The sequence below is a fragment of the Marinobacterium sp. xm-d-564 genome (assembly GCF_013283345.1).
GTDB lineage: Bacteria > Pseudomonadota > Gammaproteobacteria > Pseudomonadales > Balneatricaceae > Marinobacterium_E.
In genome coordinates this window covers 230,308-287,978 of the sequence record NZ_WBYO01000002.1, presented here as the reverse complement: position 1 = coordinate 287,978, position 57,671 = coordinate 230,308, and the positions used below count along the sequence as shown (strand labels likewise).

58 protein-coding genes and 1 pseudogene (2 of these 59 only partly in view) are annotated in these 57,671 nt (G+C 48.4%); 19 read left to right on the top strand and 40 right to left on the bottom strand.

Translation table 11 applies throughout. The annotated features are described in order from the left end of the window. On the top strand, window positions 1–444 hold the 3' portion of the coding sequence (locus tag XMD564_RS03695) for a DEAD/DEAH box helicase (RefSeq protein WP_173507820.1). The gene continues 1,314 nt to the left of window position 1, outside the view; only the last 444 of its 1,758 coding nucleotides appear in the window; the start codon falls outside the window, past its left edge; it ends in the stop codon at window positions 442–444. A gap of 181 nt (window positions 445–625) precedes the next feature. Next, window positions 626–1,870: a sodium:proton antiporter NhaD gene (gene nhaD, locus XMD564_RS03690; RefSeq protein ID WP_173495533.1), complete on the top strand. Its 1,245-nt coding sequence runs from the start codon at window positions 626–628 to the stop codon at window positions 1,868–1,870. A gap of 218 nt (window positions 1,871–2,088) precedes the next feature. On the opposite strand, the gene XMD564_RS03685 is transcribed toward nhaD, so the two are convergent. The 8 genes from XMD564_RS03685 to XMD564_RS03650 all read right to left on the bottom strand — a co-directional run bounded on the left by XMD564_RS03685 (window position 2,089) and on the right by XMD564_RS03650 (window position 10,536). Beyond that, the gene (locus tag XMD564_RS03685) at window positions 2,089–2,352 is read right to left on the bottom strand and encodes a GIY-YIG nuclease family protein (protein WP_173507819.1); all 264 of its coding nucleotides are present in this window, start codon (window positions 2,350–2,352) and stop codon (window positions 2,089–2,091) included. Window positions 2,353–2,390: 38 nt separating this feature from the next. Further along, window positions 2,391–4,058 carry a hybrid sensor histidine kinase/response regulator gene (locus XMD564_RS03680; protein ID WP_173507818.1) on the bottom strand — a complete coding sequence of 556 codons (1,668 nt, stop codon included), beginning with the start codon at window positions 4,056–4,058 and terminating at the stop codon, window positions 2,391–2,393. 171 nt (window positions 4,059–4,229) lie between these two features. Beyond that, on the bottom strand, window positions 4,230–5,291 hold the full coding sequence (locus XMD564_RS03675; RefSeq protein ID WP_173507817.1) for a hypothetical protein: 1,062 nt from the start codon (window positions 5,289–5,291) through the stop codon (window positions 4,230–4,232). Between the two features lie 241 nt (window positions 5,292–5,532). Beyond that, window positions 5,533–6,966 (bottom strand): siroheme synthase CysG, encoded by a 1,434-nt coding sequence (gene cysG, locus XMD564_RS03670; RefSeq protein ID WP_173507816.1) that lies wholly within the window; start codon window positions 6,964–6,966, stop codon window positions 5,533–5,535. Window positions 6,967–6,976: 10 nt separating this feature from the next. Beyond that, entirely contained in the window at window positions 6,977–7,600 is a 624-nt protein-coding gene (locus XMD564_RS03665) for a phosphoadenosine phosphosulfate reductase family protein (protein ID WP_173507815.1), read from the bottom strand. After that, entirely contained in the window at window positions 7,597–8,076 is a 480-nt protein-coding gene (locus XMD564_RS03660; protein ID WP_173484492.1) for a DUF934 domain-containing protein, read from the bottom strand. Before XMD564_RS03660 ends, XMD564_RS03665 begins: the two co-directional genes overlap by 4 nt. Further along, window positions 8,063–9,718, bottom strand: a complete 1,656-nt coding sequence (locus XMD564_RS03655) for a nitrite/sulfite reductase (RefSeq protein ID WP_173507814.1) — start codon at window positions 9,716–9,718, stop codon at window positions 8,063–8,065. Before XMD564_RS03655 ends, XMD564_RS03660 begins: the two co-directional genes overlap by 14 nt. A 32-nt stretch (window positions 9,719–9,750) precedes the next feature. After that, window positions 9,751–10,536 carry a sulfite exporter TauE/SafE family protein gene (locus XMD564_RS03650; RefSeq protein ID WP_173480856.1) on the bottom strand — a complete coding sequence of 262 codons (786 nt, stop codon included), beginning with the start codon at window positions 10,534–10,536 and terminating at the stop codon, window positions 9,751–9,753. 230 nt (window positions 10,537–10,766) lie between these two features. Between XMD564_RS03650 and cysD the strand changes: the two genes are divergently transcribed. From cysD to XMD564_RS03595, 11 genes are all read left to right on the top strand, one after another. Beyond that, window positions 10,767–11,684, top strand: coding sequence for a sulfate adenylyltransferase subunit CysD (cysD, locus tag XMD564_RS03645; protein ID WP_173480855.1), 918 nt, complete (start codon window positions 10,767–10,769; stop codon window positions 11,682–11,684). Between the two features lie 10 nt (window positions 11,685–11,694). Further along, on the top strand, window positions 11,695–13,350 hold the full coding sequence (gene cysN, locus XMD564_RS03640; RefSeq protein ID WP_173480854.1) for a sulfate adenylyltransferase subunit CysN: 1,656 nt from the start codon (window positions 11,695–11,697) through the stop codon (window positions 13,348–13,350). A gap of 116 nt (window positions 13,351–13,466) precedes the next feature. Next, window positions 13,467–14,048 (top strand): electron transport complex subunit RsxA, encoded by a 582-nt coding sequence (gene rsxA, locus XMD564_RS03635; protein WP_173480853.1) that lies wholly within the window; start codon window positions 13,467–13,469, stop codon window positions 14,046–14,048. A gap of 9 nt (window positions 14,049–14,057) precedes the next feature. Continuing rightward, on the top strand, window positions 14,058–14,651 hold the full coding sequence (gene rsxB / locus XMD564_RS03630) for an electron transport complex subunit RsxB (RefSeq protein WP_173482437.1): 594 nt from the start codon (window positions 14,058–14,060) through the stop codon (window positions 14,649–14,651). Beyond that, complete coding sequence (rsxC, locus tag XMD564_RS03625) at window positions 14,648–16,720, top strand: electron transport complex subunit RsxC (RefSeq protein WP_371740247.1); 2,073 nt, start codon at window positions 14,648–14,650, stop codon at window positions 16,718–16,720. Before rsxB ends, rsxC begins: the two co-directional genes overlap by 4 nt. A 9-nt stretch (window positions 16,721–16,729) precedes the next feature. After that, a complete protein-coding gene (locus XMD564_RS03620) occupies window positions 16,730–17,782 on the top strand; it encodes an RnfABCDGE type electron transport complex subunit D (protein WP_173482436.1) in 1,053 nt (350 codons plus the stop codon). Window positions 17,783–17,784: 2 nt separating this feature from the next. After that, window positions 17,785–18,441 carry an electron transport complex subunit RsxG gene (gene rsxG / locus XMD564_RS03615; protein ID WP_173480850.1) on the top strand — a complete coding sequence of 219 codons (657 nt, stop codon included), beginning with the start codon at window positions 17,785–17,787 and terminating at the stop codon, window positions 18,439–18,441. Then, window positions 18,431–19,141, top strand: coding sequence for an electron transport complex subunit E (locus XMD564_RS03610; RefSeq protein ID WP_173480849.1), 711 nt, complete (start codon window positions 18,431–18,433; stop codon window positions 19,139–19,141). Before rsxG ends, XMD564_RS03610 begins: the two co-directional genes overlap by 11 nt. 3 nt (window positions 19,142–19,144) lie before the next feature. Then, entirely contained in the window at window positions 19,145–19,780 is a 636-nt protein-coding gene (gene nth, locus XMD564_RS03605) for an endonuclease III (protein ID WP_173480848.1), read from the top strand. 8 nt (window positions 19,781–19,788) lie between these two features. Further along, window positions 19,789–20,199 carry a DUF2185 domain-containing protein gene (locus XMD564_RS03600; protein WP_173480847.1) on the top strand — a complete coding sequence of 137 codons (411 nt, stop codon included), beginning with the start codon at window positions 19,789–19,791 and terminating at the stop codon, window positions 20,197–20,199. A gap of 199 nt (window positions 20,200–20,398) precedes the next feature. Further along, window positions 20,399–20,812: an Hsp20 family protein gene (locus tag XMD564_RS03595; RefSeq protein ID WP_173480846.1), complete on the top strand. Its 414-nt coding sequence runs from the start codon at window positions 20,399–20,401 to the stop codon at window positions 20,810–20,812. Between the two features lie 205 nt (window positions 20,813–21,017). Here XMD564_RS03595 and XMD564_RS03590 read toward each other — a convergent pair whose 3' ends face one another. From XMD564_RS03590 to leuC, 17 genes are all read right to left on the bottom strand, one after another. Continuing rightward, window positions 21,018–21,965, bottom strand: a complete 948-nt coding sequence (locus tag XMD564_RS03590) for a tRNA-dihydrouridine synthase (RefSeq protein ID WP_173507813.1) — start codon at window positions 21,963–21,965, stop codon at window positions 21,018–21,020. Between the two features lie 11 nt (window positions 21,966–21,976). Beyond that, entirely contained in the window at window positions 21,977–23,206 is a 1,230-nt protein-coding gene (locus XMD564_RS03585; protein WP_173498074.1) for an O-succinylhomoserine sulfhydrylase, read from the bottom strand. A gap of 9 nt (window positions 23,207–23,215) precedes the next feature. Beyond that, the gene (purF, locus tag XMD564_RS03580) at window positions 23,216–24,736 is read right to left on the bottom strand and encodes an amidophosphoribosyltransferase (RefSeq protein WP_173507812.1); all 1,521 of its coding nucleotides are present in this window, start codon (window positions 24,734–24,736) and stop codon (window positions 23,216–23,218) included. A 19-nt stretch (window positions 24,737–24,755) separates the two neighbouring features. Then, window positions 24,756–25,277: a CvpA family protein gene (locus XMD564_RS03575; protein ID WP_173482434.1), complete on the bottom strand. Its 522-nt coding sequence runs from the start codon at window positions 25,275–25,277 to the stop codon at window positions 24,756–24,758. A gap of 84 nt (window positions 25,278–25,361) precedes the next feature. Next, a complete protein-coding gene (locus XMD564_RS03570; RefSeq protein ID WP_217362025.1) occupies window positions 25,362–25,952 on the bottom strand; it encodes an SPOR domain-containing protein in 591 nt (196 codons plus the stop codon). Next, window positions 25,934–27,205 carry a bifunctional tetrahydrofolate synthase/dihydrofolate synthase gene (gene folC / locus XMD564_RS03565; protein ID WP_173507811.1) on the bottom strand — a complete coding sequence of 424 codons (1,272 nt, stop codon included), beginning with the start codon at window positions 27,203–27,205 and terminating at the stop codon, window positions 25,934–25,936. The genes XMD564_RS03570 and folC overlap by 19 nt, the downstream gene beginning before the upstream one ends. A 22-nt stretch (window positions 27,206–27,227) precedes the next feature. After that, window positions 27,228–28,103 carry an acetyl-CoA carboxylase, carboxyltransferase subunit beta gene (gene accD / locus XMD564_RS03560; RefSeq protein WP_173495524.1) on the bottom strand — a complete coding sequence of 292 codons (876 nt, stop codon included), beginning with the start codon at window positions 28,101–28,103 and terminating at the stop codon, window positions 27,228–27,230. Window positions 28,104–28,124: 21 nt separating this feature from the next. Continuing rightward, window positions 28,125–28,928, bottom strand: coding sequence for a tryptophan synthase subunit alpha (gene trpA, locus XMD564_RS03555; protein WP_173482432.1), 804 nt, complete (start codon window positions 28,926–28,928; stop codon window positions 28,125–28,127). Between the two features lie 12 nt (window positions 28,929–28,940). After that, window positions 28,941–30,155 carry a tryptophan synthase subunit beta gene (trpB, locus tag XMD564_RS03550; protein WP_173482431.1) on the bottom strand — a complete coding sequence of 405 codons (1,215 nt, stop codon included), beginning with the start codon at window positions 30,153–30,155 and terminating at the stop codon, window positions 28,941–28,943. Then, on the bottom strand, window positions 30,139–30,765 hold the full coding sequence (locus XMD564_RS03545; protein WP_371740246.1) for a phosphoribosylanthranilate isomerase: 627 nt from the start codon (window positions 30,763–30,765) through the stop codon (window positions 30,139–30,141). The genes trpB and XMD564_RS03545 overlap by 17 nt, the downstream gene beginning before the upstream one ends. Window positions 30,766–30,859: 94 nt before the next feature. Beyond that, a complete protein-coding gene (gene truA, locus XMD564_RS03540) occupies window positions 30,860–31,696 on the bottom strand; it encodes a tRNA pseudouridine(38-40) synthase TruA (protein ID WP_173480837.1) in 837 nt (278 codons plus the stop codon). A gap of 3 nt (window positions 31,697–31,699) precedes the next feature. Beyond that, window positions 31,700–34,348: a FimV/HubP family polar landmark protein gene (locus XMD564_RS03535; protein WP_173507810.1), complete on the bottom strand. Its 2,649-nt coding sequence runs from the start codon at window positions 34,346–34,348 to the stop codon at window positions 31,700–31,702. Between the two features lie 108 nt (window positions 34,349–34,456). Further along, window positions 34,457–35,422: an Asd/ArgC dimerization domain-containing protein gene (locus tag XMD564_RS03530; protein ID WP_173488913.1), complete on the bottom strand. Its 966-nt coding sequence runs from the start codon at window positions 35,420–35,422 to the stop codon at window positions 34,457–34,459. 57 nt (window positions 35,423–35,479) lie between these two features. Continuing rightward, complete coding sequence (asd, locus tag XMD564_RS03525) at window positions 35,480–36,592, bottom strand: aspartate-semialdehyde dehydrogenase (protein ID WP_173482429.1); 1,113 nt, start codon at window positions 36,590–36,592, stop codon at window positions 35,480–35,482. A gap of 84 nt (window positions 36,593–36,676) precedes the next feature. Next, the gene (gene leuB, locus XMD564_RS03520; RefSeq protein WP_173480833.1) at window positions 36,677–37,762 is read right to left on the bottom strand and encodes a 3-isopropylmalate dehydrogenase; all 1,086 of its coding nucleotides are present in this window, start codon (window positions 37,760–37,762) and stop codon (window positions 36,677–36,679) included. Between the two features lie 135 nt (window positions 37,763–37,897). Next, on the bottom strand, window positions 37,898–38,545 hold the full coding sequence (gene leuD, locus XMD564_RS03515; protein WP_173482428.1) for a 3-isopropylmalate dehydratase small subunit: 648 nt from the start codon (window positions 38,543–38,545) through the stop codon (window positions 37,898–37,900). 20 nt (window positions 38,546–38,565) lie between these two features. Beyond that, on the bottom strand, window positions 38,566–39,990 hold the full coding sequence (gene leuC, locus XMD564_RS03510; RefSeq protein ID WP_173482427.1) for a 3-isopropylmalate dehydratase large subunit: 1,425 nt from the start codon (window positions 39,988–39,990) through the stop codon (window positions 38,566–38,568). A gap of 229 nt (window positions 39,991–40,219) precedes the next feature. On the opposite strand from leuC, the gene XMD564_RS03505 reads away from it, so the two are divergent. The 4 genes from XMD564_RS03505 (at window position 40,220) to XMD564_RS03490 (ending at window position 43,262) form a co-directional block, all read left to right on the top strand. Further along, a complete protein-coding gene (locus XMD564_RS03505; protein ID WP_173480830.1) occupies window positions 40,220–40,381 on the top strand; it encodes a carbon storage regulator in 162 nt (53 codons plus the stop codon). 80 nt (window positions 40,382–40,461) lie between these two features. Next, window positions 40,462–41,343 (top strand): LysR family transcriptional regulator, encoded by an 882-nt coding sequence (locus XMD564_RS03500; protein WP_173482426.1) that lies wholly within the window; start codon window positions 40,462–40,464, stop codon window positions 41,341–41,343. A 49-nt stretch (window positions 41,344–41,392) separates the two neighbouring features. Further along, complete coding sequence (locus tag XMD564_RS03495; protein ID WP_173498078.1) at window positions 41,393–42,226, top strand: hypothetical protein; 834 nt, start codon at window positions 41,393–41,395, stop codon at window positions 42,224–42,226. Then, window positions 42,219–43,262 carry an alpha/beta fold hydrolase gene (locus XMD564_RS03490; protein WP_173507809.1) on the top strand — a complete coding sequence of 348 codons (1,044 nt, stop codon included), beginning with the start codon at window positions 42,219–42,221 and terminating at the stop codon, window positions 43,260–43,262. Before XMD564_RS03495 ends, XMD564_RS03490 begins: the two co-directional genes overlap by 8 nt. Before the next feature lie 69 nt (window positions 43,263–43,331). Here XMD564_RS03490 and phaR read toward each other — a convergent pair whose 3' ends face one another. The 8 genes from phaR to prmB all read right to left on the bottom strand — a co-directional run bounded on the left by phaR (window position 43,332) and on the right by prmB (window position 50,544). After that, on the bottom strand, window positions 43,332–43,784 hold the full coding sequence (gene phaR, locus XMD564_RS03485; protein WP_173480825.1) for a polyhydroxyalkanoate synthesis repressor PhaR: 453 nt from the start codon (window positions 43,782–43,784) through the stop codon (window positions 43,332–43,334). A 16-nt stretch (window positions 43,785–43,800) separates the two neighbouring features. Then, the gene (locus XMD564_RS03480; RefSeq protein WP_173480824.1) at window positions 43,801–44,052 is read right to left on the bottom strand and encodes a DUF6489 family protein; all 252 of its coding nucleotides are present in this window, start codon (window positions 44,050–44,052) and stop codon (window positions 43,801–43,803) included. Between the two features lie 80 nt (window positions 44,053–44,132). After that, a complete protein-coding gene (locus tag XMD564_RS03475) occupies window positions 44,133–45,287 on the bottom strand; it encodes an MFS transporter (protein WP_173480823.1) in 1,155 nt (384 codons plus the stop codon). 2 nt (window positions 45,288–45,289) lie between these two features. Continuing rightward, entirely contained in the window at window positions 45,290–45,919 is a 630-nt protein-coding gene (locus XMD564_RS03470) for a LysE family translocator (RefSeq protein ID WP_173484482.1), read from the bottom strand. A 66-nt stretch (window positions 45,920–45,985) separates the two neighbouring features. Continuing rightward, a complete protein-coding gene (locus XMD564_RS03465) occupies window positions 45,986–47,227 on the bottom strand; it encodes a saccharopine dehydrogenase family protein (RefSeq protein ID WP_173482419.1) in 1,242 nt (413 codons plus the stop codon). A 34-nt stretch (window positions 47,228–47,261) separates the two neighbouring features. Further along, window positions 47,262–48,359: a carboxynorspermidine decarboxylase gene (locus XMD564_RS03460; protein WP_173498080.1), complete on the bottom strand. Its 1,098-nt coding sequence runs from the start codon at window positions 48,357–48,359 to the stop codon at window positions 47,262–47,264. Between the two features lie 136 nt (window positions 48,360–48,495). Next, window positions 48,496–49,593: a chorismate synthase gene (gene aroC / locus XMD564_RS03455; RefSeq protein WP_173480819.1), complete on the bottom strand. Its 1,098-nt coding sequence runs from the start codon at window positions 49,591–49,593 to the stop codon at window positions 48,496–48,498. A gap of 36 nt (window positions 49,594–49,629) precedes the next feature. Continuing rightward, the gene (gene prmB / locus XMD564_RS03450; RefSeq protein ID WP_173482416.1) at window positions 49,630–50,544 is read right to left on the bottom strand and encodes a 50S ribosomal protein L3 N(5)-glutamine methyltransferase; all 915 of its coding nucleotides are present in this window, start codon (window positions 50,542–50,544) and stop codon (window positions 49,630–49,632) included. A gap of 54 nt (window positions 50,545–50,598) precedes the next feature. On the opposite strand from prmB, the gene XMD564_RS03445 reads away from it, so the two are divergent. Both XMD564_RS03445 and folE read left to right on the top strand, forming a co-directional pair. Continuing rightward, entirely contained in the window at window positions 50,599–51,174 is a 576-nt protein-coding gene (locus XMD564_RS03445; RefSeq protein WP_173507808.1) for a Smr/MutS family protein, read from the top strand. A gap of 84 nt (window positions 51,175–51,258) precedes the next feature. Next, complete coding sequence (gene folE / locus XMD564_RS03440) at window positions 51,259–51,798, top strand: GTP cyclohydrolase I FolE (RefSeq protein ID WP_173480816.1); 540 nt, start codon at window positions 51,259–51,261, stop codon at window positions 51,796–51,798. A 52-nt stretch (window positions 51,799–51,850) separates the two neighbouring features. Here the strand turns inward: folE and XMD564_RS03435 are convergent, their stop codons facing one another. From XMD564_RS03435 to dinG, 7 genes and pseudogenes are all read right to left on the bottom strand, one after another. After that, on the bottom strand, window positions 51,851–52,672 hold the full coding sequence (locus tag XMD564_RS03435; protein ID WP_173507807.1) for a DUF4892 domain-containing protein: 822 nt from the start codon (window positions 52,670–52,672) through the stop codon (window positions 51,851–51,853). Between the two features lie 25 nt (window positions 52,673–52,697). Further along, window positions 52,698–53,546, bottom strand: a complete 849-nt coding sequence (locus tag XMD564_RS03430; protein WP_173480814.1) for an alpha/beta fold hydrolase — start codon at window positions 53,544–53,546, stop codon at window positions 52,698–52,700. A gap of 30 nt (window positions 53,547–53,576) precedes the next feature. Then, the gene (locus XMD564_RS03425; protein ID WP_173480813.1) at window positions 53,577–54,032 is read right to left on the bottom strand and encodes a histidine phosphatase family protein; all 456 of its coding nucleotides are present in this window, start codon (window positions 54,030–54,032) and stop codon (window positions 53,577–53,579) included. 2 nt (window positions 54,033–54,034) lie between these two features. Then, complete coding sequence (locus tag XMD564_RS03420) at window positions 54,035–55,057, bottom strand: NAD(P)H-dependent glycerol-3-phosphate dehydrogenase (protein WP_173480812.1); 1,023 nt, start codon at window positions 55,055–55,057, stop codon at window positions 54,035–54,037. Between the two features lie 19 nt (window positions 55,058–55,076). Beyond that, the gene (locus XMD564_RS03415) at window positions 55,077–55,286 is read right to left on the bottom strand and encodes a hypothetical protein (protein WP_173480811.1); all 210 of its coding nucleotides are present in this window, start codon (window positions 55,284–55,286) and stop codon (window positions 55,077–55,079) included. Between the two features lie 269 nt (window positions 55,287–55,555). Next, window positions 55,556–56,869: pseudogene (locus tag XMD564_RS03410) on the bottom strand (DEAD/DEAH box helicase); the annotation flags it as partial. 24 nt (window positions 56,870–56,893) lie between these two features. Further along, window positions 56,894–57,671, bottom strand: partial view of an ATP-dependent DNA helicase DinG gene (gene dinG / locus XMD564_RS03405; protein WP_173507806.1) — the 3' end only. It continues 1,340 nt past the right edge of the window; only the last 778 of its 2,118 coding nucleotides appear in the window; the start codon falls outside the window, past its right edge; the stop codon is at window positions 56,894–56,896.

Sequence of the window (57,671 nt, the reverse complement as noted above, 5' to 3'; positions counted from 1 at the left end):
CTTGATGAGAAGGAGCCCAGCTTCAAAGAGCGCCCACGTCGTGAACGCTCTGATCGTGGCGAGCGCGGTGAAAGAGGTGATCGTAAACCTCGTCGTGACTCTGGTGCAGACGAAGGTAAGACCCGTTACTGGATCGGCGTTGGCCACCAACAAGGCGTTAAACCGGGTAACATCGTCGGTGCGATCGCAAACGAAGCGAATATCAGCAGCGATCTGATTGGACGTATCAGCATCAGCGAGAACTTCTCAACGATTGATCTTCCAAATGATCTTAAGCATGCACAATTGAAGAAAATTGCCGATGCTCGCGTCTGCGGCAAACAGTTGTCGATTCGCCCATGGCAGGATGAGATGTCAGGTAAACCAACGCGTCGTAAAGGACCACCGCGCGACCGCAACAGCAAACCTAAAGGCAATCGCAAACCACGCGCAGAAAAAGCCTAACGGTATCCGATACTCAGCCTAAGGGGCTGAGTATCCTCCTTTACCCAACTATAAGCTTATGCAAAACCAGTCTTAAAAACCGACCTAATACGTTGATTTATTAATAATCAAATCCAACTAAAGTAGTAAACTGACGATCCTTTAGAGGCACAGCTTTGCCAATATCTGATAAGGATTATCTATGCTCCACTACACTCTCATCGCTTTTGCTCTGATTGCACTGTTAGCCATTGTGTTTGAAGAGGTGATTCATCTAAACAAAGCGAAATCGACTCTGTTTCTAGGCACGCTCTCTTGGATATTGATTTTCCTGTTTCCTGAACAAGGTGTTACACCGGAACAACTCAGGGATATGCTCAATGAAAACCTTTTAGATATCGCAGGGCTTTGGCTATTTTTAATGTCCGCGATGACTTTTGTCGCCTTTTTAAACCATCAAGGACTGATTGAGACGCTTATATATCGGCTACTACCCAGTCAAATCAGTGAACGCAAACTCATCTTTCTGGTCGGCATCTTCTCCTTTGTCTTTTCAAGTCTTTGTGACAACATCACAGCCACCCTGGTCTCCATTGCCTTGGTACTATCGCTAGGTTTAGAGAGACGTAAAACCCTTAGACTCTCTGTGCTTGTTGTATTTGCAGTCAACTCTGGTGGTGTATCCCTGATTACCGGCGATGTGACCACATTAATGGTATTTCTAGCCGGCAAGGTAGAGATTACTGACCTACTGCTACTTTCAGTACCAGCCTTCGTAAGCACCATGCTGTTAGCGGCCATGCTCTCTAGACCCTTGGTAGGTCAGGTGATTATTACCCCTACCCCTCGCAAGGACGACAAGGTCGGTAAAGTCATTGCAGTTATATTTCTAGCAACCATTATTTCGACCATTATTCTCAATATTGTTGCGGGCATCCCACCGGTTTTGACCTTCCTTTTTGGACTATCCACCATGTTTCTGCTGGGCCGTTTTCTCTACGAAGAGGACACTCGTGAAAACCTGTTGGACTACGTTAGACGCATCGAGTTCGATACATTGATGTTCTTTTTGGGTATTTTGCTATTGGTGGGGATGCTCAAAGAGATTGGAACACTAGACAGTTTAGTAGGCATCTATCAGGTCCTACCCATCACCGTTGCAAACTTTGCGATGGGTGTCTTCTCAGCCTTTGTCGATAACGTACCTTTGACAGCGGCACTGCTCAAGTCTGGAGTAGAGATGTCTAAAGCCGAGTGGTTATCCTTAACCTATTCTGTGGGTGTTGGGGGGTCGCTGTTGGCAATTGGGTCAGCAGCCGGCATCGTTGCAATGTCTAAAGTGGATATCCTAAATTTCGGAAGCTATGCACGCTACGTCGTCTATCTATCGATTGCGTTTTTAGTCGGTTACCTGAGCAGTTATCTTTTAGGTAGCTATTTCGTCTAACGCATAATGAAAACGGGCGACACTCCTACTGTTAACCATAACTTCTAAACAGTGAGTTGCCGCCCGCTTAGCCGAAAGCAATATTTCGACTCGTAATACCCTTCAAACCCGGGCCAGGTAAGCCAACCGCTGAATATCAGCTTCAGACTTTTCACTATTCAGTTTAGACCCATGGGTCTGGAGTTCAACTGAAAAAAATTCCATTCAGTGAGCTAAGATCATACTAACTGACACGACTCTATTAATTGTGTTTTTTGCTGTAAAGTCATCCGCTTAATTGCGCACTCACGCTGCGTGGCACTTGAACGATCTGCATGTTGCTCATGCCAGATCAGCTCCACAGGTCGTCTAGCTCGTGTGTATTTAGCGCCCCCAACCAGTTCACCATTGTGTTGACGGAGTCGTCTAGTGGGATCCGTGGTTACCCCTGTATAGAGGGTTTTATCGGAACAACGAACGACGTAAACAAACCAGTGAGACAAGCCAAACGCACTCAATAAAGATTAGAGCCTAGATATAATCACACCCTTAGCTGTAACTGCAACAGAGCGTTTTGCAAAGATTCAGAGGTGATCGGTTTACCCATAACGACATCAGCGCCAGCCTTTAACAACAGATCTCGTTCGTTACCGACCGTTGCGGCGGTTACTCCTAACACCTTCACATCACTTCCTGTCGCACGAATCGCTTCGACCAACTCATAACCGTTCATCTCCGGCATAAAGATATCCGTTATGATCAGATCCCATTTCTGTTCATTAAACAGATCTAGAGCCAGTTGGCCATTTTCCACAAGAACAGGGTTAGCCCCCAATTTTTGCAGTAAGTTTTCACTAAGCTTTCTGAGCATCAAATTGTCTTCTGCCATCAAAACACTCAATCCCTCGAGTGAAACCATCGATGCTGTCTCATCCGGGGTTGCTGACTGCTTAGGCTCAACCGGCATATTGATTGTGAAGCAAGCACCTCCTAGCGCCTCACTCTCTTTTACATTCAGAGTTCCGCCATTCGCTTGAATGATCTCACGACAGATTGAGAGCCCTAATCCGGTTCCATCCGCATCTGTATCGCCTCTTTCAAAGGGTTCAAAAATCGACTCATACTGAGAGGTAGGAATACCACGACCATCATCTTCAACAGAGATACGAAGCTGATGCATAGCCCCCTCATCGGCTGATGAAGGAGTAATTACTTCGACCTGAACTTGAACCATACCTCCTTGCCCGTGCACAACGGCATTCTTAACCAAGTTGGTTAAAACCTGTCGAATACCCCGCTGATCGAGATTGAATTGATGACCTGCCATATCATTCGATTTAACCGAGCATCGAATCTGTTGATTATCGAGCATCGTTTTAAGTGGTGTCAGTGATCGCTCTACTATCTCTATAGGACGAGCATTAGAGAGCTCTCTCCCTTGAATCAGTTCTGGTTCAACCACCGATCGTAAATCATCCAATACCGCTAGCAGATGCTGACTGGTAGAGCGAATATCACCAAGTGACTCTGTAATCGCCGCATTGTCCGCTTCCAACATCATATTCAGTGCCGCAGCCGGTGTTCGAAGTTCATGACCAATCACAGCAAACATCTGTTTCTGTTTTTGCAGCGTCTCTTCTAACCGCTTAACAGCCTGACTGCGCTCAGTAAGCGTAACCTCAAGTTGATGTCTTAGCAGAACATCATCTGTACGATTGATGACTGCACCGCTAAACCCCTGCAACACACCCTCTTTCACTTCAGGGCGGGCATTCAACTCAAGGTAACGCCTCTCACCAGAGGGGAGTAACAACTCTCTCTCAATCCTTTGAAAATTGTTTGATTGCCAATTGTGGAGTCGATTTTTAAGCTGATCCTCTCCACTATCCACAGCGATACGAGTGCTGATATCCTCTTGAGTAATCGTCGGATACTGATCTTTAGGGAGATCATAGAGGGATCTAAAGACATCATTCGCCGTTACGACACCCTTAATCAAGTCACTGTGAAAGAGTCCTATATCACCATATTCAGAAACATCGTTAAGCTGCTGCAGTACTTTTTCAGTCCGTTTGACCGACTCTGCAAGTGCCAGCTCCTTCTCTTTAATATCCGTTACATCCTGTGACAGCTGAATTCGAATCAGTTCACCCTTTGCATTGGTGTGCTCCGCAATCGTCGAGTTTCTAACCCATTTAGTTCTATTCAACGCCTCTATGAAGAGCGGGTACTCAACGACCGCTCCTATTTGAGCAAGCGCGTCTGTAATTTGATTGCGATATCTAGGCTCAGTAGCATTTAACCTAGCCTCACCGACCAATGGAGCAACATTCTCATCAGGGGGTTCAATTATCCAATGGCCCGTCTGATGATTAACGTTCTACTCTATTAGCGCTAATTTAGAGGTGGTTAATGCTAAATGGAGTTGTCTGTCTAGAGCCTCTATCTTGGATAGCTGACGATTTCGAACGGTTAACTGATGCCAAATCCACCAAGCAAACAGAGCTGATAAGATTGCAACGGTCATTAAGGACCAGCCAATGTACGTTTGAACTTGTCTCTCCGTAAATATAGAGAGAGGCTCATTGATGATCGAGATTGGCCCGTTAAGATTAGACGTATCAGCCTGCCAACGTTTTAACTCGTTATAATCCAAAATATAACGCTTTTGAGGTGGTGCAAACCCTTCAGATTGACCGTAAGTCAGTTGTGTTATCTTTTGACCCAACTCTTTAGAAAGGGTCATATAGCCACCCAATCCACCGGCCTTTAGCGAAGTACTCTGCATTGATATCAATGGAGCAACATCTAGATCAACGATCTGTTTAATGAGCTGTATCGGCAATCCATCTTCAGAGACCGATCCAGCACCACGCCCTAACCATAGAATGACTCGATCTGCAGGAAGCTGTTTTAATGTGGATAGGGTCTCATCAAAACTTAACGACTCATCAAGTAGGGTTAAATCAAACTGATCGGCAAAGTTAAAATCCCATAGATCTTCAACCTCTACTCGACGTGAGGCTGGGGCAAGCACAACCAACTCTTTGATGTTTGGAAATAGCCTTGGGATTGAATCCAGCGTTTTCTCTAGATCAAATAGCTCCCCTTTCGAAAATCCGGGAAGAGCGGCCATGCTGGTGTTGACAGCAAAAACATTAATCTCTTTGGGTAGTTTGCTGGAGAGTCCCTGAGCAACTCGAAGGGCAAAATTGCCCTCAGCGATGATCGTCGCGGGTAGTAAAGGGGAATTTTTATAAAGGGAATCGATCGTTTGACGAAGGTAATCCGGCTCACTTCTGAAAGCATCCAATCGGTGGATGTAAACCTCTTTTGTAAATAACTCAGATTGATTAACCAGTAGCTGATACTGTTCATCAATAAATCCCTGAAAAACCTCTTGCTGAAAAGGGATCTGTTCGTGGCCAGTAAACAGAATCATTATCCGATTAGGATCCACTGGCTTATCGGACGCCGAAGTCGCAGTTAATGGAATTGAGATCAGTAGAGAGAACAACAACTGGGATTTAACTTTTGCAAAATATTTGCAAAACGCGACGCATAAATAAAAACAAGAGTTCAGCATGAATAATCCAACACCTAACCTAAACAGTTTCGAGCATCATTAACATTGATGCCTATCTACTGTGGGTTCAGCAAGATCCATGCCAATAAACAGACTGTTAAGCGGAAAGTTGCTGTACCTGCTCTAACGCATGATTGGCTTCTTGATGAACGTCACCAAACCAGGCCAGTTCTGAGTGAAGCTTAACTACCTCGCCGACGATGATGATGGATGGCGCGGGAAGTTGTGCACTCTCTTGTAGATCGGATATCGTCGACAAGGTTCCGGTCAACACTCTTTGATCCTTACAGGTACCGCGAGAGACAATGGCGACCGGTGTAGAGGGTGAACGACCCGCACTAATCAATCCCGCAGAGATATCTGGCAAAGTGTGCAATCCCATATAGAAGACCAGCGTCTCATTCGTTGCTAATAGATCTGAGAAATCTAATTCTGCTTGCCGGCTCTTTAACTGCCCGGTTACAAATCGAACGGATTGAGCAAAATCGCGGTGAGTTAAAGGAATACCCGAGTAACTACTGCAGGCACTGGCCGCTGTAATGCCTGGCACTACCTGAAAAGGCACTCCCTGCTCTGACAAGGTTTGAAGCTCTTCACCGCCACGGCCGAAGATGAACGGATCCCCCCCTTTTAGGCGGACCACTCGCTTACCCTGTTTCGCATGTTTGACTAGCAGCTCGTTAATCCCCTCTTGTGGCAAGGTATGTTGATCACGGCGTTTACCCACAAAGATTAAATCGGCATCTCGACGACAAAGATCCACCACCTCCGGTGAGACCAAGGCGTCATACAACACCACATCGGCCTGCTGCATCAAACGCAGTGCTTTAAAGGTCAGTAGTTCAGGATCCCCTGGCCCTGCGCCGACCAGATAGACTTCACCCATTGGTGCTTTATCTTCGGCCGCTTCAATCGCTGACCTAAGTAACTGCTCAGCCTCATCTTGCTGTTCTGCAAATACCTTTTCGGCGACAGGGCCTGACAGTATCTTCTCCCAAAATAGGCGACGACCATCAACGGTGGAAAATTTCTGTTTCACCTGCTGTCTAAACCGTCCCACCAATGCACCTAAGTCGGCATAGCCTTGAGGGATGAGAGTCTCCAGTCGTGCTCGAAGATTTCTCGCTAAGACCGGTGCTTTACCCGCCGAAGAGATACCGACAACGATTGGGGATCGATCGACAATAGCCGGAAAGATAAACGTACAGAGTGCAGGACTGTCTACAACGTTGACCGGAACATTAGCAGAACGCGCGTCAAAAGAGATCGACTCATTGAGCGACTGATAATCGGTCGCGGCGACGACCAAGACTCTGCCTTGCAGTAGAGATTTACGATACTTACCTAGCTCAACCTGACCACCCTTCTGCTCAACCAGCATTTTCACCTCTTCACACACCTCTGGTGCTATAAGATGAATGAGCGCGCCAGCACGTGTTAATAGCCGTGCTTTACGCAAAGCCACGTCGCCGCCACCTACCAGTAGAACAGGTCGGTTTTTAAGATCAAAAAAGAGCGGTAAATATTCCATAAGAGTGGCTCTACAGTTGCGTATGAAGCCCGCACTCACGGGTCTCTAGCGCTTTAGTTGGATCAAAATAGTCATGCTCATTCGGCAAATTGTGTTCTAGCAGATAGGACTCAAGTTGAGCCTCTGTCAGCTCAAACAGTGGCGCCACCTTCAGCACACCATCTTTTGATTGGCTTAAGACGTCCAGTGACTGTCTAAACTCAGTCTGATCTTTTCGAATGGCGTTAAACCAGACGTCCGGCTTCAGATCAGTAAGAGCCCGCTGAAATGGCTCGATTTTGACCTGCTGTGTAAAGGTTTCATGCAGTGGGCTATCCACGTCAGGGATGCCACCCATGACCACATTACGATGCGCTGCTGTTTGTGCTGGCACATAGGTAATCACATTCAGATTTTGGTCTTGGATTAGCTTTTCGGCGAAGCGGTAGGTCGCCGAGGTGTTGTAACCTGAGTCAACCCAAAGCACTTTAATATCCGGTTTAATGGAGGTCACTAGATGCAGAATGACCGACTCATAGGGACGAAAATTGGTCGTAATAATCGGGTTATCACCCTGCTCTAGTGCCCACTCGACAATCGCTTGAGGGGTTGCACCGGCGAGTTGTTGATTAGCCTTTTTAATATCTAAGCTCATAATGTCTGCCTATAGATGGGTTGGTCGTTTCGCGCATCAGCCTGATAGTGCACGGAAATTTCTTGATAGGCTGTTTGGGCTTGTTCAGCATCGATCGGAGCCTGCAACAGCACTGAGTCAAAGCCACACCGATAGAGATAATCCAGTCGATCACGGCTCACCTCACCGCTGGCACGTATCTCACCCTGGAAACCTTCACGACGTAACAGGCGAGCAAAACTGAAGCCTCTACCGTCGCGTAGCGCTTCAAAATAGATTTCAACCAGCGATACCTGATTTAAACGTGGAATCAGATCATCCAGTGACTCCTCACTGCTGAGTCTGACGCCCAATCGTTCCTGAGGTTGTGCAATCGTCACTTGCTGAAGAAGCTGAGTGAATGGCACAACGATGGATGACTCTGTAACGTCTGAAAACTCTTCCTGAAAAACCCAAGGATCATCACTGACTAAGGTTTTATGCTTAAGCAACGGCATAGACTCTCTCCTTAAACGGCTCAACACCTAGTCGGCGCACGCAATCGATAAACAGCTCATCACCCTTTCGTAGTTCCACATAGGTTTCTAGAAGACGTTTTAACGTATCGGCCACCTCATCAGCAGCGACAGCTCGTCCCAGCACTTTACCCAGTGATGCATCGGCTTCGCTCGATCCACCCAGTGTGATTTGATACCAATCCTCACCCTTCTTATCGACACCTAGGATACCGATATGGCCCACATGGTGATGGGCACAGGCATTAATACATCCCGACATATTGAGGCGTATATCACCAAGATCATGCAGATAATCAACATCATCAAAGGCATCATTAATCTGCTGAGCAATGTTCAGGGTTTTTGCATTGGCCAAAGAACAGAAATCAAACCCAGGGCAGACAATCATATCGGTTAACGTACCGATATTGGCACGAGCTAAATTTGCATCACTGAGCGCTAGCCAAACGGAGTACAAGTTTCTCTGTTCAACATCGGCCAATAGAAGATTTTGATGATGCGTTGAGCGTATCTGTCCAAAGGAGTAACGATCCGCCAACTCTGCCACCAGATCCATCTGCAAGGCTGTGATATCCCCCGGCGCTCCCAACTGCGGCTTAAGGGAGACAGTCACTGCACGATAGCCAGGCACTTTGTGCTGATGTGTATTTCTCTGATACCAATGTTTAAACTCTGAATTGGTCTCTAGATAGTGATCCAATGTCGTGTCAGCAGCCGCTTGAGCGTTGTAGTCATGTGGCGTGAAAAAGTCACTGACCCGTTCAATCTCCTCTTGAGTAATTTGCAAATCACTCCCTTTGAGATGCAGCCACTCCTCTTCGACAAGATCACGAAACGCATCAGCACCCAGCGCATCAACTAATATCTTGATTCGAGCTTTATACTTGTTATCACGACGCCCCTTTAAGTTATAAACCCTCAGGATTGCCTCCAAGTAAGAGATCACCTCATTAGCGGGTAAGAACTGACGAATCACTTTACCTATCTTCGGTGTACGCCCTAAACCACCGCCAACTAATACCTCGAAGCCTAGCTCGCCCTGAGCGTTCTTGATGAGGTGCAAGCCAACGTCATGAACTTGAGTAGCTGCACGGTCTTCTGGCCCTGAGGTAATAGCGATCTTAAATTTTCGTGGAAGATAGGCAAATTCAGGATGCAGAGTCGACCACTGACGAATCAGCTCACACCATGGCCTAGGATCCGAAACTTCAGTTGCGGAAACGCCAGCAAAGTGATCAGTGGTCGTATTTCGAATACAGTTGCCTGAAGTCTGGATCGCATGCAGTTGAACCTTAGCGAGATCCGCCAAAATATCAGGCACCTCTTCAAGTTTTGGCCAGTTAAATTGAATATTGGTACGCGTCGTAAAGTGACCATAGCCTCTGTCATATTTTCTAGAGATCGCAGCCAAAGCTCTTAACTGAGTCGAGGTCATCGTTCCATAGGGAATAGCTACCCTAAGCATAGGTGCCTGTCTCTGGATATAGAGACCATTCATCAGACGGAGTGCTAGAAACTCGTCATCACTCAAGTTCCCTTCTAGGTACCGCTTGGTTTGATCGCGATACTGTTCAACACGCTCATCAACGATCTTTTGATCAACGTCGTTATAGATATACATCGTCTACCCTAACCCTTTACTGAAATATTCTTTTAAACCGCTAAAACGAAACGGATACCTATCGCCATTAACAGACTGCCGATAATCGGCTGCATCAATTTAGGAGATAGATTCGCCCCTAATCGACTGCCTAACCAAACCCCGGGCAGTGAGCCCACTAATAGGTAGGCCAAAAGCTCCAAATCCACTGTACCCATCTGCATGTGACCAAACCCTGAGAAAGCCGTGAGCACGACGGCATGGACTAAGTCCGTTCCAACGATCGTACCCATTGAAAAACGCGGATAGAGCAAGATCAGCATGGCGGTTCCTAGCGCACCTGCCCCTACTGATGAAAGTGTGACCAACCCACCCAAAAAGAGACCACATAGCACCGTTAGATAGGGACGCAACTTTACAAGTGTTTGCGCAAAAGTCGTATCGGACTGCTTGTCTGAAAAACGACGAATTGCCTCACGAAAGAAGACTGCAATAGAGGTGAGTAACAGAGAGATCCCAAGCGTTAAGTTGATGGTTGATTCGAGAGTTGCCACCGAATCAACCTGACTGAGAAGAATCAGCGTCAAAAATGAGCTTGGCAAACTCCCCAACAACAGCAGTGCCGCTACACGCCACTCGACCAACTGTCTCTTTGCGTAATTAATGATGCCACCCGCTTTAGTAAATGCGGCGTATAGAAGATCCGTACTCACAGCCACTATTAAAGGCACACCAAAACCGACAATTAATATAGGCGTCATCAACGCGCCACCACCTATACCGGTTAAACCAATAACGAAACCAACCAAAAGGCCAGCAAAAGAGTATCCAAATTCCATGTGGTTGCTCCGTTATAAAGATAAGAATATAAATTACGAAATGGAATATATATACCTTTCTATATAACTCAAAATAATATTTAGTCGTAATATTATCCGAATCAGTTATATAGCTAATATTTATAGATGATAAATTTTATATAACCAAAACTGCTATCTTAATTTTTATATATTCTTTTGGGTTATATAAATTGGTATGCATAATGCGTTATCGAAATTAAGGAGGCGCTATGAATCTTATTAGCTCGGATCGTTTGACCCATCTCAAACAGCTTGAAGCAGAGAGCATTCACATCATTCGTGAAGTGGCTGCTGAGTTTAATAACCCTGTTATGCTCTACTCTATCGGTAAAGATTCATCAGTCATGCTGCACTTAGCCCGTAAGGCTTTTTACCCTGGCAATCCTCCTTTTCCACTGCTTCATGTCGATACCACTTGGAAATTCCGAGAGATGATCGAGTTTAGAGATCAGATGGCAAAAGATGCGGGTATGGAGCTGTTGGTTCATATCAATCAGGAGGGCGTCGATATGAACATCAACCCCTTTGTCCATGGGTCCGCAAAACATACTGACATCATGAAGACTCAAGGCCTTAAGCAGGCTCTAAATAAGTATCAGTTTGATGCCGCATTTGGGGGTGCTCGTCGTGATGAAGAGGCGTCTCGCGCCAAGGAACGCGTCTTCTCATTTAGGGACCAAAACCACCGTTGGGATCCAAAAAACCAGAGGCCAGAGCTGTGGAATATCTACAACACTGAGATCAATAAAGGCGAGAGCATTCGTGTCTTTCCTTTATCGAACTGGACAGAGCTAGATATCTGGCAATACATATACTTAGAGAATATTTCTTTAGTACCACTTTACTTTTCTAAGCCGCGTCCAGTGGTTCAGAGAGATGGCATGACCATCATGGTCGATGATGAGCGTTTACCACTTAATGACGGTGAAGTACCTGAACAAAAATCGGTCCGTTTTAGAACCCTAGGCTGCTATCCATTAACGGGCGCCGTTGAATCTACAGCCACAACACTGCCTGAGATCATTCAAGAGATGCTATTGGCTACCACCTCTGAAAGGCAGGGCCGCGCTATAGACCATGACGGTGCAGGGTCCATGGAACAGAAGAAAATCGAAGGATATTTCTAGGATAGATATTATGAGTCATCAATCATCCCTTATTGCCAGTGATATTAACGCATACCTTGAGCAGCACGAGAATAAAGAGCTGCTCCGTTTTATCACCTGTGGCAGCGTCGATGACGGCAAGTCCACTTTGATTGGCCGCCTGCTTCACGACTCTAAAATGATCTATGAGGACCAACTTGCTGCCATCAATAAAGAGAGTAAGCGTGTTGGCACAACCGGCGATCAACCTGATCTAGCGCTGTTGGTCGATGGCCTTCAGGCCGAGCGTGAACAAGGCATCACCATTGATGTCGCTTATCGTTATTTCTCTACTGCAAAACGTAAGTTCATCATTGCCGACACACCCGGTCATGAGCAGTACACACGAAACATGGCGACCGGCGCATCAACAGCGGATTTGGCGATTATTCTGGTCGATGCCCGATACGGCGTTCAGACACAGACACGTCGCCACAGCTACATCGTTTCCCTACTGGGTATTAAACACATTGTCGTCGCGATCAACAAAATGGATCTCGTAGAGTTCGATCAGAATCGTTTTAACGAGATTCAGGCAGAGTATCTCGCTTTGGCCGATAAACTGGGCTTATCTGATATTCACTTCTGCCCTATATCTGCACTGCAGGGTGATAATGTTGTCGATCCATCCATCAACACTCCCTGGTACTCAGGTCCAACCCTTATGGAGTTGCTAGAGGATGTAGATACTGGACGTGCAACGTCTGAGGCTTTTCGCTACCCCGTACAGTATGTCAGTCGCCCTAACTTAAACTTCCGTGGCTATGCAGGAACCATCGCATCAGGCTCCATAGAGGTAGGTCAAGAGGTCAAAGTCCTTCCCAGTAATAAGCAATCCAAGGTTAAATCGATCGTTACGATGGATGGGAATCTTGAACGTGCTTTCGCTCCGATGGCCGTCACGCTGACGCTTGAAGATGAAATCGATATCTCACGAGGTGACACTCTGGTGCTGGCGAATGATGAGGTCGAGCCCATTAACGCCTTTAGAGCCAAACTGATCTGGATGGACCAATCTCCCCTTAAGGTAGGCAACAACCTTCTCATTAAAACAACAGCAGCGAAATCCTCTGGTCGAGTCACTGATATTCATTTCAAAGTGGATGTGAATAGCCAAGAGGCCTTGCCTGCAGATTCATTGACGCTTAATGAGATTGCAGAAGTCAGTCTGCAACTCGATCGCGCGATTCAGATGGATCCCTACCTAGAAAATGGTTCGACCGGATCCTTTGTTGTTATTGACCGCTTAACCAATAGAACCATTGCCGCGGGCATGATGGTTGACGCTGAGCAGCCGATTGAGAACAACGAAATACACTCTGAAACGGTGGTTGATGCTAGCCTTCGAGCTCGTCGCCTAGGCCATAACGCTCTGATTGTTGGACTACCGAATGTCACAAATTCGGTGCTGTTCACTCTGGAGAAACGTCTCTTCGATAGAGGCCTTCTACCGGCGGTGAGCAGCCGACTAGACGATGCAGTACTGTTAAAAGAGGCAGGACTCGTTGTTCTCAGTACTATCGAGGATGGAAGTGATATTGTCATTGGACCGCATGCAAACGCTGAGGTTTATCTCGATATCACCCTACCGACCGAAAAACAGGTAGATTTGATTCTGCAGTCACTGACTGAACTAAAGTTACTTTAGCGACGTCTAATTGACCTGAAACAACCGTTGATACTGGGTTATAGAGGCGGTTTAGGGTACACTCTAAACCGTTTTTATTAAGCTTCTTTTTGCTTTCAACGCCATAGCGATAGACGATGACTGAGTTTCTATTAATTTTAATCAGTACCGTACTGGTGAATAACTTTGTACTGGTTCAATTTCTAGGCTTGTGCCCCTTCATGGGGGTATCCAACAAGCTAGAGACCGCCATGGGGATGTCGCTCGCGACCACCTTCGTACTGACGCTCTCTTCTGTCTGCAGCTACTTGGTCTACACCTATCTGCTACTGCCATTTGATCTGATCTATCTACAGACGGTCAGTTTCATTCTCGTGATCGCTGTGGTTGTGCAGTTCACGGAGATGGTCGTACATAAAACCAGTCCACTGCTCTACAAGCTACTGGGTATCTTCCTGCCACTGATTACCACCAACTGTGCGGTATTGGGTGTAGCACTGTTGAACATTCGCAAACAGAACGACTTTATCGAATCCATTGGTTATGGTTTTGGTGCTGCAGTTGGCTTTTCGTTGGCACTGATTCTTTTCTCGGCGCTGCGTGAGCGCATTGCTGTTGCTGAGGTGCCAGTTGCCTTTAAAGGTCCAGCCATCGGTATGATTACGGCTGGCCTTATGTCACTCGCCTTCATGGGCTTTGCTGGCCTGGTTCAGTTCTAAGGTGGCTGCATGAGTAGCGTTGCACTAGCCATTCTTGTTCTCGCCATTCTGGCACTGATTTTTGGTGTCATTCTTGGCTTCGCAGCCGTCCGCTTCAAAGTGGAGGGTGACCCGATTGTTGATCAAATTGACGCCCTGTTACCACAAACTCAATGTGGCCAATGTGGTCACCCTGGCTGCCGCCCTTACGCTGAAGGTATCGCAGCAGGTGAAGCGATCAATAAGTGTCCACCTGGTGGGCAGACCACCATTGACCAATTGGCCGAGTTGCTTAACGTTGATTCTATTCCTCTGGACTCAGAGCACGGGGTCGAGGATGTTCGCAAGATCGCTTACATTCGTGAAGATGAGTGCATTGGCTGTACTAAGTGTATTCAAGCCTGCCCAGTCGATGCCATTTTAGGTGCAGCAAAACAGATGCACACCGTCATTGTCGATGAGTGTACCGGTTGTGATCTCTGTGTTGAGCCCTGCCCTGTCGACTGTATTGATATGTTGCCAGTGGCGACGACAACACTGAACTGGAAGTGGCCAGAACCACCTCAAACCAATAATCTGATTGCGACGGATAGACAGCCTCGCTTTGAGGAGAATCCATCGTGAAGGTATTCAGTTTTCACGGCGGCATTCACCCGCCAGAAAATAAGAAGCAGTCTACTCGTGCTTCAGTGCGGACCATGCCCATTCCTAAAAGCTTGGTCATTCCAACCCAGCAACACCTTGGTCTAGCCGCTGACCCTGTTGTCTCTGTTGGAGATAAAGTACTTAAAGGACAAATCATCGCTGAACCCGTAGGGCGCATCAGCGCGTCGTTGCATGCACCTACTTCCGGCACCGTTACCGCGATCGAAGCACAACCCGTGCCGCACGCGTCGGGTCTAACCGCTGAGTGTATTGTGATTGAATCAGATGGCCTAGATCAGTGGATTGAACATCAGGCAATTGATTACAGGGGCATAGAGCGTTCTGCACTGGTTAACCAGATTCGCCAAATGGGTATTGCAGGTATGGGGGGTGCAGGCTTCCCGACCGATGTGAAATTGAACTTGGGTTCAGATCACATTGTCACCACCTTGATTATCAATGCGGCTGAGTGTGAGCCCTACATTACTGCTGACGATATGCTGATGCGTGAGCACGCCTCTGAAATATTAGAAGGTATTAAAATCATTCAGCATCTGTTGGAGCCAACTCATACCCTAATCGGTATAGAGGATAACAAGCCCAACGCGATTCGCGCCCTCAATGAGGCGCTCGCTGAGGCTGATATCGATCTGGATCTCGTCGTGGTTCCGACCAAATACCCTTCCGGTGGTGAACGCCAATTGATTCAGCTTTTAACCGGTGTCGAAGTACCGAGTGGCAAAATACCGGCTGACATCGGCATTGTGGTGCAAAACGTTGGGACTGCTCAGGCGCTGCATCGCGCGATCAATCACGGGGAGCCATTAATACAACGTATTGTGACGGTAACCGGTGAGGCAGTTGAGCACCCTGGGAACTTCTGGACACTGATCGGAACACCTTTTTCAGAACTGCTTTCGGCGGCTGATCTAAAACCGGGCGCCATGCATCGTCTGGTGATGGGCGGTCCAATGATGGGGGTTGCCGCAGAAACCGATTCAATTCCGGTCATCAAAACAACCAACTGTCTGATCGCGGCGACCGATAGCGAGATGCCCGAAGCGCCTGCGGCACAGCCCTGTATCCGATGTGGAATGTGTGAACAGGCCTGCCCTGCACAACTGCTTCCGCAGCAGCTCTACTGGTTTGCAAAAGGCAAAGAGTTTGAGAAGGCGAAAAACCATAACCTGTTTGACTGTATAGAGTGCGGAGCTTGCGCCTACGTCTGCCCTAGCAGCATTCCTCTGGTGCAATTCTACCGTTTTGCCAAATCTGAGATCCGTGCAGAGGAACTTGAACAACGCAAAGCTGACCATGCTCGTGAGCGATTCGAAGCGAGACAAGCTCGCCTAGAACGCGAGGCAATCGAGAAAGCGGAACGACGTAAAGCACGCGCGGCTGAAGCGGCTAAAGCTCAAGCAGAACGTAAGAAACAGTCCAGCAGTGAAACTGCGCAAGATGACACAGCGGCACTGAAAACAGCTGCGGCCGTTGCCAGAACCAAATTGAAGAAAGCCGAAATCGCCCTCAAAAATGCCCAAGATAAAGGTCTGGATGGCGTTGAAACTCTGCAAGCGACTGTCGATAAACTTAAACAGGCAGCGACTGAGGCTGAACAGGCCCTTCAGAACAGCTCTACAACGGAAGCAGTCCAATCAACGCCAACTAAGAGCGAACCGAAAGAGACTAAACCGGATCTAAAAGCGCTGAAGCAGCAAGTTTCGATCATGCGCACCAAGTTGAAGAAGGCAGAAGCCGCCGAAGAGAAAGACGAAAGCGAAATCGAAGCGTTGAAGTCTCGCCTAGAAGAGGCAAGCAAAGCCCATACTGATGCTGACAATGCTCTGATTGAACTGGCCCAGAGCGCAGGAATTGATCTTAAACAGCTGCGCATTGATGTTGCCATGGCGAAGGTTGCCATAACCAAGATTGAACGTGCGATCAGCAAGAGTGATGACGAGACAGAGCAAGAAGCTCTGAAAACCGATCTTGAGTCAGCCAAAAGTCATTTCGCTCAACTTGAATCACAACTTAAACCGTACGAGTAGGATTAACAGATGTCACTGATACGGATGAGTTCACCCCACGTTACCCGCAGCAATACCAGCTCTGGTGTCATGCAGCTAGTCATTCTGGCGATGATTCCAGGCATACTCGCGCTGACCCTCTTCTTCGGTTGGGGTACTTTGATTCAGGTTGCGATCTGCCTAGCCTCAGGGCTCGCGTTTGAAGCGCTTGCTCTGAAGATGCGCGGACTGCCCATTTCACGCTACCTAGGTGATTATTCCGCCACGGTAACGGCACTTCTATTAGCAGTCTCTATACCGCCCTCAGCACCGCTCTGGATCGGTATTGTTGGGATGTTTGTTGCGATTCTATTTGCTAAACAGGTTTATGGCGGCATTGGTAATAATCCCTTTAATCCAGCCATGGTCGCCTACGCCCTACTGCTGGTCTCATTCCCGGTTCAGATGACCAGTTGGAACCTTCCCTACGTATTAAGTGGCAGTGAGGGTTGGTCCATTCCAGCTATATCGGAGTCACTGTCACTGATCTTTGCCGGATCATCACAGATGATGGATGCCTACACCGGGGCGACCCCTTTGGATATTCTGCGCAACCGTGATGGTTTTACGACAGAAGAGATGTGGCGCAGCAATCAAACCTTGATTGAGGGTGCCGCAGCCTATCACGCCCTTTCGGCCGCATGGTTTATGGGTGGCATCTACCTGATCTACAAAAAGGTATTCACTTGGCATACCCCTGTCAGCATTCTTGTCACCCTAGGCTTGGTGAGTGCCATCGCTTATGGTGTCGATCCCAGTAATTTTGTTGACCCGTTTAATCACCTAACACTGGGTGCCACTATGTTAGCGGCGTTTTTTATCGCTACGGATCCGGTTTCATCCGCTACCAGTAACCGCGGTCGAATCGTTTTTGGTATGGGTATCGGATTGTTAATTTTCATTATTCGAACCTGGGGTAACTATCCTGATGCGGTTGCTTTCTCGGTTCTTCTAATGAATCTAGCGGCGCCAATGATCGACCACTACACCCAACCGCGTAGTTACGGCCATAAACGTGCACGTCTTGGACCCAAAGGAGAGTGAGTATGGAGATCAATGAGAACCCTACCACCACTCAATCCATCTCTAAGAGCGCGGTTGGTATTGGTCTATTTGCCGTTTTGTCGGCTGCTGTGATCGCCATTACCCAAGTGACGACGGTCGATCGTATTGATGCCAACGTTCGTGAAGCTGAATCGAAGGCACTCTATGAGATCTTCCCTGCGAGCATTGATGAACAGCTGTATGACCATCGCATTGAACTGGATGCAGGACAGCTGAACGTCGAGACTGGGACCACTGGTTACCAAGCGATACAAAACGATCAGGTAGTGGGGGTTATTTTACCGGTCACCTCCTCTCAGGGTTACTCTGGCGACATTGATCTGATTGTCGGAATCAATGCGGACAGCTCCATTGCTGGTGTGCGAGTCATCTCCCACAAAGAGACCCCAGGGCTTGGCGATAAAATCGATAGAGCTAAATCAGATTGGATAGAAAGCTTCAGAGGGACTCGTCGACAGGGTCAAGATGATTCAAACTGGGCCGTGAAAAAAGATGGCGGTCAATTTGATCAGTTTACTGGTGCAACCATTACCCCTAGGGCTGTCGTCAAAGCAACCAGCGTTGCGTTAGACTACTTTGAGACCCACAAGAATCTGTTATTGTCACCCGCGAATCGTGAGAAGAGCTATGCAGAGTGAAACACAGACACTGATTAAGAATGGGTTATGGACTAACAACCCAGCCCTGGTTCAACTACTTGGACTCTGTCCACTACTCGCCGTCACCAACTCGGTGGTTAACGCGCTAGGACTTGGATTGGCGACACTGGTCGTTCTGACCGGCAGCAACTTGACGGTATCACTGTTCCGCAAGCTAACACCTGAAACGGTTCGTCTACCCATTTTCGTGATGATTATTGCCGCCTTTGTCACCGCCATCGAATTACTGATGCAGGCCTTCACTTATGAACTCTATACCATTTTGGGTATTTTCATTCCGCTCATCGTCACCAACTGCGTGATTATGGGTCGCGCCGATGCCTTTGCCTCTCGAAATGCGATCAAAGAGTCGTTTATTGACGGCTTCTTTATGTCGATTGGCTTTATGCTGGTCTTGGTCATTCTCGGCGCGATGCGTGAGCTACTGGGCACCGGTGCTCTGTTTGCCAACATGGATCTTCTATTCGGAGAGATGGCAACGAACTGGCATATTACACTGGCAGATGACTACCCTAACTTCCTATTTGCCATTCTACCGCCGGGCGCATTCCTCGGTTTAGGCCTTTTGATCGCACTGAAAAACCTGATTGATCAGCGAATCAAAGAGCGACAACCAATCCCTGAGCCAACCGAAGCTCCCGTAAGTACGGGTTCGAAACGGGTCCGCGTAACAGGCTAAGCGATGAACAAACTAAAACGCATCGAGATCTTCGAGCGACTAAAAGCGGACAATCCACATCCAACAACCGAACTAGAGTACAGTTCGCCGTTTGAGCTGCTGGCAGCCGTGCTTCTATCGGCTCAGGCTACTGACGTTGGAGTGAACAAAGCGACTCGCAAGCTATTCCCTATCGCCAACACACCGCAGGCGATCATTGATTTGGGCATTGAAGGGCTTAAAGAGAAAATTAAGACCATCGGCCTATTCAATACCAAGGCTGAGAATCTGATGAAGACCTGCCATATGCTGGTCGATCTTCATAACTCAGTGGTTCCAGACAACCGAGAAGATCTTGAAGCGCTCCCAGGCGTTGGACGCAAGACCGCCAATGTCATTCTAAATACCGCCTTTGGCCAACCCACCATGGCAGTTGATACCCATATATTCCGTGTCTCCAACCGGACCGGGATCGCCCCAGGTAAAAATGTATTAGAGGTCGAGAAGCGACTGCTGCGCCTTGTGCCAAAGGAGTATTTAATCGATGCCCACCATTGGTTGATACTGCATGGCCGCTATGTCTGCGTCGCTAGAAAGCCTCGATGTGGCGCCTGTAACATTGAAGATTTGTGTGAATTCAAAAAGAAAACAGACTACTAGGATCCATTATGAGCAACGATGACAACAAGCCCTACCAAGGTGAAACCAACCAGACCAAAAATGGCTTTTTAACACTGATGTCTCGTTTAGTAATTGATGAAAAATTGCCTGTGCGTTTTATGTATAAAACTGTCCCTGAGCATCTAAATGATACCGGATGGCGACTGTTCACTGGGTATGAAGATGATGAGTTTCTAGCCAACGAACAGGTGAATATGATTCCCATGCCCACAGAGAAAGTCGTGAAAATAGACCCCTCTCTAGAGCCCCTGCTTGAGTACAACGCTGGCACTGTCTGGGAGCGTGCACCTGAATCCGAAGGTTGGGAGCGTGTCTACGACTATAAGATTCCAAGTGCTAACGTCGATGTCGAGATCACCAACGATGTCGATCAGTTCGGTAACGAAACAACCCACTGATCAACACCTACTGATCGCGACCCCAAATAACCTTACCCCCCCTTAGGTCGCGATTCAGTTAAATTCCGCTCTTGAATTTTCTATTAACTATCCCCAAATAATTTATGTAGGCAGTGACCATGAGGTGCTGCACTTCCTAACCACGCCGATTGGGTGGTTTAACTTTGAACTACATATTGCTTAATTTGAGGATATGACCATGCGTAATTTTGACCTAACACCCCTATACCGTTCAGCAATTGGCTTCGATCGCCTAGCCAACATGATTGATACCGCTAACCGAAGCGAACAATCAGCTTACCCTCCGTACAACATCGAAGCGACCGGAGAGAACTCTTACCGCATTACTATGGCAGTTGCCGGCTTTACTCGCGAAGAGATTGAGATTACCAGCGAGAGCGGCAACCTAGTGATTCGTGGTAACAAAGCGGAAGATCAAGTAGAGCGTACCTACCTCTACCAAGGCATCGCAGCCCGTAACTTTGAGCGCAGATTCCAACTAGCCGATCACGTCCGCGTTGAAAATGCGTCGATGGAAAATGGACTGCTTCACGTTGAATTGATCCGAGAAATTCCAGAAGCGATGAAAGCTCGTCGGATTGAGATTAGCTAAGAATAGACTTAAAAAAACGCGGCATTTGCCGCGTTTTTTAACCGTGACTGGCCTTCAGCCTGTCATCGACCCTTGCCGCTTCTTCCAGAAGATAGAGCAAAATCTACCAGCGGATGACAGGCTGAAAGCCAGTCACCGTCACGAGATGTAGGAGCGAATTAGCGCGAAGCGATAAACCGCGATCTGTTATGAAAGCCAAAACTGATTACTGGAGTCGGCTTTTAAGAACATCCCCAATCTTCACAGCATCCCGCTCGGTTCTTAGCTCTTGGAATAGCTCTTTGGCTTGCGGATAGTGCCAGCCCAGCATATTGCACCACTGTTTAATACGACCATGCACATGACGCTCTTCAATTAACGAGAAGACATCATCATAAAACTCAAGGATATTCGGCTTTAGCAGCTGCCAACACTCATCCAAATCGGTCGGGTAGCTTCTATCTTTAATCTGAAGCGGTAGCAGTGGGTTAGCGACCCAGCCTCGCCCAATCATGACATCCTCACACCCACTGACCTCTCGGCATCGGTCATAGTCTTCGACGTTCCAGACTTCGCCATTGGCAATCACCGGGATCGAGACCGCATTTCGAATCTTGGCGATCCACTCCCAGTGTGCCGGCGGTTTGTACCCTTCTACCTTTGTGCGGGCATGCACAGTAAGATAGCTCGCACCAGCCGCTTCGATCGCCTGCGCATTATCGATTGCCAATGATTTGTCTTCATACCCTAGGCGCATTTTAGCGCTGACTTCGATATGGCTAGGAACCGCTTCACGCACCGCTTTAACGGCATCATGAACGACCTCGGGCTCCTTAAGGAGAATCGATCCACCCCTACTCTTATTAACGGTTTTGGCGGGGCAGCCGAAGTTCATATCAATAGCAGGCGCGCCCAACTCAAGTGCAGTTAAAGCATTTTTAGCCAGGGATTCAGGATCAGAACCCAATAACTGAACAACCAGAGGGGTATCGCCGTAACCGCAATAATCCTGTTTCAGCTCTGGGATCAGTTTATGAAAGACTTTAGGGGGAAGCAGCGTGTCGTTAACGCGCACAAACTCGGAGACCATCTGATCGGCGCCGCCCACTCGAGCGATGAGGCGACGCATGCTGTAATCAACAACGCCCTCCATCGGCGCAACAATCAGACGCATAAAAGTCGATTTTAAATGGCGTCTAAGCCACGCTGTAGATCGCGCTTGAGATCGTCAACGTTCTCTAGGCCTACAGAGAGACGAATCAAGCTATCTTGAATACCCGCTTCTGCACGAGCTTCAGCTGACATACGTCCGTGAGTCGTCGTTGCAGGGTGAGTGATTGTGCTCTTAACATCGCCTAGATTACCGGTAATCGAGATGACTTCGGTTGCGTCGATAAACGACCAAGCCGCCTCTTGCTGGCTCAGGGTATCGCTCGCAACTTCAAATCCAAGTACCGCACCAAATCCTGATTGCTGACGAGCAGCCAGTTCATGTTGTGGATGCGAAGCGAGACCTGAATAGTAGACTCTCGCTACTTTAGGCTGGGCCTCTAGCCACTGTGCAATCTCTAGTGCAGCCTCGCTGTGCGCTCTCATTCGCAGTGGAAGTGTCTCTAAGCCTTTTTGGAAAACCCATGCGTTGAATGGACTCAGACAAGAGCCCGCTGTTCGGATAAACCCGAACACCTCTTCCATATCAGCGTCTGAACCAACCACAACGCCACCGACAACACGCCCCTGTCCATCAAGGTGTTTAGTAGCCGAGTGCATGACAATATCCGCGCCGAGCGACAGTGGCTTTTGCAAAGCGGGTGTTAGAAAACAGTTATCCACCACCAACTTAGCGCCCGCTGCATGTGCCACGTCAGCAACGGCCTGTATGTCCGTCACCTCGGCTAAAGGATTACTAGGCGTCTCTAAGAAGAACATACGGGTTGTAGGGCGCACGGCCGCTTGCCATGCGGTTAAATCTTTAGGGTCAACAAAGGTCGTTTCGATCCCCGCTCGACTCACGTACTTTTCAAATAGTGATACGGTTGAACCAAACACAGAGCGAGAACAGACCACATGATCGCCCTGTTTCATTAATGACAAACAGAGACTCATAATGCCCGCCATCCCTGAACTGGTCGCGATGGCGCGCTCCCCACCCTCTAGCGCCGCAATACGACGCTCAAAGGCCTGAACCGTTGGATTGGTAAAACGTGAGTAGACATTGCCTTCGATGTTGCCGGCAAAGGTATCAGCAGCCTCTTTTGCTGAGCTGTAGACAAAACTAGAGGTTGGGAAGATTGCGTCGGAGTGTTCACCCTCTTCACTACGCCACTGACCCGCTCTAACTGCGAGCGTCTCTACCGCGTAGTGATCATCACTGAACTGAATCCTTTCAGGTCGTTCGAACTGCTTACTTCCCATGCTTCATCCTTAAAAAGCTTTATGTAGGTTGGTAGACTCGTTTCCTTCGGTCTGTTCATCATCAGCACTCGCCTTAGCACCATCGTTGCGCTTAGCATCGATGTTATCAAGGTAACTGCTGGTCACTGTTCCAGTGACATACTCGCCATTGAAGACACAGGTATCGAACTGAGTAATCGCAGGGTTAAGTTCTGTGACACAGGCTTTTAGATCATCAAGATCTTGGTAGAGCATCCAATCACAACCGATCTCTTTACCCACCTCTTCCGCAGTACGACCATGTGCAATCAACTCACTGGCACTGGGCATGTCGATACCGAATACGTTGGGGTAACGAACTTCAGGGGCTGCTGAGGCAAAGTAGACTTTTCGCGCACCTGCATCACGTGCCATTTCAACAATCTGAGCGGACGTAGTACCACGAACAATAGAGTCATCAACCAGCATAACCACTTTGTCTTTAAACTCAGATTGGATCGGGTTCAGTTTTTGGCGAACCGACTTCTTACGCTGAGTCTGCCCAGGCATGATGAAGGTACGGCCGATGTAACGGTTTTTGATGAAGCCTTCGCGATAGGTCACTTTCAGGCTTTTCGCCATCTCAAGTGCCGCTGTACGGCTGGTATCAGGAATTGGAATGATGACGTCGATATCGTGCTCTGGGAACTCACGGCGCACCTTATCCGCTAATTTCACACCCATCGCCATGCGCGCGTTGTGAACTGGTGTCTCATCAATGATCGAGTCAGGACGAGCTAGGTAGACGTACTCAAACAGACAAGGAGCAAGCACGGGTGTTTCAACACACTGCTTGGTAAAGATCTCACCCTGTTGAGTAATGAAGATCGCTTCACCAGGCGCCACATCACGCACCATCTCGAAGCCCGCAGTATCCAACGCAACACTCTCTGAGGCCACCATGTATTCAACGCCTGCTTCGGTTTCACGCTTACCGTAAACCAGTGGGCGTATGCCAAAAGGATCACGAAAAGCGGCTAGACCCAGACCGGTGATAATCGCAACAACGGCATAACCACCCTGACAACGCTTATGGACAGTTTCCACTACGTTGAAGATATCTTCAGAGGTTGGGTGTAACTTGCCCAACAGCTGAAGTTCATGGGCAAAAACGTTCAGTAACACTTCTGAATCAGAGGTAGTATTGATGTGGCGAAGATCAGAACGGAACACCTCATCGGCCAACTGCTCGGAGTTAGTTAGGTTACCGTTGTGTGCCAACGCAATACCGTAAGGTGAGTTGACATAGAATGGCTGAGCTTCTGCTGAGCTTGAGCTGCCGGCAGTTGGGTAGCGCACGTGGCCAATACCCATCTCGCCATTCAGTTTTTTCATGTGTCGTGTACGGAAGACTTCGTTGACTAAGCCATTATCCTTACGCAGATAAAAGCGGTTACCTTCACAAGTAACCATACCCGCAGCATCTTGACCACGGTGTTGTAGGACTGTTAACGCATCAAAAATTGTCTGGTTAACATAGGTTTTGGCTACGATGCCAACTATTCCACACATCCGATCTACCTATATCGAACTAATTCACGGCACTGGCGCTGGCTGGATCACTGCTGAGTGTCCAGATTACACCACCTATCTCTTTTGCAGTCTCTTTGGTCCACTCCTCCATCAAAACGAAATGAGGAATGAGCTGAGAATCTTTCCACCATTGATCCTCAACGGCTGGGGTTAGCCCCAACAGAGCAACAATGACAACAACAACCAGACCGCCACGAACGGCACCAAAGCCCATTCCTAGGATACGATCGGTTGCAGACAAACCGGTTGCACTGATCAAAGCGGTAATCAATTTACCGACAAGGGCACCCACGATCAGTGTTAATACAAATAGAGCGGCAAAGGCTGCCAACATACGGAGGGATGGGGTCTCGATGTAATCAACCAGATAGGCACTCAGACTGGTTGAAAACAGGCGCGCCACTATAAAAGCACTGACCCAAGTGACAAGTGATAGAGCTTCTCGCACGAATCCACGCTTGAGGCTTAATAGACTGGACACGGCAACGATGCCGATAATTAGCCAATCAGTCCAGATCATCTTCTCTATCCAAAATTAAAAACAGCTGCATTTTATCAGAGTGGATCGGTTAACCCAATGAACTCTTGATCTATTTATCATCGCTTACTGAGTTGTAAAGCGCACAATCATGCCATCCAATGAGTACTGCTCTTTGATCGACTCTTTTAGCGACTCTAAACGGGTACGCTGCATTTCTGGCCCGATGTAGACACGAACTAGGTCGTTGGCACGACGGATATAGACCTTGTATCCCGCTTTTGTCAGATCAGCGCGAAGAGACTTAGCATTTCGCTCATCTTTGAAACTTGCTAACTGCAAAGACCAGGCCGCCGGAATTCCGTTCTCATCCAAAGCTGGCATATCTTCTGCCGGCGAGACCTCTTCAGGAGCACGTTGTTTCATCTTTTCGACCACCTCTACAGGGGGTGCTTTGATCACAACGGGCTGAGCCACTGGCGCTGGCTCGTTAATCACCTCGGGTTCGTTGATTGTATCATCCAAAACAACCGCTGGAGCCGCTTCCATAACGGGCGGCAAGGTCGGTGCAGGAGGAATACGATCCACAATTTTACGCTCTTTATAGCCTGCGGCATCGAAGATCAGCGGAGCGATAGAGAGTGAGATTACCAAGAGCGCTCCCAACCCTAACAATCGACGGCGAATACTTGCCTGAATTAATGCGTCTTGAGCCAACTCAGGGCCTCCGTAACGGTTAGAAAAGAGCCGCAGATCAGCACCTGCTCACTCTCTGAAGTAGAGTTTGATAATTGATCAAGCGCCTCGGATACAGACGCGAAACATTGATGAGGGTTGTTTGCCCCAACCAGATTCACAAGCTCTTCAGCTTGACTGGCGCGCGGTCCTTGTAGTGAAACCAAGTACCACTCATCGGTGATCGGCCTCAGTGCTTCAATCACACCCTGTCGATCTTTATCATTAAGCATACCCAGCACTAGGGTTCGTTTCGACGGCTTAGGCTGTTGCTGCAATCGATCCGCTAAGTACTCAGCCGCTTGCGGATTGTGTGCCACATCGAGCAGACACTCGGTTACACCGATTGTTTCACTCTGCATGCGACCGGTGAGTTGTACACTCTCTAATCCACTAGCGATCGACTCAATGGAAACGTCAGGAGCAATCAACGTCAATACTTGCAGAACAGTTGCAGCATTAATCAGTGGCAAAGGAGGCACTGGCAGATCAAAGTAAGCGATATGCTCACCCTTCAGATCGACACCCGACCAGTTCCAGACCTTCTGAGCGTCATCTAATCGATAATCTTGGTTAAATTGGTAGAGCGGAGCATTCAGTTCAGCCGAGTGTTGAACAATCGATCGAGCTGCCGGTGACATCGCACAGACCGCTGGTTTATTAGGTCGAAAAATACCCGCTTTTTCGCGCGCGATGGACTCGATGTCGTCGCCCAACCAATCAATATGGTCCAACGCAATGGAGGTAATCACAGCGATGTCAGCATCGACAATGTTAACGGCATCCAATCGCCCGCCGAGCCCAACTTCTAAAATCACATAATCAAGAGCCAGGTCTGAAAAGATGATCAGCGCAGCCAGTGTGCCGTACTCAAAGTAGGTTAAAGAGATCTCTTCTCGAGCTTGATCTATCCGACAAAATGCATCAACAATGACTTCATCAGATGAATCTAATCCGTTGATCTTTATCCGTTCATTGTAGTTTAAAAAATGAGGGGAGCTGTAGACACCGGTGGTAAAATCTGATGCGCGAAGAATAGAATCCAACATCGCGCAGGTTGAACCCTTACCGTTGGTACCCGCTACAGTGATGACTTTACTGCGAGAAAAATCCAGATTTAGGCGATGGGCCACTTCAGCAACACGATCTAAACCCAAATCAATCTCAGACGGATGAGCGGCCTCAATGACTTCGAGCCACTCTTCCAAACTGTTAGTTGAGCTCAATTTGCTCATAACCCAATCGTCTTCTGAGCGCTTAGTCGGCGAGTTGTTGAGCAGGCTGGCCCTGCATTTGACGAAGCATTTTAGCAAGACGGCTACGCATCTCACCGCGCTCAATAATCATATCAACTTGCCCATGCTCTAGAAGGAACTCACTGCGCTGGAACCCTTCAGGAAGTTTTTCACGAACGGTCTGCTCGATAACACGTGGACCTGCAAAGCCAACCAGTGCACGAGGCTCAGCAACGTTCAAATCACCCAGCATAGCAAGGCTGGCAGAGACACCGCCGTAGACAGGGTCAGTTAACACAGAGATGAAAGGGATACCTTTGACTCGCATCTCTTCAAGTACAGCCGATGTACGAGCCATTTGAAAAAGGGAGAATAGCGCTTCTTGCATACGAGCACCGCCTGAAGCAGAGAAGCAGACCAGAGGAATACCCTCAGCCAATGAGACTTCAGCAGCACGTACAAAGCGCTCACCTACAACGGTACCCATTGAACCACCCATGAAACGGAACTCGAAAGCGACCGCAGCAACTGGGTTGCCCTCTAAGGTACCCTTCATCGCAACCAATGCGTCTTTCTCGCCGGTATCGCGCTGAGCAGCCGTTAGACGATCTTTGTATTTCTTAGAGTCTTTGAACTTAAGACGATCGATTGGCTCAATATCAGCTGCAATCTCTTTCGTTGACCCTTCATCAAGGAAGTAGTTCAAACGCTGACGGGCGCCAATACGTAGGTGATGATCACATTTAGGGCAGACATGTAAGGTCTTATCTAACTCTGGCTTGTACAGCACACTTTCACACTTTGGACACTTCTCCCAAAGCCCTTCTGGAATGCTGTTGCGTTTTTTCTCATCATTACGTGCCAGTGACGGTACGATCTTTTCCAACCAGTTACTCATGGTACTCCCTAAATGATCGACTTAAGCGTCGATCGCTTGACGCATTTCTTTAACTATACCTGCAACTGCAGCAGGAATCTTCTCTGGCGTGTTTGCCAGTTCTGCAATTTGATTAACCAGCACGGAACCGACAATGGCACCATCGGATACTTTAGAGACGGCTGCAGCAGACTGACCATCACGGATACCGAAGCCTACACAGATCGGCAGATCTGTATCCTGGCGCATATCGCTGATGTAGGCCCCTACTTCATCTACATTCAATGCTTTTGATCCAGTCACACCTTTAACCGATACATAGTAGAGATAACCACTGCCCTGCTCACAGATCGCCTTACGACGTTTTGGAGAGGTTGTCGGTGCAATCAGGAAGATGATATCAAGTGACTCAGCCTTCATTGCCGCCATTAGGCCAGCAGACTCAACCGGTGGCATATCGACCACTAGCACACCATCGACACCTGCCGCTTTAGCGTTTTTAGAAAAGGTTTCGTAGCCCATCACTTCGATAGGGTTAAGGTAGCCCATTAGAACCACCGGTGTTGTCTGATCCTGTTCACGGAACTGAGCAACCATTGCCAATACATCGGTCAAACTGGTGCCGTGCTCAAGGGCACGCTCACAGGCTAACTGAATCACGGGGCCATCGGCCATTGGATCCGAGAAAGGCACACCCAACTCAATGACATCCGCTCCCGCTTCAACTAGTGCATGCATTAGAGGCACGGTAACGCTTGGGTTTGAATCACCACCGGTTACATAAGGGACAATCGCTTTACGTCCCTCTGCCTTCATGGCAGCAAAGCAGGCTTCAATACGACTCATTTAACTCTCCAATTACATCTCAATGCCGTCGATGCCTGCGACGGTATGTATATCTTTATCACCACGACCCGATAGGTTTACAACAATCACTTGATCTGGACTCATCTCTTTTGCCATCTTCATGGCGTAAGCAACCGCGTGAGAGGATTCAAGTGCTGGCATGATACCTTCAACCTGCGTCAACGTACGGAATGCATCGAGTGCCTCGTCATCATTGATCGCAACGTACTCTGCACGGTTAATATCTTTCAAGTAGCTGTGCTCAGGACCTACACCTGGGTAATCAAGACCGGCCGAGACAGAGTGTGTACCGATAATCTGACCGTTATCATCTTCCATCAGGTAGGTACGCATTCCATGCAGTACGCCTGGACGACCATCACTTAGCGGTGCTGCGTGTTCACCCGTTTCAAGACCGTGACCACCCGCTTCAACACCGATCATACGAACCGACTCATCTTCAATGAATGGGTGGAACATACCGATGGCGTTCGAGCCACCGCCCACACAAGCCACAACAGCATCAGGTAGACGACCAATCTGATTCATACACTGCTGTTTTGTTTCACGCCCGATGACGCACTGAAAATCACGCACAAGCATTGGATAGGGGTGCGGACCTGCAGCAGTTCCAATGATGTAGAAGGTATTATCGACATTGGTTACCCAATCACGCATCGCTTCGTTCATCGCATCTTTAAGCGTTTTAGTGCCCGAAGTAACTGGAATCACTTCAGCACCCAGCAGCTTCATACGGTAGACGTTTAGCGCTTGTCGGCGAACATCCTCTTCACCCATGTAGACCTTACACTCAAGACCCAGACGAGCAGCAACCGTTGCCGAGGCAACACCGTGCTGACCAGCACCTGTCTCAGCGATAACACGCGGCTTACCCATAAACTTAGCCAGAAGTGCCTGACCAATGGTGTTGTTCACCTTGTGTGCACCCGTATGGTTAAGATCTTCACGTTTCAAATAGATCTTTGCACCGCCCACTTTGTCTGTGAGGCGCTCAGCAAAATAGAGTGGCGAGGGACGACCCACGTAGTGAGCGAGGTCTTTATCAAACTCCTCTTGGAAGTTTGGGTCGTTAGAGAGTTTTTTGTAAACTTCTTCAAGCTCTTCCAGAGCACCCATTAACGTTTCAGAGACAAATCGACCACCGAATTGGCCAAAGTGTCCATTCTCATCGGGTAGCTGCACCTGTGTATTATCTGTTGTTGGCACGGTAAACCTCGTTCATAAAATCTGTCATTTTATTTGAATCTTTAATCCCTTTAGATGCCTCAACACCCCCACTCACATCAACAGCGTAGGGAGACACCTGAGCGATGGCTTCAGCAACATTCTCTGCCGACAAGCCACCCGCCAAAATAATCTTGGTTGCCAGTTCAGTTGGTATTCTGGACCAGTCGAACATTTCACCAGTACCCCCAGGTATCCCAGGGGTATAAGCATCCAAAAGAATCCCTTGTGAGGATGCGTACGTCTCAAACTGAGCCGTTAGATCTAACTCCGGCTTCATGCGAAGCGCTTTGATGTAAGGTCGAGAGAATCTGGAACAAAACTCAGCACTCTCATCACCGTGAAACTGCAATAGATCAACACCTGCTGTGGCGATAACCTGATTAACGACCTCAGCAGATTCATTCACAAACAGAGCCACACTGGTAACGAACGCAGGCAGCTTGGAAATAATTTCAGCAGCCTGTTCAGGAGTAACAGCTCGCGGACTTTTAGCGTAAAAAACAAAGCCAAGCGCATCACACCCAGCATCAGCGGCCGATAGCGCGTCATCTATATTGGTGATACCACAAATTTTTACACGAGTTCGCACAATAGAGGCTCTAAATTAGGTCGTTAAAGACAACTGAGTTGATCACTCAATTTATCGGTTGGAAAGTCTACCAAAACAGAGAGAGTTAGTCAGTCTAATGGCCCAAGAAATATGGCCCTGTACCACCCTTCGGCAGTGCAAACTCTTCAGGGTATTCAACATCACAAAAATAGAGTCCCCAAGGCGGAGCGGTCACCCCACCTTTGCGACGATCTTTGGCCTCTAGCACCTCAGCCGCCCACTCTACCTCAGCCTCTCCAGAACCAATTTTCATTAACACACCGGCAATATTTCGAACCATATGGTGTAAAAAAGCATTGGCTTGAATATCGATCACAATGATCTCACCGCTTTTATAAACCTGCAGATCATGCACCGTACGAACGGGACTGTTCGCCTGACAGGCAACCGCTCGATAAGAGCTGAAATCATGCTCACCGATCAGACAACGACTTGCCGATTGCATTCGCCCAACATCAAGACTCTTGTGAGTCCAAGTAACCCCTCTAGAGAGAATCGCCGGTTTAACAGGTGCCGAGTAGATCAGATAGCGGTAACGTCTTGCTTGAGCAGAAAAACGGGCGTGAAATTGATCCGACACCGGTTTTGCCCAAAGCACCGCAATGTCATCAGGGAGGTGTCGATTCGTACCCATCACCCAGGCACGATCGATTCGCTGATTGGGTGTATCAAAGTGAACAACTTGATAACAGCCATTCACCCCGGTATCGGTGCGGCCAGCACAGACCAGATGCACATCGTGATTCGCAATCTTTGCTAACGCCTGCTGCAGACGTTCCTGAACCGTGACAACCCCTTCATCTGCCTGAATCTGCCAGCCATGATAGTTTGCACCAGCGTACTCAATCCCAAGGGCGTAACGAAAAAGGGCGACTTCCGTCGCCCCTTTGATGTTTTCAATATCGCTCATTAACTAAGCTTTATCCAATTGATCCAAGAGGTTTGCGACCTCCTGCTGCTGAGCAGAAGAGCCTTTGTCTTTCATACTGACAAGGATATCACGAGCAGCCTCATAATCATCCATTTCAATGTAAGCTCTTGCTAGATCTAATCGGGTTTCGTTTTCATCTGCACCACTGTAGAAGTGGGTATCAAAATCTTCTGACTCTGCGGTGTCATTAATCTCTTCTACCACCTCTAGATCGCCATCAACTTCATCGAAAATCTTTTCGATCTCCCCGTCCAGCGCCCCAGAATCACTCTCTTCTACGACAAATTCCCAATGATCGTCAGACTGTCCGTCAGCTTCAACATCTTGATCCACCTCGATATCAAATGCCTCATCGGGAACGCTGGCATCGCCCATCATTGCCTCTAGAGCGACAAGGTCCTCATCAATGGAGTCAGTGTGCGCTGGTTCATCCGTTGAGTCTGCTTGCGGCATATCAACGCTCGGAATTTGGCTCTCTTGTGGTTCTTCGTCAGATTCTGAATCAAACGGCTCGATAACAAAATCGAGGTCTTGCAGCTCTGCACTCTCCTCTTCTACAGGCTCCACAATCGATTTAACCGAATCGGCATCTGCCAGTGAGGCTTCTAGCTCAGAGTCAAGAAACTCCTCTAAATCATCATCTTCCGGCTGCGACTCATCGGCTTCGTTAACCATCGCCTCTTGCTCTTCAGGTGATGACATAGCTGCATTAGCTCTGGAGAGAAAATCATCAGCGTCAGAACTTGTTTCTGTTTCTGTTTCCAGTTCATTATCATCAATGACCTCAGGCTGAGGTTCAACTGAAGCGAGATCACCTGTATTTGATGATTCATCAACGGATTCATTTGGCGGTGACTCTTCAGCAACCTCATCGCTGATCGCTTCCATCTCAGCTTGGGCCGCCTGCTCACTGGCACGAGCTCGAAGCACCTCATCGATCATCGACTGAATCTCAGCTTCAGCCTTAGCGATACTCTCTGAATCAGAATCAGGCTTTGGATCGATGACTGGCTCAATCGACGTTTCCAAAGCGGGTTCAACAGCTGATGGCTCAACGACAGCCATAGTTGGGGTCGACGATGCTGAAGGTACTAGAGGCGCTTCAGAGATAACCTCATCCTCTTTTGCCGCACTGCTCGCGGGTTCACGATAAGGCGCAGGCTTTCTTGAAGATCGTATTAACAACAGCAGCAACAATAGAAAGGCTACAGCACTGCCACCAACGATTTCAGGATTCATTCGAACATAGTCGATCACAGCAGCGACTGGGTCCTCATTACGCTGTTGAGCTAGCTGCATCTGCTGTTCCAACTGCTGTTGCAGTTGCGCAACCTGTTGATCTTTTAGCTCAATTAGACGCTGCATGGTCTGTAGCTGCTCAGCTATAGAGTCCAATTTTGCAGAGAGATCAGCATTGTCACGTTCAACTTTCTCGACACTCTCCTGAGTTACAAGCAGCTGATTTTCCAAGTCTCGATTGAGTGCTTGAAGCTCCTGTTCGCGAGGCGTTGATTCAACGGGCGTAGCAACAGAATCTTGATCTAAAGAGAGAGAAGCTCCCTCCTCTTCAGTTTCAACCACAGAGTTAGAGGGTTCGCTATCAACTCGGACCTCTACTGAATCTGATACCGTCTGACTAGCCTCAGCTTCTGAACTGCTGGTTGATAGAGGTTGATCTTGTGTCTCGTCAACAGAGACCAACTTCAATTTAGCCTCTGATGGATTAACCACTTCAGAGGTTTGAGCCGAGGGAGCTTCACTCTCTGGTTTAGCAACTGGAGTAACGTCCGCTTTCTCAATAGCTGCAGAAGCGGAGGAACGTCTGCCATTTTTCCAATCTTCATACTGCTTGCGAACTTCGATAGCCGCTTGCCTAACTGATAGCTCATTCGCTTGCGCACTATTGGGCAGCGTGACGACCGTACCGGCTTTAAGAACATTGATATTGTTGGTCGGAAAGCTACTAGGGTTTAGACGCTGAATCGCCAGCATCATCTGGTTGACCGAGACGGATTCATCAGGAAGATTACTTTGAGCCAATGCAAACAGGGTATCATTTACATCGACATAAACCTGATTCGCTGATGAGGTCTCAGTTCTCAGTGTGGTTTGGACAGTTTGCGCCGGGTTCGCTTTTAAAACCTTTTCCGGTTCAGCCTTAAGACCCTCTTTCTGAAGTGAGTCAGTTACTGGAGTGGACGGCACGGATATGGGTGTCGGTTGAGCTGCAGCCTCTACAAACAGAGGAGGATCCAACAACAGGGTGTACTCTCGAACAAGACGACCATTGGGCCAATTCACTTCCATCAAGAAGCTGATAAAGGGCTCACGAACAGGGGTGTCCGAACTAATGACGACTTTAGCACCACCCTGGGCATTGAGCTCAACGTCAAAATCAACCGAACTCAACACGCCAGATCGGCTTAAGCCAGCCAGACTGAAGGCGTCATCATCAGCCAATTTAGGACGAATATCGGATGCTTTTAAATCACGAACTTGTAGCAGTTGAATTTCAGCCTGAAGCGGCTCGTTCAATGCAGATTTTACATTGAGTTCACCTAGGCCTAGGGCATTAGCCTGACTGGCTAACAATGCGGATGAAACGGCAATACTGAGTGCTAAACGACGCACAATAACTTCACTCCACTCTATTAATCCGAAAGGATTAATCTCTCTCTATTGAATGAAGTATTGTTGCTACCCGGTAATGGGTCAAGTTTACCGGGCAGATTTTTTAAATTAGTGCTTAGTTACCAATGTAGCAAGCAGCTCTAAAAGTGCTGAGGCACGGCCGAAACGGTTCTCATCAAACATCAGGGTAGCTTGAATCGTCTGGTCCACACGTGCATCGACACGCAGGCGCGATACCAAACACTCAGTCTGCCCAATCATCGATTGAGTAGAGGCGTTGGGGCTGTGACTGAAACGCAACGCATTATCTCGATCAATGAGCGCTACTAGATCAGAGACCGATTGGTCCGCTTGTGTCTCAACCATCAGCATTGCAGAGGTACCGTGGAACATCGGCACTTGAACGGTTGATACCGTTACTTCGGCATCGTCAAACAGTGCATCAGCACCCTCAGCAATACGACGCTCTAACCCTGATTCACCTTGTTCGTCCAATACAAACGGCTGAGCCAATGCATTAAAGGCTAGGGTTGCATCTAAAAACTGCTCTGTCGCTTCACGACCATTAAGCAGTGCGGCTGTTTCACGTGCTAAAGCCTCAGCGCCTTTGCGATCATGAACACTGGCAGGCAAAGTCGCGGCAATGTGCATACGAAGAGGCTCAACTTTAGCGCTAATCGCCTGGCAGAACTTGTAGACTGCTACTAGCACAGGCTCAGCGAGCTGATACCACTCGCCAGACTCCAGACGGTCACGACCCGCGACGGCCAACTGAGACGATTCAGCAGACAGGTTAGAGTAGAGATCGATCAAGGTTGCACCCGATGAAGCGCGCTCCAAAAGATCCGCACTCGCCTCAGGTTGAGCCAGAATAACCACAGACGCTTCAGCAAACGGAGCTTGATCAACGGGACGCACCAGTGTGGAGTGCCCGTTAATCATCAATGAACGACCCGCTTCGCTCTCGTCATCCCATAAAGAGAGCTCAATTTCGCTCGCTAGAGGGTGATCTTCGAAGAGTTCAAAAAACTGGTCGGCTACTAGAGATGAGACACCAACAAAAAATAGTTTCATAGCTTTTCCAAAAAGATCGGCCCGCAAATGAGCGGGCCGTTAATTGATTCGTTACGCTTATTGAGCCAGTAGAATACGAAGCATTCGGCGAAGAGGCTCTGCAGCACCCCATAGCAACTGATCACCCACACTAAAGGCATTCAGGTACTGTTTGCCCATCTTCATTTTACGAAGACGACCCACAGGGATACTCAATGTACCGGTCACTTTGGTTGGTGATAGCTCTTCCATAGTGATCTGACGATCATTAGGCACCACTTTTACCCAATCATTCGCTTCAGCAACCATCTGCTCGATCTCATCCATTGGAAGATCTTTATTCAGTTTGATTGTAAATGCCTGGCTGTGACAGCGCATTGCACCGATACGAACACAGGTACCATCGATAGCAATCGGGTTAGAGTTACGGCCAAGAATCTTGTTTGTTTCAACATAGCCCTTCCACTCTTCCTTAGACTGACCATCGGCAACAGGTACATCGATCCAAGGGATCAACGAGCCCGCAAGCGGCACACCAAAGTTATCAACGGCTAGATCGTTACGCATGGTGCTAACAACCTGACGATCAATATCAAGAATTGCCGATGCAGGGTCATTCAGAAGCGCTTCTGAACCATCGCGAATCTGCCCCATTTGAGTGATCAACTCACGCATATTGCGTGCGCCAGCACCTGATGCAGCCTGATAAGTCATTGAAGAGACCCACTCAACGTGACCCGCTTTAAATAGACCACCTAGACCCATCAACATGAGAGAGACAGTACAGTTACCGCCAACGTAAGTTTTGATCCCTTTCGCTAGACCCTTCTCAATTACATCGCTATTGACTGGATCCAGAACAATGATCGCTTCATCATCCATTCGCAGAGCAGAAGCAGCGTCAATCCAGTAGCCATTCCAGCCAGCAGCACGAAGCTTAGGATAAACCTCTTTCGTGTAGTCGCCACCTTGGCAGGTAATAATCGCGTCCATCTCTTTTAGCGCATCAATATCAGATGCATCTTTAAGTGGAGCAATCTCTTTACCAATGTCTGGACCAGCAGCACCTACCTGAGAAGTGGTGAAAAATACCGGTTCAACGATCTGATCGAAGTCACGCTCTTCCTGCATACGCTGCATAAGAACGGAACCCACCATACCGCGCCAGCCAACAAAACCTACACGATTCATATTTACCCTCAAAAAACTTTTTCGCTATTCAATAGCTCTATCAAAAAAGGCCGGATCTAACCGGCCTTCTCGGTTAACGTTTGATTATGCGCTTAGCGCAGCAATCACCGCGTCACCCATTTCAGTTGTCGAAACCTTCGTCATGCCTTCAGAGAAGATATCGGCAGTACGCAGGTTTTGATCCAAAACCTTACTTACCGCGGCTTCGATTCGATCCGCAGTTTCGCCCTTATCAAGCGAGTAGCGCAACATCATAGCGGCAGACAGGATGGTTGCCAATGGATTTGCAATGTTTTGACCCGCAATATCCGGAGCAGAACCGTGACAAGGTTCAAACATACCCTGACCCTTCACGTTCATAGACGATGAAGGCAGCATACCGATGGAACCCGTCAGCATTGCAGCAGCATCTGAAAGGATGTCGCCAAACATGTTACCTGTTACCACCACATCGAACTGCTTAGGTGCACGTACTAGCTGCATTGCAGCGTTATCTACGTACATGTGGCTTAGTTCAACTTCAGGGTACTCAGCGCTCAACTCTTCCATCACTTCACGCCAAAGCACCGTCACTTCTAGTACGTTTGCTTTGTCGACAGAGCAGAGTTTCTTACCACGTGCCATTGCCGCTTCAAAAGCGACACGACCGATACGCTTGATCTCATCTTCGTTGTATACGTAAGTGTTGTAACCTTCACGTAGGCCATCTTCAGTGGTGCGAATGCCGCGTGGCTGACCGAAGTAGATACCACCCGTTAGTTCACGAACGATAAGAATATCTAGATCTGAAACCACTTCTGGCTTCAAAGTAGAGGCGTGAGCTAACTGTGGGTAAAGAATCGCTGGGCGCAGGTTACCGAACAATCCAAGCTGAGTACGAAGACCTAGAAGCCCCTTCTCTGGGCGAATCTGAAAATCAGGGTTTGTATCCCACTTAGGACCACCCACAGCACCCAAAAGGATGCCTTTGGAGTCATGCGCCTTAGCTAGGGTCTCTTCTGGAAGAGGTACACCTGTCGCATCGATCGCAGCACCACCAACGTGTGCTTCATCAAATTCAAGACCAAGGTTATCTTGATCGTTAACCAGTTCAAGCACACGACGCGCCTGAGCAACAATCTCAGGACCAATGCCATCACCTGGCAAAATCAAAACTTTGTTTTCGTTCATTTTTCTATTCCTTATTTACCGTGTCTGGCTTTCAGCCTGACACGACTCTCTCAGCGTCTTCCAGACTACCGAGCGTAAATTAATAGCGGATGACAGGCTAAAGCCAGTCACCATCAATAGCCGCGAACAAATCAATTATTTAATCGCGTCGAACAACCAAGGCGCTTCGGCACGGCGTTTCGCTTCGTACGCACGGATATCATCAGCATGCTCAAGCGTTAAGCCGATATCATCCAAACCGTTTAGCAGACAGTGCTTGCGGAAGTCATCAACTTCGAAGCTATACTCTTTGCCGTCTGGGCTAACCACTTTCTGATTTTCAAGATCAACCGTTAGGCTCATACCGGGTGCTGCAGCAACGGCTTGGAAAAGCTCTTCCACTTCATCCTCTGTAAGAATGATCGGTAATAGACCATTCTTGAAACAGTTATTGAAGAAGATATCGGCATAGCTTGGTGCAATCACTGCACGGAAACCGTAGTCATCTAATGCCCAAGGAGCGTGCTCGCGGCTAGAACCACAACCAAAGTTGTTGCGTGCTAACAGAATGCTAGAACCAGCGTACTCTGGTTTGTTTAGAACAAAGTCTGGGTTGATAGGACGTCCAGAACAGTCTTGATCTGGCTGACCTTCATCAAGGTAACGAAGTTCATCAAATAGATTAGGACCAAAGCCAGAGCGCTTAATCGATTTAAGGAACTGCTTTGGAATGATCATATCGGTATCAACGTTGACGCGATCAAGCGGAGCAACAACACCGGTGTGAGTCGTAAACTTTTTCATATCTCTATCTCCGCCCTAACTTAAGAGTTCAACTCAAAATCGCGCACATCAACGAAGTGGCCTGTAATCGCAGCAGCCGCCGCCATTGCTGGGCTCACTAGATGGGTACGACCACCGAAGCCCTGACGGCCTTCGAAGTTACGGTTAGAGGTTGATGCACAGTGCTCACCATTACCCAACTTATCTGGGTTCATCGCAAGACACATTGAACAGCCCGGTTCACGCCACTCAAGACCCGCTTCAACAAAGATCTTATCCAAACCTTCCGCTTCTGCCTGCGCTTTTACAAGACCAGAACCAGGAACAACAAGCGCCTGCTTCACTGTGCTTGCAACCTTACGGCCTTTAACAACTGCAGCGGCAGCGCGCATATCTTCGATACGGCTGTTAGTACAAGAACCGATAAAGACACGATCAAGTTTGATATCGGTAATCGCCTGGTCCGCGTTCAAGCCCATGTACTCAAGCGCACGAGTAATAGAGTTCGCTTCATCTGCATCTTTAGCGTTCGCTGGATTTGGCACAGTGCCATCGACAGCAACCACCATCTCTGGCGAGGTACCCCAAGTCACCTGAGGTTTGATATCAGCGGCGTTGATCTCAACGACCTTATCGAACTGAGCATCATCATCAGAGACTAGATTTTTCCAGTTTGCTACAGCCGCTTCCCACTGATCCGCAGTTGGTGAGAATGGACGACCTTTAAAGTACTCAATCGTCTTATCATCAACCGCTACAAGACCTACACGAGCACCCGCTTCGATCGCCATGTTACAGATAGTCATACGACCCTCAACAGAGAGCGAGCGTATTGCAGAACCCCCGAACTCCATCGCAAAACCTGTACCACCGGCCGTACCGATAACACCAATCACGTGAAGTACAACGTCTTTAGCGGTGACACCAACACCAAGATCACCGTCTACTTTAATCAGAAGGTTCTTCATCTTCTTAGCGATCAGACACTGAGTCGCAAGAACGTGCTCAACCTCAGAAGTACCAATACCATGCGCTAGCGCACCGAAAGCACCGTGGGTAGAGGTATGCGAGTCACCACAGACAACGGTAGAACCTGGCAGAGTCATACCCTGCTCTGGGCCCACAACGTGAACGATACCCTGACGCTCATCAAGCATCTTGAACTCGACAATGCCGTACTCGTCACAGTTCTCATCCAGTGTTTTTACCTGAATACGAGAAACAGGATCGACAATCTGATCGACGCCACCAGCACGTTCAGTGGTGGGTACGTTGTGATCAGGTGTTGCTAGGTTAGCGTCGATACGCCAAGGTTTACGACCCGCCATACGCAGGCCTTCAAAAGCCTGAGGTGAAGTGACCTCATGAAGAATTTGACGATCGATGTAGATTAATGAACTGCCATCTTCGTTCTGACGCACCAAATGGGCATCCCATAATTTGTCATAGAGTGTTTTACCAGCCATCTCTCTCTCCTGGTTGGTGACCTATCCGTAAGGATTTAAAAGTGGCTAAATTTTATCCACACCTCTTTCAATAGACAAACTCTTATTATTTATAATTTCCATTCCAAATAAGAATAGTTAAATTTTTTGAAAAAAATTAATCTTTTTTTTGTAAAGTTCAAAATATGGTCTACATTTCATTGGTAACACAAAAAACAGATTAACTTTTCCTAAGAAGGGACTCTTATCCATGCTTGTACTTACACGTAACGTCGGCGAAAAATTGATTATTGATGGCAACATTGAAGTAATGGTGGTTGAAGCAGGTGGCGGCAGTGTTCGTCTCGGCATTGAAGCACCAAAAGATGTGCACATTGTTCGCGAAGAGCTACTAGAAGAAGACGAATCCTGAGATAAGTCTTTGATCAAAAAGCACCCTCTGTGGTGCTTTTTTTATGCCTATTTCAACCCCTCTCTTGTAAGCTTAGGCTTATGGATACCTCTACCCTACAGGCTTTTGTTGAAACCGCTCAGCTAGGCAGTTTCTCCCAAGCATCACAGCGACTGTTTATAACTCAATCAGCAGTCAGCAAACGCGTGGCTCAGCTAGAAGAGCAGGTTGGAGCTCGGCTGTTTGATCGAATTGGTCGAACCATAGCATTGACCGATGCCGGTAAAGCACTGCTCCCCCAGGCACGTCGCATTCTGGCGGAGTTAGAAGACGCCAAGCGCGTCGTTGAAAATATAAAGGGTGATATCTCAGGTCGCCTGTCGGTCGCAGCAAGCCACCATATTAGCCTTCACCGACTTCCCAACACACTGCGCACCTTCACCACCCAATTCCCTGACGTAGAGCTAGATCTGCGCTTTTATGAGTCAGAAGTGGCTTATGAGGCGGTATTGCATGGTGACATTGAACTGGCACTGATCACACTCTCGCCAGAGTCAGACCCACGTCTCCACTCAGAAGTATTGTGGTTAGATCGACTCTTTTACTGTGTCTCCAACGACCACCCTATCGCTCAGCATGGCACAACCGATTTTGAAACGTTGAACCAGTACCCGGGTATTTTGCCTGCCCCGAACACCTTCACCTCTCTGATTGTGCACGAACAGTTAGCCCAGCGAGGTCTAACACCCAATTTAGGTATCAGCACCAACTACCTTGATACCATTCGTATGATGGTCAGTGTTGGTTTAGGCTGGAGCCTACTTCCAGAGTCGATGATTGATAACAGCCTGCATAAGGTGGTGATCGACAGTGACGCCATTGAACGCCCACTTGGGTTTATCTACCACCGTGACAGAACACTCTCTAATGCGGCGGGCAAACTGCTCAATCTACTAAAAGAGGATGCGCAGAAGGGTTCATAACTGAATCAGGGTGAATTACTATGATTCAAAGAGTAAATAAGGGCTTAGCGTGAACCATCCGCTTCTAGATCAGTTCAATCAATGGCTGCAGCAGTTCGAGCAGACGGGATCTGTTATCGATACCACTCGTTTAAATGAGTGGAACCATCTAATGGATCAGTTCCAAACGCACCCTGAACAACTCTCCAGTAATCATGCCCAGTGGATCAAAACGCTTGCTCAAAACTCCAAAGCGATGATGAGTGTGGTTGAAGCACTGCAGGATCAAGCGACCGACTCCAGCGAGCAACTGAAAAAGCTAAGAGAAGAGTTGCACCAATTCAACGTCCAACTTCTTCTGCAACAGGCGAGTTTGCCACAGCAGATGGCACCGCTCTTGTTCACTCACACCCACTTATCGACCCTGTTTAATGAGGAGCAACTCGCTAAATTTGAGCAGTTAAAATCCTCATTGAACACTCCTCAGTTTGAAAAACTTAACCAACTGATTGAATCCTTTATGCAGTGGCAGCAAGCAGGCCAAACACTGACCGAAGAGATGAATCAGATTACTGAGTTGGCAACCCAGACCTGGCAAGAGCAATTCGATGACTCACTCTCTGCCAAGGATCAGATTGAGCTCTGGGGTAAGATCTACGACAGCACCTACCAGGTTCAATTCCAAGAGCCCTCGATGCAGCTAGCTCAAAGCGGGTGGCTGAATGGATGGGCCGATCTAAAACTGGCTTGGAAACAACTTCTGACTCAACTGACAGAACAAGCGGGACTCCCCTCACCTGAGCAACTCGATAGACTGATTGAACAGCTCGATCAACAACGCAGACGCATTCGACAGTTAGAGAAGCGGCTCTCTGCCCTCGAATCAGGTGATCACAATGGCTAATCGGTATAACCAAGCCCTGCTCGATTCACAAAAAGAGCTGGCTAAGGCTATGGCGGTACTCAGTGAACTCCCCCCTTTGGAGGATAGCTCACTGAAAGCCGAGGTGGTGTTAACCCTCGATAAGATGAGACTGCTGCACTTTAAACAGTCTGGACGACGCAGACAGCCGCCGCTGATTATCTGTTACGCGCTGGTTAATCGACCCACTATTCTCGATTTAGCCCCCGACCGTTCACTGGTTCAAGATTTACGAGCCAAAGGGCGTGATATCTATCTAATCGATTGGGGTTATCCCGATCTGTGTGATCGACATATTGGGCTTGATGACTACATTGGCGACTTTCTAGATAGCGCCGTGCAGTGCGTTATAGAGCGTTCCGGTTTTGAACAGATTGACCTAATGGGCATATGCCAGGGTGGCGTTTTCTCTCTCGCTTATGCGAGTTTAAAACCAGAGCGTGTTCGTAAACTGGTCACTTTGGTTACACCCGTGGATACTGATGTCGAGGGGTTTACACTTAGCGAAATGGTCCGAGAAACGAACATTGAACAGCTTGTTAAAGCCTATGGAAACCTTCCTGGTCAGTTTCTCAATCAGATCTACGCTGCGCTCAAACCACTGCAACTGGGTGTCGTAAAAGAGATGGGGCTGAGCCGCTCGATTCAAGACCCGACAAGCGCCGAGCTATTCTTACGCATGGAGCAGTGGATCAATGACAGTCCGGATCTAGCAGGCCGGGCCGCTATAGAGTTTGCAGAGACATTTTTTAAAGGGAATGGACTGATTCAAGGCTCATTCTATGTCGATTCAAAAGCCGTTAAGCTAACGTCCATTCGCTCCCCCATATTGAATATCTTTGGCACTAAAGACCACTTGGTACCACCTGCCTCAAGCCAAGCGTTACAAACAGCCATTACTCCCAACACCCCCTACCAAGAGTTGGCTCTTCCTGCCGGTCACATCGGCGCCTTCATCAGTGATCGCTGTCGTGGCCAAGTGATTGAAGCCATCGAGTCGCATTTGAACCAAAAATAGGCTTAGTTTGAACACAAAAAAAGAGAGCGCAGGCTCTCTTTTCTAAAGTATGCAGAACGAAAGAAAGCGCTATTTCTCCTCTTTCTCACCCTCTTGCTTAGCCGCTGGATTGAACATATTCCAAAACGCCATGTTCTGATCCGTCAATTTGTTCATCATCGTTAATGGATTGGCAGCGCCCATCATCGTCTCCATCTGGTCTCGAATACGATCTTGGTGCTCTAGAAAGGCGCTGATGCTCTGTTCTAGGTACTGGCTCATCATGCCCTGCATACTATCACCGTAGAAGCGGATGAGTTGCTGAAGCACCTGATTGGTTAGCAAGGTACCGCCCCCATCAGCCTCTTGCTCAGAGATAATTTGCAGGAGAATGTTGCGCGTTAAATCTTGGCCTGTTTTAGAATCCTGAACCTGAAAGGTCTCACCGTTCATTACCAGCTGCTTCACATCTTCAAGGGTCACGTAGCAGCTGCGAGAGGTGTCGTAGAGACGGCGGTTTGTATATTTACGAAGAATGCGCACAAAAGTACCTCAACAATTATTTATCGTTTTTATCACTGGTATTGCTGGTCATCATTCCGAAGAAAGCCTTTTGCATGGCCTCCATCGAATTTAGGCCTGAATTTAGATAGGGCTGCATTAAAGAGAGAGCGTCATAACCATCTGCGCCATTAAGCATCTGCTGTCTAAACTGTTCAACTAACTCTTTTTGAATTTCGGACACATCGGGTAGACCTAGGGTGCGGCGAAACTCTTCTGGGGTTAAATCAACATCTACACTGATTTTCATAACGATCTCCATCCAGCACTTTTAAGAAGCCTGTAGGCTTGAGCATAACGCGTTTATTTTCGCACTGCAAAAAAACCTTTTTAGCTATTTTGCTGCACTTTTGCCGGCAACTTACCGAAGGATATCAACAACAGAGCTACGAGGCTGGCTGCCGCCGCAAAGATGAAACTAACGCCAGAACCGAAGTGGTGCCAAAGGTAGCCAGCAATGATGGAACCAAACAGACCACCTAAGCCAAAGCCGAGGCTAGAGTGCAGAGCCTGCGCCCTGCCCTCGCTTCCAGCGGGAAAGAGCTGCTGCACAATACGAATGCCACTGGCATGCAGCACCGCAAAACTGGCAGCATGTAGCAGTTGAGAGAGTATGATAATTAGCAGTGAGTCAGACAGGGTTGCCATCATTAACCAGCGCAGCACTGCCAGCATTAAACTCGCCATAAAGACACTTACGAGCGAAAAGCGTTGCCACAATTTGTGCAACACAGCGAACATCGCTATCTCAGCCAGAACGCCTAAAGACCACAATAAACCTATGGATAAGCCGCTATACCCCTCTTGCTGCAGCAAGAGGGTGTAAAAACCGTTGTAGGGGCCGTGAGCCAATTGTGCAAAAAAGATCAGTGCAAAGAACTGTATCACTTCAGGACGTCTCATCACCTTTGCAACAGAGACAGATTTGGCGGAATTGATCGGTGCGGCAGCCGGCTTGGGAACCGTCCAGGTTGCAAAGTAGATAGCAATTAATACCACCAACAACCCAATAGGCACCCACTCGATCTGATCGTCTATGAACAACTCACCACCGATCAAGGTAGCCGCAATGAACCCAACGGACCCCCACAAACGAATTTTCCCGTAGCGATCTCGCTTCTCACCTAGATGACTTAAGGTCACTACTTCAAATTGCGGCAAAATCGCATTCCAAAAAAATGAGAAGCAGAGCATCGCAAGCAGCAGCGGCCAAAACCCCTCAATGAACAGCACCGGAACAAAGGCTAATACGGCCAGCAGTGCACCCAGTTTAACAACCCGCATGCGCTCCATATGACGATCGGCCACATAGCCCCAAATACTTGGAGCATAAAGCCTAGAGAGGTGAAACGCGCCTAATAGAAGTCCAATCTCCTCAGCATTGAAACCTTCATGGCTAAGATAGGGAGCCCAAAATGGCATCACCACGCCTAACAGTGAAAAGAAGGTGTAGTAGAAGAGTGAAAGTCTTAGCTCAAGGCGCATCGTTAACTACGCTCACCAAGCAACAGGCGTAGTCCGAACAGCAGATAAACGCTTCCACTTAAGCCATCTAAAGCTCTGATCACACCTCTATTGAACAGAAGATGACGTACTCGATCGACACCCAATACCAAACCACCCTGCCAGACCATGGCGATACAAAAATGGATTAACGCCATCATCAGAGACTGCAGGAGTGGTGAATAGCCCGATACCAGAAATTGCGGTAACAGAGCCATATAGAAGAGTAAGGTTTTCGGGTTTAACAGATTGTTGAGAAAACCTTGATAGAAGGCCGAGCGTAAAGCTCTTTGCTCAGCAACAGATTCCAAAATCAATGCGCGTCCTATGAATAGATCTTTAAGCGCTTTCAGTGCAAGAAAGATCAAATAGCCTGCTCCTAACATCTGCATGTAAAAGAACAGTGTTTCTGAACTGGCCAGAATGGCAGCCACGCCTAATGCACTCAATGTTCCGTGCACAAACAGTCCCAGGCAGATACCAAGACTGGCCAAAAAGCCCTGGCTTCGACTGCCTACAGAGCGTCGCAATACCATCATCGTATCGACACCGGGGGTTAGTGTTAATAGGGTAATGGCCACAAGAAACGCGGCCCAAGGGAAGAGTTCAAGCATTAAAAAAGCCCAGTGGGATAACAAGTTTTCGTTATAACATCTGGGCTTGATGGGAGCTAGTCGATATTATGAGAAATCGAGCGGACGCTCTCCATTTTCATCACGGATCCATGTGGGTAGACCCATGTGGTTAAGATGATTCAGGAATGGACGTGGATCCAACTCCTCTACGTTAACCATCGTTTTACAATCCCATTCACCTGTCGCAATCAATAACGCGGCTGCAACCGGTGGAACACCAGCGGTGTAGGAGATACCCTGGCTACCGACCTCATTGTAGGCATCTTTATGGTCAGCAACGTTGTAGATGAACACTTCACGCTCTTGACCATCTTTGGTCCCTTTCACCTGATCACCAATACAGGTCTTACCGGAGTAGTTGGGTGCAAGTGACGCAGGATCTGGAAGACAAGCTTTAACCACTTTAAGAGGGACAACACTCTGCCCTTCAGCCGTTTCGATTGGCTGTTCAGAGAGAAGACCCAGATTCTTCAGAACCGTGAATACGGTGATGTAACGTTCCCCAAAGCCCATCCAGAAACGTACATTAGGACAACCTAGGTTGGCTGATAGAGAGTGGATCTCATCGTGACCCGTCATGTAGCTTGTGCGCTCACCGACTACAGGCAGATCGTCAGTACGACTGATCTCAAACATCTGGTTGGTTTGCCACTGATTGTTCTGCCAAGAGTAGACACGTCCGGTAAACTCACGGAAGTTGATCTCAGGGTCGAAGTTGGTGGCGAACCAGTGACCGTGATCGCCCGCATTGATGTCGATAATGTCAACTGACTCGAGCGTATCGAAGTACTCATTTTTAGCCAATGCAGCGTAAGCGTTTACGACACCTGGATCAAAGCCACAGCCCAAAATAGCCGTGGTGCCTGTCTCTTTACAGCGCTCGCGACGTTTCCACTCGTAGTTACCGTACCAAGGTGGGTTTTCACAAATCTTAAGTGGGTCTTCGTGAATAGCGGTGTCTAGATAAGCGACACCCGTTTCGATACAGGCTTCAAGTACCGACATATTGACGAAAGCTGAACCGACATTAAGCACGATCTCAGAGCCCGTCGCTTTGATCAATGCAACCGTCGCGGCTGTATCCATTGCATCCAGTGCATGAGCCGTTAACTTGCCATCCACCTTCATTGCACCCTTCTCATGGATGCTGTCGATGATCGCGTCACACTTCGATTTGGTTCTTGAAGCGATCGCTATATCACCGAGGATATCGTTGTGTTGGGCGCATTTATGCGCCACCACCTGGGCAACACCACCGCCGCCAATAATTAGTACATTCTTTTTCATAAGATCGCGCACTCCGATGCGTTACTTAACACTATTAAGAGAGGTTATCGACAAAGTCTTGATAACCAAATTCACGAACAAGTTTGATCGAACCATCAAACTCTTTAATGGCTATAGAGGGCATTTTCACACCATTGAACCAGTTTTTCTTAACCATGGTATAGCCACCCGCATCCTCTATTGAGAGTCGATCACCGGCTTTAAGCTCATGATTAAAATTAAACTCACCAAAAATATCGCCTGCCAAGCAAGACTTACCGCACAGCTGATAGCTGTACTCACCATCACAAGGTGGCATACGAGCGTCCTCTCGATAGATCAAAAGATCGAGCATATGCGCTTCAATCGAGCTATCAACAATCGCTAGGTGCTTACCGTTGTAGAGTGTATCCAATACCGATACTTCGAGCGTTGTACTCTTGGTAATGGCCGCTTCACCAGGCTCTAAATAGACCTGAACACCATAGGTTTCAGAGAAGGACTTCAAACGCTGACAGAATTGATCAAGCGGATAGTCATCTCCGGTAAAGTGGATACCACCCCCTAGACTGATCCATTTCATTTTGGCAATCAGGTGGCCAAAGCGCGCTTCGATATCACTGAGCATGGCACTGAAACGCTCAAAATCGCCATTTTCACAGTTGTTGTGGAACATGAAACCGGAAATTTTATCGACTACCGTTTCGATACGCTCAGGGTCCCACTCACCCAGGCGGCTATACGGACGTGCTGGATCGGCAATGATGAACTCAGAGGTTGAAATACCCGGATTCACGCGCAAGCCACGCGTTTTCTCACGGCTCTGCTCTTCAAAGCGCTCAAACTGATTGATGGTGTTGAAGATGATCTTGTCACAGTTAGCGAGCACCTCCTCTATCTCATGATCGTCATAGGCGACCGAGTAAGCGTGTGTTTCACCGGGAAACTTGTCATGACCTAGCTTAACTTCATAGAGTGAGGATGAGGTTGTACCGTCCATATATTGCGACATTTGATCAAACACGGACCAGGTCGCGAAGCATTTCAGTGCTAGCAGAGATTTAGCACCCGAATGCTCACGTACGTAGGCGATCTTCTCCAGGTTCTTCTGGAGTTTCGATCGATCGATAAGGTAGTAAGGCGTTTTCAACATATGAGCAAATAATCAAGTCAATAAGGTGACAGGCTGAAAGCCAGTCACCGGTACACTCAGTTAACTACGGAGTCGCCGTGACTGGCTTAAGCCTGTCATCGACAGTATCAGCAACTCCATAAATTATGGATAAAGTTTAAAGCTGACCCAGTACCGGCGTATCAACCGATACATCCGCATTTTGGCCGCGATGACGCAGCAGATGATCAACCAAAGTCAGTGCCATCATCGCTTCTGCAATGGGTGTGGCACGAATACCGACACAGGGATCATGACGGCCTTTGGTTACCACCTCCACTTCATTACCAAACTTATCAATACTGCGACCAGGCAGACGCATGCTTGACGTTGGCTTAAGCGCGATGTGCGCAATGATATCTTGGCCACTGGAGATACCGCCTAAGATTCCACCCGCGTGATTCGAGAGAAAACCCTCTTTTGTCATCTCATCACGATGCTCAGTCCCTTTTTGCGCAACCGATGCAAACCCATCACCAATCTCAACCCCTTTCACGGCATTGATACTCATCAGTGAGTGGGCCAGATCGGCATCCAATCGATCAAAAATAGGTTCGCCCAGCCCGACAGGAACACCCGAAGCAACGACAGAGATCTTAGCACCCACTGAGTTACCCTCTTTGCGTAGCTCGTCCATGTAGACTTCCATTTTTGCTGCAGCATCAGCATCAGGTGAGAAGAAGGGGTTATTACCCACTTCATTCCAATCAAACTGAGTGTGATCAATAGCGATAGGACCGAGCTGTGACAGGTAGCCACGAATTTCAATGCCCTGCTTCGCTAGTACTTTCTTCGCAATAGCACCGGCTGCTACACGCATCGCAGTCTCACGAGCCGAAGATCGACCACCACCACGGTAGTCACGGATACCGTACTTGTGATGATAGGTGTAGTCGGCGTGAGCAGGACGGAATTGATCTTTGATGTTGCCGTAATCTTTTGAACGTTGATCGGTATTCTCGATCAGCAAACCAATGGATGTACCGGTGGTCTTACCTTCAAAAACCCCAGACAGAATCTTCACTTGGTCTGGTTCGCGACGCTGCGTCGTGTGACGTGAGGTTCCTGGTTTACGACGATCAAGATCCAGCTGAAGATCCTCTTCACACAACTCAATCCCAGGAGGACAGCCATCGACAATGGCACCCAGTGCTGGGCCATGGCTCTCGCCAAAGGTGGTGATTGTGAAAAGCTTTCCGTATGTATTACCGGACATGGTCCTAATCCTTCTGTTTGAGCCGCAGCTCAGTCATTAAATAAATTCTTGGTGTGCACGAAGACTGGGAGCATCAATAACAAAGACACCATTACCGCCCTGATCGAGCTCAACCCATATTAGTGGAAGCTCAGGGTAAGCCTGCATTAGATGCACCTCTGAATTGCCCACTTCCACCACCAGAAGCCCCTGTTCACTCAGATGACGACCCGCCTCTCTCAAGATCCGGCGAGTAATATCCAAACCATCATCACCTGAACCTAACGCCATTTCAGGTTCATGCTGATATTCAGCAGGCATTGAGGCTACATCCGGAGCATCAACGTACGGGGGATTGGTGACGATTAGGTCGTAAACCTCACCTTCTAAATTGTTAAACAGATCACTGTGGACAACGCGCACACGCTCTTCCATCTCATGACGTGCCACATTGATATTAGCCACCGCAAGTGCATCGTCTGATAGATCGGCAAGATCTACCTCAGCTTGATCAAATGCATAAGCACAAGCGATACCGATACAACCACTTCCGGTGCAAAGATCCAGAACGCGCTCTACATCCACATCGCCAAGCCAGGGCTGGAACTGCTGTTCGATCAGCTGTGCGATCGGCGACCGCGGAACCAAGACACGCTCATCAACAGTGAATGGCAGTCCCATAAACCAAGCCTCACCGGTGATGTACGGTAGTGGTTTACGTTGCTGGCAGCGCTGCTGCACAAAATCGATGACACGCTCTCTTTCTGAAGGCAGAAGTTTTGCGTCTAACAGTTCAGCTGAACTATCCCACGGAAGATCCACCGCATTAAACACTAACTGCAGCGCCTCATCCCAAGCGTCTACATGGCCATGACCAAAATAGACTTGGTGACGGTTCATCTCACTGAGTGTCCAGCGAACGTAATCGCGAAGAGTGAGAAGTTGTTCGATCACTGCTTGATCTGAGCTCATGGCTAACCTGATAATATCCGAATCAAAAGTTGCCATAGTTTACCTGTAATCAACATGTCTGATAAGAGTGATAAGATCAGTGATTTCGCTTCTCTAAAGGAGCTTTTTAAGGATGTGACGCCGATTGAGCAGAATCGCGCTGATATTCAACGCCCCGTCAACAAACCCGATGAGGGATCGATTGAATATCGTCGACTGGCGGCCGCCGAAAAAGAGGAGCTTATCGTCGATGGGCTAAACTCTACTCATCACGAATTACTCAGTGCCGAAGAGAGCATTCTTTTTGCAGTACCCGGTGTTCAACTGAAGTTGATCAAACGGATGCAATCGGGTCACTTAGGTTGGGATGCTGGTCTTGATCTGCACGGATTTACTGTTGATGAAGCGCGTAATGAGTTGCATCTGTTTATTAGGGATTGTCACAAGCAGGGCCTCAAATCGGTACTGATCGTACATGGCAAATCCTATACTGACCCTAACAAACCTGCCCTTTTGAAGACTTACGTCAGCGAGTGGCTGCAACAGACAGAGGGCGTGCTAGCGTTCTGCTCTGCTCAGCCAAAAGATGGCGGAACCGGAGCACTCTACCTGCTTCTTAAATCGGATGAGCGTCATAAATCCAATCGGTAAACCTTTACCCAAGGGTGACATTGGCGTATGTTTGCCCGCTTAGTTGTTAACGGGCATAAATAGGCCCGAGAAAGGAATAGAGTCATGGAAAAAGCCTACGAAAACATCATTGAAGCGATTGGCGAAGATCTTAACCGCGAAGGTTTGTTAGATACGCCTAAACGCGCTGCAAAAGCGATGAAGTTTCTGACCAAAGGCTACGACCAGTCGCTTGAAGAGGTGGTTAACGGAGCGCTTTTCCCATCAGACAACTCTGAAATGGTGCTCGTGAAAAATATTGAGATCTACTCAATGTGTGAACACCACCTACTCCCTTTCATTGGCAAAGCCCACGTTGCATATATTCCACAGGGTAAAGTGATTGGTCTGTCGAAAATAGCGCGCATCGTAGACATGTACGCACGCCGTCTTCAGATCCAAGAGAACATGACCAAAGAGATTGCCGAAGCACTTCAAGAGGTGACCGGTGCTCTGGGTGTAGGCGTTGTGATTGAAGCGCAACACATGTGCATGATGATGCGCGGTGTCGAAAAGCAAAACGCGATGATGAAGACATCAATGATGCTGGGAAGCTTCCGATCTAATCCCGCAACACGTGCTGAATTCCTGTCACTGGTAAACTAGTCACCTCAGCTGTTTGGTGTCTGACTTCCAGTCTGACACCCAATCGGATCTTCTATTTAGCGATCACGACCACAGCAGATTGGTCGGCACCCAGCACACTGGGTGCTAATGCCCCTATTCCGTGTACTTCGAGTTGGCCAGTGGCTACGCCTGCCCTATCCAGGTAAGCCTTCACCTGTTCAACTAAGCGCATTGATTCCTGTTCAGCAATTCCTTGATCACTGCCCTGCTGATGACCGACCAATCGAATTGGCGAAAGATTTTGCTGCAGATGATCAGCTAACAGCTTAAGGGTTGGCTCTTCGATGTTGGGTAATTTAACCCAGCCACGTTCTTCTAGTAGCACCAACCAAGGCACCGCCTGTTCCGCTTCAGTGATCTGATCGAGGTGAAGATAAACACGTCGGTTACCCCGTCTTACCGCGTAAGCCGCAAGGTATTGATCATCCAGCTTAGCAGCAAAATAGCGTTGGTAGTCATCACGACCATAGAGGTCGGCATTATTAAATAGGTCATTCGCCCAGATATTACTGGTTCCGCAATCTCTACCATCACACTCAAACAGGATTTCACCTTTTTGGGTAATTACCTGATCACGAAGCACCTGCAGCAGTTCATGGGGATCAAATGATTTTGGCATCTCCCAGGTTGTACGCGTGAGTTGGCCCGACAGTTGCTGCTCTTTATCGATGCGAACATCTCGATTGATCTTAACGACAGCGCCTAAAGGAAAGCGATAAACTCGAACGGTTTGAGTGATCTGTTTATCGAGCTCAGCGGATGGGTCAATACTGATGCCATTGGGCAGAGGAGCAGCCCCATTCGCAAACGCCATGGAGGAGAATAGAAACAGGGGTAACAGTCGATGTAACACTAGCCTAATCATTCAACACACTCACTCAACCAAAAAACTCATTAAATGCCGCAGCCATCTGTGGCACGACCTCATCCTCTAAGTGTAGATGATGCCCACCCGGCATCCATCTAAATTCGATATTTTTTACGAAGGGTAAGCGTGCTTGGGTCAGCTCCTGGCTCAAACCTGACTGACCCGCAATCACCAAAACAGGTGACTCTATCTGAGCAAGAGTGCTGCGAACCTGCTCTTCTGTTAAACGTACTGAAGAGCGCAATTTGAGTCTGGGATCCACTCGTATTCTGAGCTCTCCATTGGGCAGTTGTTCACTACTGCGCACCACTAAGCGCTCAGCCGCATCCACTGGCACAGGGAAGCGACCCGTTGCTCTTAACTTGGTCAGCAATGCTTTGGATTTAGCAGAAGCCTGTTTTTGAATCGACAAGTTATCCGTTATCGACTGGCTTAAATTCTCAGCAAATTGATCGGGGGCGTTTGTAAACGGAGCTAGGTTCTCTATCAAGCCAAGTGTTAACACCTGATCCGGAAATGTCCCGGCGTAGAGAGACGCCACACCAGCACCTAAAGAGTGAGCCAGTATTCGAATTGCCCCATCGGGTTGAAGTTGGCGCTTAACCGCATGAAGATCTTCTACATAACCCCAAACAGGATAGCCCGAATCCGCACTGCGCCAATCTGACTGACCATGCCCTGCCATATCGATAGCGACAACACGAAAACCCGCCAAGTGAGGCGCTAATTTGTAGTAACTCTCGGCATTATCTAGCCAACCGTGTAGTGCCAAAATCAACGGTTGGTCATCCTCACCCCACTGCAGTGCAGTAATGGTTCGACTGTGAACGGTAAACCTAATCTCTCTTGGATGAATCATGCTGTTTTCTATCAAATGTAAGCGGTAGGTTCAGGGGTAATGAGTAAACTGAGCAATGGAGCGACCCAGCCCCGCTGCAGGCAGATCACAATCGACCACCTCGATTTGAGCGGGCATAAACCCAACGCCAAAGCGACTTTCACCCTCAACGAGCGAGCTGAATAGACGACCCACCAAGGGCATGTGTGTCACTAATAGAACCCTGCTCTCATCGGGCAGAGATTGCAGATAGTTAAACACGGCTTCAGGCTCACCCTCAGGGGTAATCAGATCAAGAAGCAGAGCCTCCCGATTGGGCAGAAGGTTAGCTAATGTCTGCTGAGTACGCTGATAGGGGCTGACAAAGATGTGGGTCAATTCATCTAAGAAAGGCTGTAGACCTTCAGGGCGATTTTGCAGTGACGCCTCCCCATAAGGGGTTAAGCGACGTGATTCGTCTGGGAAGCCAGGGGCAGCCTCCGCATGACGCATCAATAGGATTCGCATGTTCAGGAACCCGAGAGTGTAAACTCAACATCGGCACTGTGGGCACCTTCCATCATCTTACCGATGACCACTTTGACGGGCGCCTGATTAAAGACTACCTCGTAGAGGCCACGCACAAGAGGCATGTAGACATCTTGCTGCTCTGCGTGCTCGCTCACCAACTTCAGTGTATTGACACCCTCAGCGACCTCTCCCAGCTCAGCCACTGCTTGATCCAACGACTTACCCTGCCCCAACGCATAACCAACTCGGTAGTTACGTGACAGAGGTGATAGACAGGTCACGACCAGATCTCCCACACCCGCTAATCCAAGGAAGGTCAATGGATTAGCGCCCATGCTCACCGCAAGACGACTCATCTCTGCTAGAGAGCGCGTGATCAGCATGCTTTTAGTGTTTTCACCCATACCCAACGCAGCACTCATGCCGGACGCAATGGCGTAGATGTTCTTCAAGGTGCCACCGAGCTCCACACCGAAGGTATCAGCGCTGGCATAGACACGGAAATAGCTAGACTGAAGAAGCTCTTGAACCGTCTCTCGAAGATTCTCATCGGTACTGGCAATGACCGTAGCGGTCAGTTCACGCTTGGCGATCTCTTTAGCCAGGTTAGGGCCACTGATCACACCCGATCGATGCGCTGGGCACTCCTGCTCCATGATTTGACTCATCAGACTGAAGCTAACAGCTTCGATGCCTTTGGTCGTGCTAACGATCAATTGTTCATCGTTGAGGTAGGGTTTAGCTTGATTCAGAACCGCTCGAAAGCCACTGCTTGGAATCGCAATAAAGACAACCTGAGCGTCTTTTAATGCGGACTCGATATCATCAGTCGCAACCAAGGAGTCGGCTAATGGGTAGTTGGGCACATAGCGATCGTTACAACGCTGCTGGTTAATATCATTAGCCAGTTCAGCTCGACGTACCCACAAGGAGGTCGGGATACCTTTTTCAGCCGTCATATTGGCGATGACGGTACCGAAACTCCCACCGCCTAACACGGCAACCTTAGTCACTGTCTGCATTACCTTTACCTAACTCAACCTAACCTAAGGAATCTAAAATTCGTTCAACCAACTTGAACAACATCGCAATCACATACCAAGAGATGATCGCTGCAACGAGAAAGAGGATCAGTTGAACCGGATCTCCACTATTGCTAAAGCCTAGCAATCCAATCACTGCGAAAAACGCACTGACAATCATGGCCACTATTTTTTGAATACCCGCTAGGCCGTGACGATCACCACTCATTAACTGCGAGACTCCTTATCGTCGTTCTCTTCAGTGATCTCTAAATCTAACTGCTCTTCGCTTGTCTCAGCAGCTCTTTCAAGGGGTAGCACATCAATCTCGCCAGCCGTCTCTTCTGATGAGACTTCCGTTAGGTCGACTGACTCATTTGCTAGAGGCTCTTCCGCCACTGGCGCGTCAACAACGGTTTCAGTTTCAGTCTCTGTCGCTTCCAATTCGGTCGACTCTGTTTCAACAGCCTCTTCCACTACAACACTGTTTGGATCAACCAGCAATTCAGCATCAGGGTGGATACAGTTCAATTTAACACCGGTCATCGACTCAATGTCTGGGATAAGGAACGAATCGTCTTCACAGGCAAAACAGATTGATTCACCGGTAGCGCCTGCACGGCCGGTTCGACCAATACGGTGAACATAGTCATCCGCATCTTCAGGAAGCTGATAGTTCACAACATGGCTCACACCATCAATGTGTATACCGCGACCAGCAACGTCGGTAGCCACTAGGACTTCGATCTTGCCACTGCGGAAACCCTCTAGGGTTTTGATGCGTTTGTTCTGTGGGATCTCACCCGACATCATGGCCGCTTTGACACCGTCTTTCTCTAGACGCTCTGCCAACTTACGCGTCTCATGACGACGGTTACAGAATACGATCGCTTTCTCGACGCCATTGATACGTAAGTAGTTACGCAGCAAGTTGTACTTCTCATCACTTGAGACAAGAAATACCGTTTGAGAAACGTTATCCGTAGTTTGATGCTCTGATTCGATCTCAATCGTGACCGGATCACGCGTCCACTGCGCCGCTAAACGCATAATCTCATCGGTGAAGGTTGCACTGTAGAGCAGTGTTTGACGCTCAGCGCCCTTACGCGGTGTTGAACGAATGATGGTACGCACATCGGGAATGAAGCCCATGCTCAACATACGATCAGCCTCATCCAGCACCAACACCTCTACGTTGTAGAGATCGATATCCTGATTTCTGACGAAGTCGATCAAGCGACCCGGTGTCGCGACCAAAATATCGACAGGCGCTTTGGCGAGTGCTGCACGCTGCACGTCATAATCCATGCCACCTACCAGCGAGACGATACTTAAACCAGTGTATTTACATAGGCCTTCTGCATCGGCTGCAATCTGCAGAGCCAACTCTCGTGTCGGTGCAATGATCAATGCACGGGGTTCACCCTTGCGCGGTTCAACATCCAACTTGAAGTCGAGAAGATCGGTAATGATCCCGATTAGAAAAGCTGCAGTTTTACCGGTACCGGTCTGAGCCTTACCAATGATGTCACGGCCTTGAAGTGCCGGCTTAATCGTTGCCGCTTGAATCGGTGTTGCGTACTCAAAGCCAAGTTCATGAATACCACGCATCAATGAGTCTGGCAGATAGAAATCGTGGAAACGATCCTTACCCTCTTGAGGCTCTACAACAAACTGATCAAGGCTCCACTCTTGCGAGCGACGAGGTTTGTAGTCACGGCTTTTGCGGGGACGACGACGCTGAGTGCGACGGCGCTTATCATTTGAATCTTGGTTATCTTGTTGCTGTTCTGGGTTGGTATCTGTAGTCAAAATCGGGATCTCTCAATCAATAGATCATTCAAAATGGCGCGCAAAAGGAGGAAGCGCATCGATCAACTGCTGTCCATAACGACGTGTTACAACACGCCTATCAAGTAGGACAACTCGACCGGAATCATTCTCCGTACGCAGTAATCTGCCTGCCGCTTGAGTTAGTTTGATAGAGGCTGCGGGAACACTTATCTCCATGAAAGGGTTACCACCGCGGGCTTCTATCCACTCAGCCAAGGTCGCATCCACAGGATCATCTGGAACACTAAAAGGCAACTTGGTAATGATAACATCTTTTAGGTAGTGACCGGGTAGATCTACACCCTCTGCAAACGACGCCAAACCAAAAATAACACTGGGTTCGTCACGGTCGATTCTCGCTTTGTGCTCCACCAGCATCGCTTGCTTACTGAGTTCACCTTGAACCGTTAAACGCGATAGCAGTTTGGTATCCATTAACTCCTCGACTCGACGCATTTGGCGCCAAGAGGTGAACAGAACCAATACAGAGGTTAAATTGGGTAACTCTCGGTTAAGCCAATCGGTAATCTCTTCGGTATGAAGATCGGCTTTTGAAGGATCGAACTTCATTTTCGGGACATGCAATACGGCCTTGTTGGCATAGTCAAAAGGACTAGGCATTCGCAGTGCTGGCGTATCCAAAGGCAGACCCAATTGAGTAAAGAGGGAATCAAAACGCCCAAGAGCCGTTAGCGTTGCTGAGGTTAAAACCGCACCGTAACACTGACCCCAGAGCAGATCTTGAAGATGGTGTTGAGCGGAGACAGGTGCACTGTGAAGT

Excerpts from the sequence above, each read along its gene's own strand:
- nhaD (WP_173495533.1), top strand. The coding sequence starts at position 626 with ATGCTCCACTACACTCTCATCGCTTTTGCTCTGATTGCACTGTTAGCC.
- XMD564_RS03675 (WP_173507817.1), bottom strand. The coding sequence starts at position 5,291 with ATGATTCTGTTTACTGGCCACGAACAGATCCCTTTTCAGCAAGAGGTT.
- cysG (WP_173507816.1), bottom strand. The coding sequence starts at position 6,966 with ATGGAATATTTACCGCTCTTTTTTGATCTTAAAAACCGACCTGTTCTA.
- XMD564_RS03665 (WP_173507815.1), bottom strand. The coding sequence starts at position 7,600 with ATGAGCTTAGATATTAAAAAGGCTAATCAACAACTCGCCGGTGCAACC.
- XMD564_RS03660 (WP_173484492.1), bottom strand. The coding sequence starts at position 8,076 with ATGCCGTTGCTTAAGCATAAAACCTTAGTCAGTGATGATCCTTGGGTT.
- XMD564_RS03655 (WP_173507814.1), bottom strand. The coding sequence starts at position 9,718 with ATGTATATCTATAACGACGTTGATCAAAAGATCGTTGATGAGCGTGTT.
- XMD564_RS03650 (WP_173480856.1), bottom strand. The coding sequence starts at position 10,536 with ATGGAATTTGGATACTCTTTTGCTGGCCTTTTGGTTGGTTTCGTTATT.
- cysD (WP_173480855.1), top strand. The coding sequence starts at position 10,767 with ATGAATCTTATTAGCTCGGATCGTTTGACCCATCTCAAACAGCTTGAA.
- cysN (WP_173480854.1), top strand. The coding sequence starts at position 11,695 with ATGAGTCATCAATCATCCCTTATTGCCAGTGATATTAACGCATACCTT.
- rsxA (WP_173480853.1), top strand. The coding sequence starts at position 13,467 with ATGACTGAGTTTCTATTAATTTTAATCAGTACCGTACTGGTGAATAAC.
- rsxB (WP_173482437.1), top strand. The coding sequence starts at position 14,058 with ATGAGTAGCGTTGCACTAGCCATTCTTGTTCTCGCCATTCTGGCACTG.
- XMD564_RS03620 (WP_173482436.1), top strand. The coding sequence starts at position 16,730 with ATGTCACTGATACGGATGAGTTCACCCCACGTTACCCGCAGCAATACC.
- rsxG (WP_173480850.1), top strand. The coding sequence starts at position 17,785 with ATGGAGATCAATGAGAACCCTACCACCACTCAATCCATCTCTAAGAGC.
- XMD564_RS03610 (WP_173480849.1), top strand. The coding sequence starts at position 18,431 with ATGCAGAGTGAAACACAGACACTGATTAAGAATGGGTTATGGACTAAC.
- nth (WP_173480848.1), top strand. The coding sequence starts at position 19,145 with ATGAACAAACTAAAACGCATCGAGATCTTCGAGCGACTAAAAGCGGAC.
- XMD564_RS03600 (WP_173480847.1), top strand. The coding sequence starts at position 19,789 with ATGAGCAACGATGACAACAAGCCCTACCAAGGTGAAACCAACCAGACC.
- XMD564_RS03595 (WP_173480846.1), top strand. The coding sequence starts at position 20,399 with ATGCGTAATTTTGACCTAACACCCCTATACCGTTCAGCAATTGGCTTC.
- XMD564_RS03590 (WP_173507813.1), bottom strand. The coding sequence starts at position 21,965 with ATGCGTCTGATTGTTGCGCCGATGGAGGGCGTTGTTGATTACAGCATG.
- XMD564_RS03585 (WP_173498074.1), bottom strand. The coding sequence starts at position 23,206 with ATGGGAAGTAAGCAGTTCGAACGACCTGAAAGGATTCAGTTCAGTGAT.
- purF (WP_173507812.1), bottom strand. The coding sequence starts at position 24,736 with ATGTGTGGAATAGTTGGCATCGTAGCCAAAACCTATGTTAACCAGACA.
- XMD564_RS03575 (WP_173482434.1), bottom strand. The coding sequence starts at position 25,277 with ATGATCTGGACTGATTGGCTAATTATCGGCATCGTTGCCGTGTCCAGT.
- folC (WP_173507811.1), bottom strand. The coding sequence starts at position 27,205 with ATGAGCAAATTGAGCTCAACTAACAGTTTGGAAGAGTGGCTCGAAGTC.
- accD (WP_173495524.1), bottom strand. The coding sequence starts at position 28,103 with ATGAGTAACTGGTTGGAAAAGATCGTACCGTCACTGGCACGTAATGAT.
- trpA (WP_173482432.1), bottom strand. The coding sequence starts at position 28,928 with ATGAGTCGTATTGAAGCCTGCTTTGCTGCCATGAAGGCAGAGGGACGT.
- truA (WP_173480837.1), bottom strand. The coding sequence starts at position 31,696 with ATGAGCGATATTGAAAACATCAAAGGGGCGACGGAAGTCGCCCTTTTT.
- XMD564_RS03530 (WP_173488913.1), bottom strand. The coding sequence starts at position 35,422 with ATGAAACTATTTTTTGTTGGTGTCTCATCTCTAGTAGCCGACCAGTTT.
- asd (WP_173482429.1), bottom strand. The coding sequence starts at position 36,592 with ATGAATCGTGTAGGTTTTGTTGGCTGGCGCGGTATGGTGGGTTCCGTT.
- leuB (WP_173480833.1), bottom strand. The coding sequence starts at position 37,762 with ATGAACGAAAACAAAGTTTTGATTTTGCCAGGTGATGGCATTGGTCCT.
- leuD (WP_173482428.1), bottom strand. The coding sequence starts at position 38,545 with ATGAAAAAGTTTACGACTCACACCGGTGTTGTTGCTCCGCTTGATCGC.
- leuC (WP_173482427.1), bottom strand. The coding sequence starts at position 39,990 with ATGGCTGGTAAAACACTCTATGACAAATTATGGGATGCCCATTTGGTG.
- XMD564_RS03505 (WP_173480830.1), top strand. The coding sequence starts at position 40,220 with ATGCTTGTACTTACACGTAACGTCGGCGAAAAATTGATTATTGATGGC.
- XMD564_RS03500 (WP_173482426.1), top strand. The coding sequence starts at position 40,462 with ATGGATACCTCTACCCTACAGGCTTTTGTTGAAACCGCTCAGCTAGGC.
- XMD564_RS03490 (WP_173507809.1), top strand. The coding sequence starts at position 42,219 with ATGGCTAATCGGTATAACCAAGCCCTGCTCGATTCACAAAAAGAGCTG.
- XMD564_RS03480 (WP_173480824.1), bottom strand. The coding sequence starts at position 44,052 with ATGAAAATCAGTGTAGATGTTGATTTAACCCCAGAAGAGTTTCGCCGC.
- XMD564_RS03475 (WP_173480823.1), bottom strand. The coding sequence starts at position 45,287 with ATGCGCCTTGAGCTAAGACTTTCACTCTTCTACTACACCTTCTTTTCA.
- XMD564_RS03470 (WP_173484482.1), bottom strand. The coding sequence starts at position 45,919 with ATGCTTGAACTCTTCCCTTGGGCCGCGTTTCTTGTGGCCATTACCCTA.
- XMD564_RS03465 (WP_173482419.1), bottom strand. The coding sequence starts at position 47,227 with ATGAAAAAGAATGTACTAATTATTGGCGGCGGTGGTGTTGCCCAGGTG.
- XMD564_RS03460 (WP_173498080.1), bottom strand. The coding sequence starts at position 48,359 with ATGTTGAAAACGCCTTACTACCTTATCGATCGATCGAAACTCCAGAAG.
- aroC (WP_173480819.1), bottom strand. The coding sequence starts at position 49,593 with ATGTCCGGTAATACATACGGAAAGCTTTTCACAATCACCACCTTTGGC.
- prmB (WP_173482416.1), bottom strand. The coding sequence starts at position 50,544 with ATGAGCTCAGATCAAGCAGTGATCGAACAACTTCTCACTCTTCGCGAT.
- XMD564_RS03445 (WP_173507808.1), top strand. The coding sequence starts at position 50,599 with ATGTCTGATAAGAGTGATAAGATCAGTGATTTCGCTTCTCTAAAGGAG.
- folE (WP_173480816.1), top strand. The coding sequence starts at position 51,259 with ATGGAAAAAGCCTACGAAAACATCATTGAAGCGATTGGCGAAGATCTT.
- XMD564_RS03430 (WP_173480814.1), bottom strand. The coding sequence starts at position 53,546 with ATGATTCATCCAAGAGAGATTAGGTTTACCGTTCACAGTCGAACCATT.
- XMD564_RS03425 (WP_173480813.1), bottom strand. The coding sequence starts at position 54,032 with ATGCGAATCCTATTGATGCGTCATGCGGAGGCTGCCCCTGGCTTCCCA.
- XMD564_RS03420 (WP_173480812.1), bottom strand. The coding sequence starts at position 55,057 with ATGCAGACAGTGACTAAGGTTGCCGTGTTAGGCGGTGGGAGTTTCGGT.
- XMD564_RS03415 (WP_173480811.1), bottom strand. The coding sequence starts at position 55,286 with ATGAGTGGTGATCGTCACGGCCTAGCGGGTATTCAAAAAATAGTGGCC.